The following is a 54,236-nucleotide window of genomic DNA, read 5'->3' on the forward strand; positions in this document are numbered from 1 at the left end:
CATCATCCGAACGGGCGCGCACCGTGGCCGCCCCTGCGGGCAGGTCCTCGAACGGCTCAGGCGCCGAGAAATCCGTGGCGGGCGCAACTGCACCGGCAATCCGGGCGCGTTCGGCATCGGTGCGGGGAAGGGGGGAGAGGTGCGGCTCTGCCTGGTACCGGCTGGCCAGGTCCAGCGCCGCAAGGGGCGTGGCCGCCGCAAGTGCGGCAGCCAGCGTGAAATTAGTCTTCAACCTCTGCCATCTTGGTGGCGTTGAGCTGGGCATAGTTTTCGGCACCGATCCGGTCGTGCAGTTCAAGCTGCGTTTCGAGGAAATCGATATGGCCTTCTTCGTCCGCCATCAGCTCTTCAAACAGCTTCTGGGATACATAGTCGCCCGCGGTGTTGCAGGCGTCGCGGGCTTCCTTGTAGAGCGCACGGGCGTCCACTTCGGCGGCAAGGTCGCATTCGAGGGTTTCTTTGGGCGTCTGGCCGATCCGCAGCGGGTCAAGCTTTTGCAGGTTCGGGTGGCCGCCCAGGAACAATATCCTTTCAATCAATTTGTCCGCGTGCTGCATCTCCTCGATGCTTTCCTCGCGGCTTTTCTTGGCCATGCTGCCCAGGCCCCAATCGTCCTGCAGCCGGTAATGCAGCCAGTACTGGCTGACCGCCGTCAGCTCATGCCGCAGAGCCTTGTTCAGATAGTCGATAACCTTGGCGTCGCCCTTCATTATTCTTCTCCCGAATTGATCCAGCGCGTAAATTCGCAAGCTGCGCAGGTACTTCCAGCTTACTGCTCGCATGCATGGTGTCGAGGAAAAGGGGCATGCAACCGCCGCAATCGGCGGATTTTCCCAGCGCGTGATAGATTTTTCCGGGGGTGATAATCGTTTCAGGGTCGGCGCTTCGCATCCAGTCGATGGCGGCGCGGATGTCGTGATCCGAGATCTGTGTGCAGTGGCAAACGATCATGCTGCTCGCGTCCTTGCCCGTGGCGCAAAAGGCCAAGTGATTCCGTTGGGAAAATATATCTGATAAAATTACTGGGGATTCAAGGGTTATCCAGAGTGAAACACTAGGGAATTGGCGGGTGTTTGCTGGCTGCGCATGAAGGGCCGCGGAAAATGCGGCCCTTCACGGGGGTGCTTCTGTGGCTTGAAAGCGATCAGTTGAAGACGGCGGCGGGGTTGTCCAGGCTGTCGGAGCCTTCGATGGCAACACCGTCCAGTTTGAGGGTGGAAACCACACGCTCAATGGAGCGGGTCTGGTCGATCAGCCCGTTGACGCCGCCCATCACCAGCGCTTCGCCGGCCGCATTGCCCTGCGCCAGCATCTGGTCATAGGAGAGGCCTGCCTCAGCTGCGGTCTTGATGCGGCCAAGCGCCAGCATTGTGGTGGACAGCTTGCCGCGCATCTCGGCGTCCAGATCCGCGTCCTTGGCAGCAACCAGATCGGACAGGGAGGGGCCGGACACCAGTTCGCCGTTCACTCGCACGTATTCACCCAGATAGACGTTCTGCACGCCCAGCCCGTCATAGTAGTGGCTGTTGTGGGTGTTGTCGGAGAAGCAGTCGTGCTCTTCCTCCGGGTCGTTCAGCATCAGGCCCAGGCGCATCCGCTCGCCCGCCTGCTCGCCATAAGACAGCGAGCCCATGCCGGTCAGCATTGCGGTAATGCCTGCGTCCTCATTCGCCAGCAGCGCGGTGCGGGCCTCGCCGGCCTCGCCCCATTGTGCGGCGATCCACTCCAGGTCGGAGATCAGCAGATCGGTGGCCGCCTGTAGGTATTCGCCGCGGCGGTCGCAGTTGCCGCCGGTGCAGGCGTCGCCCGTGGCATAGTCGGTCCAGGGCCGGTCGCCTGCGCCGTGTTCTGTCCCTTTCAGGTCCTGGCCCCAAAGCAGGAATTCGATGGCGTGGTAGCCGGTGGCCACGTTTGCCTCGACCCCGTCGGCTTCATGCAGGGCACCTTCCAGCAGGCCCGGGGTGATTTTGGTGGCGTCGATGGCCTGGCCCGACAACTCGAAGCTGGGGTTGGCGATCACATTCAGCGCCGCCAGGGTGTTCTCGTCGCTCGGGCCGCCATAGGAGGCATCGACATAGTCGATCAGCCCTTCATCCAGCGGCCAGGCGTTCACCTTGCCTTCCCAGTCGTCGACGATAGCATTGCCGAACCGGAACACTTCGGACTGCTGATAGGGCACGCGGGCCGCGATCCAGGCGGCGCGGGCGGTTTCCAGGTTCTCAGCCGACGGTTGCGCCACCAGTGCCTCAACGGCGGCCTTGAGCACCTGCGCTGTTGCCAGGCTGTCCTGGTATTTCGCCTCGGCGATGTTGGCGTAGTTGGTCAGCACCGCGGCTTTGTCAGCAGCAAGGGCAGCGGTGGTGCCAAGGGTGAGACCGGCGAGGGCAGTGCCCGCGAGAAAGACAGATTTCATCAGCTAAGTCCTTGGGTTTGTTCTGTGTTCAATGAAGGGTGGCAGAGGCGGGGCGGTCCGTCTGCACAGGCAGCTGCAGCCCCATGATCTGCTGCATCAGCAGCCCGCAGTCAGAGGCAAGTTTCGCCAGTTCCGGCGCCTTACGCGGTGTGACGATCAGCGAGGCGAGAACATGGGCGTCGTCCTTCTGGCCCTCCGCGGCTGAGGCGAGCAGGTTGGCAAAGCAGTTTTCATCAGCGCCCAGGCAGTTGCAGGTCATGCCGTGGCGCACCAGCGGGCGGCGGCCATGGGCGGCGCAGAAATTGCACAAGTAACCAAAGGCCTCAAAGGCAGATTCCGCCATTTCCGGGCCGAAGTTCACCTCAAAATCACGGCGCATCTGCGCGCGGGTTTCGGAACCGGAGAACCAGTGGCGCAGATAGATCACCGCGCCGGCCTCCAGCGGCGGCAACTCCGACAGGGTGCCGACGGTCACACCGCCGCGGGGATGGGAGGCGGCGCTCATTTGGTCAGGATCAGCTTGCCTGCGCGGGTGATGCGCAGCGAATAGATCTGGCCGTTCAACAGGATACGGGCCTGGGTGCCGCCGCGGGTCAGGTCCTCGGCGTGATAGGTCGGGAACACCTCGGCGGTGGCCTCAGTGGGGACAGGTTTGGAAGTAATCTGGTTCATGACGTGCGCCCATCGCTGAATTCCGCCCTGTCCAGAAGCCATTCCAGACAAAAGCCAGACAATGCGTCGGAGGGAGCAAAGACCTGCGGCCACAGCTGGCGCATGTCCTCGGACTCCGGTTCCTTAATGTCAGGGCCGCTGGGGCGGCGCGCACTGGTCGGCATGGGGGCGATCTCGGTTGATTCTATGTCACTCGGGCTCGCCCGATCCGAGTCAGGCTGGCTGGAATGCTGTATACCTGATTTATTTACTCACCTATGTCAATCCGAGTTTTTTAGTCGGAAATAAATTTTGCGCGGTGGCAAGGGGATGGCAAATAAAAAAGGCCGCCCACGGGGCGGCCTTCGTGTCAGTCAATGTCCGGTGCGTCAGGCACGGGTGCCGGAGAAACGCTCCTGCCATTCCTCGCTCTGCTCGTCGGTGATCTTGGCAAACAGCACTTCCGGCACGGTGAAGCCATGGCCTGCGGGCAGGGCGGAAAGCGCTGCCGCCACGTCTTCCGGCCAGCTGCGGTCGTCCGAGTTCAGCGCTGCCATCAGCGTGTCCGAGGCGTGCGGGATGAACGGTGCCGACAGCACCGCATAAAGCCGGATCAGATTGAGGCCCAACCGCACCTGCGCGGCGGCGCGTTCGGGGTCTTCCTTGAACACCGACCAGGGGGCGGCGGATTGCAGGTATTCATTGCCGGCAACCCAGATCGCCCGCAGTTCCTGCGCCGATTTGCGGACCTCCATCGCTTCCATGTGGCCCTCATAGGCGCGGATGCGGGTGGTCAGCTCGTCGATCAGCGCCTGCTCCTGCGCGCCGTATTCGCCGCCTTCCGGGACTTCCTCACCGAACTTGGAGCGGCAGAACTTGGTGATGCGGCTGACGAAGTTGCCCAGAACGTCCGCCAGATCCTTGTTCACCGACTGCTGGAAGTTCTCCCAGGTGAATTCGGAGTCGGAGCTTTCGGGTGCATGGCTCAGCAGCCACCAGCGCCAGTAGTCGGCGGGCAGGATCTCCAGCGCCTGGTCCATGAACACGCCGCGGCCCTGCGAGGTGGAGAATTGGCCGCCGTCATAGTTCAGGTAGTTGAAGCTCTTCAGGTGATCGACCATCTTCCACGGCTCGCCCGAGCCCAGAATGGTGGCCGGGAACGACAGGGTGTGGAAGGGCACGTTGTCCTTGCCCATGAACTGGACGTATTTGACGTCCTCGGCGCCCTTGTCGGTGCGCCACCAGCGCTGCCAGTCGGCGTCTGCAAGCCCATGCTTTTCGGCCCATTCACCAGCAGCGGCAATATATTCGATCGGCGCATCGAACCAGACATAGAAGACCTTGCCCTCCATGCCCGGCCAGTCGGCGCCGCCCTTCTTGACCGGCACACCCCAGTCCAGATCGCGGGTGATGCCGCGGTCCTGCAGGCCGTCGCCGTCATGCAGCCACTTCTTGGCGATGGAGGTGGTCAGGACCGGCCAGTCCTTCTTGGTATCGATCCAGGCATCCAGCTGATCGCGCATCGCCGACTGGCGCAGGAACAGGTGCTTGGTCTCACGCACTTCCAGGTCTGTGGAGCCGGAGATCGCGGAGCGCGGGTTGATCAGGTCGGTGGGGTCCAGCTGCTTGGTGCATTCCTCGCACTGGTCGCCGCGCGCCTTCTCGTAGCCGCAGTTGGGGCAGGTGCCCTCGATATAGCGGTCGGGCAGGAAGCGGCCATCGGCATTGGAGTAGACCTGCTTTTCACTGACTTCGGAGATCAGCCCGGCGTCCGCCAGCTTGCCTGCAAAATGCTGGGTCAGCGCATGGTTCTGCGGGCTGGAGGAGCGGCCGTAATGGTCGAACGACAGGCCGAAGCGCTGCGCGATATCCGTCTGCACCTCGTGCATTTCGGCGCAGTAGTCCGCAACCGGCTTACCTGCCTTGGCGGCAGCCAGTTCTGCCGGCGTTCCGTGTTCGTCGGTGGCGCACAGGAACATCACCTCATTCCCGCGGCCCCGGTTGTAACGGGCGTAAAGATCTGCCGGCAACTGGCTGCCCACCAGGTTGCCCAGATGCTTGATCCCGTTGATGTAGGGAAGCGCCGAAGTGATCAGAATACGTGCCATGCCATCCATCCAGGTAATGCGTCAAAGGCCCGTCTAGCGCATGGCGCGGGCGGCGGAAACCCCTGCTGTGCGACGGGCCGCGCGCAGCGGCAGGGCGGGCGGGCAATTTCGCCGCCCTCTGCGGGCCGGGCAATGTGCACGCCACTGCCGCCGCTGCAGTTCTTGGCTTTGAAAGCTGTTCGTAAACAAACCTTTAAAGGGTCAATGGTTCTGTCCGAATGTTTCGCGCGCGAAACATTCGGACAGTAAAGCTGACCTTTATTCACGCCCCTCGCGCGAGCGTTTCAGCAGGCGCCCGATGGTGAAAGATGTCCGCGGCGCATAGACATAATTGGTGCGCTCTGCGGGGCTGGCGCGGACTTTCATCCGGCTGAGGCCAAAAGCGATCAGAGCCACGTGGCCGCAGGCGACATAGGCAAACAGGGCCGCCGGGCCGAAGCTGTCGATCAGCGCCGAGGACACATAGGGCGAGGCGATGGCGCCAAGCGCGTACCAGAACATCAGCGCCGCCGACAGCTCAACCCGTTCGGCAGAGGTGGCAAAGTCGTTGGCGTGGGCGGCAGAGACCGAGAAGATCGGGAAGGTGGTGAAGCCGAAGAAGCCGGCTGCCAGCATCACACCCAAGGTGCCTGTGCCGCTGGCAGCCATGGTAATGCCGCAGCTGAGGATGGCGATGCTGGACAGCCAGATCAGCACCCAGCGGCGGTCGTATTTGTCGGCGAGCCAGCCCATTGGATACTGCGCCAGCGCGCCGCCCAGGACGAAAGAGGCAAGGAAGAAGGCGATCTGGCCGATCTCCAGCCCAACCTCCTGGCCATAGACCGGGCCGACCATCCGGAAGGAGGCGGAGCTGAGCGCCGACACGATCACGCCGGCCACCGCCAGCGGCGAGCAGCGCCATGCCAGCTTGGGCCGCAGCCGTGGAGCGTCGGGGGTTTCCGGCTGGCTGGCCTTGGTCAGCGTGAGCGGCAGCAGGGCCGCACAGCACACCACAGCCAGCAGATTATAGGAGATGTAAACCGCAGGCGGCAGCACCGCGATGATCAGCTGCGCCGCCAGCGAGGCGCTCATGTCGGCAATCCGATAGGTGCCCATGGCCCGGCCGCGGTTTTCATTGGTGACTTTGGCGTTCAGCCAGGCCTCAATCACTGTATAGGCTCCGGCCACGCAGAGGCCGGAGGCGATCCGCATCACCGCCCAGGCATAGGGATTTTCGGTCAGCGTGTGGCCCAAAAGGCCCATCGCCCCAAGCGCGGTGCAGACTGCAAAGGCGCGGGAATGGCCGACATTGCCCATCAGCCGCGGCGCCCACCAGCAGCCAATGAAGAAGCCGAAGAAATGGGCCGAGCCGAGGAGGCCGATTTGTTCCTTGGTGAAGTTGAGCGTCAGGCCCGAGATGGCATCGAGCGGGCCGACACCTCCGGTGGACAGCTGCAGCAGGATGACGGACAGGAACAGGGCGGCAAAGGAGACGATCAGGCGCATAACGCTGCGACCATGACAGGCTGGCGCTTCATTGCCAGCCGGTTTCCGCCAAAGCCATGTCGTATTTTTGCGGAGCGGTGCTTTTCCGCACCGGGCGGCGGTATCAGCCCGCGCGGCGGATGCGCGCCTTGATGGCAAGTGTGACCCGGTCGGCAACCAAATCCGCATAGCCGGTGGCGCCGTATGCGGCGCGGCTGAGCTGGCCCGACAGCTGCACGTCCAGCTCCCGCAGATCATCCGGGGCGCTGCCGGGCCGGCGGTAAAGCGCGGCCTGGAGGGTGATTGGGCGGGTGGTTCCGCGCAGGGTGAGGTCGCCGGTTATATGCGCACCGCCCGAGATCCGCCCGTCTGGGCCTAGACGGACACGGGTGGAGCGGAAGCGGATCTGCGGGTGGCGTGCGGTGTCGAGGATACCGGGGCCTTTCAGCGCCTCGGTGGCAAAGATCAGCCCGGTGCTGGCGCGGCGGGCGTCCAGGGTGATATCGGCCTGGCTGCGGGCCAGGTCTGCCGGATCAATCAGGATGCGGGCGGCGGCAACCGGAATGCGCCCGTGCTGCGGCTGGCCGCTGAGCAGGAAAGTGAACCGCACATCGGTGGCCTCTGGCACCAGCTGGTATGCCAGGGGCGCTGCACCCAGCCCCTGCGGTGCCAGCATCGCAGCGCTGAGGCAGGCAAGCAGTTTGCGCCGCTTCATTCCGTATGTGTCCAAGCCGGGTTTCCTTTGCAGGCCTTGAGCTGCAGGCAGAGTGTAGCCGGATCTGCCGGGGCGGGCTGCTCACTTTCGCGCGTGCCGTTGTGAGGCGCGGAACGGGGAGGCTCTCCCGCCAGGCAGCGGCTTTTGGCAAAGCCTTTGCCTGTTGGGCCCGGCACCGGGCAACGCCCGGTGCCGGGCCCAATGCCGCTAGGGCAGCGCTGGCGCAGCCAGCGGTGACTGCGGTTGCGGGAGTGCTCCGGAGTGTGCGGAGCGGGTGGATTGCAGGCTGGCCGCGCCGGGCGGCAGCGGGGCGGCCTGCAGCGGGCCGCCTGCGCGGGCCCGGGTGATCTGCCAGCTGCGCGGCGGCAGGGTGCGGGCGCGCAGGCGCTGCAATGCCCAGCACATGCGGCTGCCCGCCGGGCCGCTGGCGGGGCAGGGCGCATGGGCCGGCAGGCCGTGGGCCGGGGCCAGGTGCCAGCGGCTTTCGATGCCCTGGGCGCCGCCCTGGCCCGGGGTCAGCAGCAGGCCCAGCGGGGCCGGGCCGAAGCGGCCGCCGGCCTCTGCCGCCAGATGCAGCCGCCGCACCGGGGTCATGGCGGGCGGCTCTGCCAGCTCTGCCACCACCAGCGGCGCGGCGCCGCCGCGCAGGGCGTCTTCCATTGCCCAGAGCAGATCCTCTGCCCGGGCGGTTTGCACGAACAGGAACCGGGAAGGGCTGGCATACTCCGCGATCCCGTCCGGGTTCAGCGGCCTCGCGGCCTGGGCCGGGTTCAGCGGCCTGCCGGCCTGGGGCTGGGACAGCCACAGCACAGGCCCCTGGGCCGCTGCTGCCAGCCACAGCGCAAAACTGTGGCGGGCGGGGCCGCAGGCCTCATGCACGCGGGCCAGGTCCAGCGCGATCCCCTCTGTCAGGGTCAGCGCCGGGCGGGGTTTGTGGCTGCGGCGGGAAAGCAGGTGAGTCGGCATGCCGCCAGATTAACGTGTTCCACTTTTGTTCTCAATCGTCCAAACGGCCAGTGCCGCCGGGTGCCGCGCCTTGAGCCTGGCTGCGCGGCGCGCCTCAGCCCTCGCGCGGGACCACCGGGCCGCCCTGCTTGGCCCATTCGGTGAAGCCGCCTTCCAGATGCACCACCGGTTTCAGCCCCATCTCCATCGCCGCCCTGGCGCTCAGGGCAGAGCGCCAGGCGCTGGCGCAGTAGAACACATAAGTTTTGTCCTGGTTGAACACCGGCTTGTGGTAGGGGCTGTCCGGATCGATCCAGAATTCCAGCATGCCGCGCGGGCAGGAGAACGCGCCGGGGATCATGCCGCTGCGCTGCAGTTCGCGAATGTCGCGCAGGTCGATGAAAACGTAATCCTCGTCCAGCACCTTCTGCTTGGCGTCTTCGACACTCATGGTCTCGACAAGGCTGTTGGCCTCCGCCAGCAGCGCCTTGACGCCCTTGGTGATCTGTTGCGGCATCTCATCTCCCTTCCTCGGTTTGCCCGCAGGCTGGCGGGTTTGCGCCGCGGGTGCAAGCCGCTTGCACTTGCCGTCCTGCCGGTTAGGGTCGCGGGCAGATCCGCAGCAGGGGAGCGCGCAAGATGAAAATGAACCCGTTGGGCCGCACCGGCATGAAGGTGTCGGAACTGTGCCTGGGCACGATGACATTCGGCACCCAGACGCCGGAAGACGAGGCGCACGCGCAGATTGATATGGCGCTGGCGAACGGTGTGAACTTTGTCGACACCGCCGAGATGTATCCGGTGAACCCGGTCAGCGCAGAGACATTGGGCAACAGCGAGCGCATCATCGGTAACTGGAACGAAAAGACCGGACGGCGCGGCGACTACATCCTGGCGACCAAGCACTCCGGCGAGGGGATGAAACATGTGCGCGACGGGGCGCCGATTTCCTCCAAAACCATCGCGCCCACCGTGGAAGCCTCGCTGAAGCGGCTGAAGACCGATTATATCGACCTCTACCAGTTTCACTGGCCGAACCGGGGCAGCTACATGTTCCGGCAGAACTGGAGTTATGACCCCTCCGGCCAGAACCGCGAGGAGACGCTGGCCAATATGGAGGACTGCCTGGAGGCGCTGCAGCGCGAGGTGGATCGCGGCACCATCCGCGCCTTCGGCCTGTCCAACGAAAGCGCCTGGGGCACCGCGCAATGGCTGCGGATCTCTGAGGAGCGCGGCTGGCCGCGGGTGGCCTCGATCCAGAACGAGTACTCGCTGGTCTGCCGGATGTACGACACAGATCTTGCAGAGCTGAGCGTCAATGAGGACGTGGGCCTGATGGCATTTTCGCCGCTGGGTACCGGATTGCTGACCGGGAAATACCAGGACGGGGCGGTGCCGGAAGGCTCGCGCAAATCGATCAACCCGGAACTGGGCGGACGCCACAGCCCGCGGGTCTATGATGCGGTGGCGGCCTATCTGGAGATTGCGGGTCGCCACGGGCTGGATCCGGTGCATATGGCGCTGGCCTGGTGCCGGACGCGGCCCTTCATGGCCTCGGCGATCTTTGGCGCCACCCGTCTGGCGCAATTGGAGCATCTGCTGCAATCGGTGGAGCTGGAATTGAGCCAGGACGTGTTGGAGGAGATCAACGCGGCGCACCGGTTGCATCCGATGCCGTATTGATCCAAGGGGCGGAGATGCTCCCGCCCGGCCTGCGGGCATGGGCATGCCCTGGGCCGGTTGGGCCGGGCGCTGCTGGCGCAGCGCGGAAGGTTTTGCTGAGAGGCGTTCAGGGGCAGGTCTGCCCCTGAAGCGCGTTTGCAAGTGTGTTCAAGGATTGCGCGTCAAGGGTGAACGGTGCTGCGCACCGCCGCTGCGCGGCCCTTGACCCGCGTGGTGTTAGTGCGCCGTCGGGCGGGCCTGTTCCTGACGCAGGTCGCGGGCAGAGGTGCCATGTGCAGTGCGGAAGGCGCGGGCAAAGCTCGACTGCGAGGTGAAGCCGGTGGCCATAGCCACCTCCATCAGCGGCATTGCGGTGTCGGTCACCAGGCGGCGGGCCTCGGCCAGGCGCAGCTGCAGGTAGTGGTCCTGCGGCGTGGTGTTGAGCTTGAGCCGGAACTGCTGCTGCAGGCTGCGCGGGCTGGTGCCCAGGGTCTCGGCGATCTGGGCCAGCGGCAGCGGCTCATCCAGCGAGGCCTCCATCAGCGCGTTGGCCTTGGCGGTGAGCGCACTGTGGCCGCGGTTGCCCAGGCGGCTTTGCGGCCGCGGCAGGGCAGCGGGGCCGTCGAACAGGAACAGCCCGGCCACGCGGGAGGCAAAGCCTGCGCCGTGGCGGGCGCTGATGATGTGCAGCATCATCTCGATCGCGGGTGTGGCGCCGCCGGAGGTCAGGCGGGCGTCCGAGACGGTGAAGCGGTCGTTGCGGGCATCCACCTCCGGGAACCGGGCGGAGAAATTTTCCATGTCTTCCCAGTGGGTTGTGGCGGGGTGGCCGTCCAGCAGCCCGGCCTCGGCCATCAGCCACGGCCCGCCGTCGATGCCTGCGATGGTGGCGCCGGTGGCGGCGATGCGGCGCAGGCCGGCCAGCAGGCTGGGGGTGGCATGGCGCGCCAGCTGGAAGCCCGCAATGACGATCAGCAGTTCGCAGCCTTCCAGCCGGGCCAGCGGGAAGCTGGGCACGGTGAGGCCGCTGGTCAGCATCGGCGGCTCTGCGGTGGCGCTGACGTAATCCCAGTCAAAGGCGGCCCGCCCGGCCAGCCGGTTGGCGGCGCGCATCGGGTCCACTGCAGCGGCAAAGGACAGCGTGTTGCATTCATCCAGAACCAGCACCGCTGTTTTGAGCGGCCGGTTCTCGGGCTGCAGGATGTTTTTTGCGGATTTCATCAACTTCGATTCGCCTGGTGTAAACTGTGCCGTAAAAGGCTGCGGCAGAGTCGCTGTCAGCGCAAATCGGAATCTGGGGAGGAGCCTGGGGATAACCCGTGGCAAAACCCTGTACATCGAAGGGAAAAGCGAAATGCCTCTGGAAATGAACCGCGAAGTCTTCATCACCTGTGCCGTGACCGGCTCCGGCGGCACCCAGGACCGCAGCCCGCATGTGCCGCGCTCGCCCAAGCAAATTGCCGACAGCGCCATCGCCGCGGCCAAGGCTGGCGCCGCCGTGGTGCACTGCCATGTGCGCGATCCGGAGACCGGGGTGCCGAGCCGCCGGCTGGATCTCTACCGCGAGGTGACGGACCGGATCCGCGATGCCGAAGTGGATGTGGTGCTGAACCTGACCGCGGGCATGGGCGGTGACATGGTGTTTGGCGACACTGAGAACCCGCTGCCGCTGAAAGAAGCGGGCACCGACATGGTCGGGGCAACGGAGCGGGTGGCCCATGTGGCGGAGTGCCTGCCGGAGATCTGCACGCTGGACTGCGGCACCATGAACTTTGCCGAGGCCGATTACGTCATGACCAACACGCCGGGCATGCTGCGGGCGATGGGGCAAATGATGACAGACCTAGGGGTGAAGCCGGAGATCGAGGCCTTTGACACCGGCCACCTGTGGTTTGCCAAGCAGCTGGTAAAAGAGGGGATTCTGGAGCCGAACGCGCTGGTGCAACTGTGCATGGGGGTTCCGTGGGGCGCGCCGGATGATCTGAATACCTTCATGGCGATGGTCAACAACGTGCCCTCCGATTGGACATTCTCGGCCTTTGCGCTGGGCCGCAACCAGATGGCCTATGCCTCGGCCTCGGTGCTGGCGGGCGGCAATGTGCGGGTCGGGCTGGAGGACAACCTGTGGCTCGACAAGGGGGTGCTGGCGGAAAACTGGCAGCTGGTTGAGCGGGCGAATACCATTGTGTCGAACATGGGCGCGCGGGTGATCGGGCCGCAGGAGGTGCGCGAGAAGCTGGGGCTGACCAAGCGCGCGCCGGTGGCGAAGTAAGCGGATTTTCGAGGGGGTGCCACGCGTGCACCCCCCGTACACCCCCTGTGCACCGGTTAGGCACCAATACGGCGATGCGTCTCCTCCCGATTAGTCTCTCCTTCTGTTTGGTGCTTCAGGCCTGTTTGCCTGAGGCGGAGCCTGCGGGGCCGGTGCGGGATGTGCGCGAGGAAAAGATGTGCGAGGAGCAAGGCGGGAGCTACCTGTTGCAGCATCCGCATGTTTCCTACGAATGCATCCTGTCGTTTGCCGATGCGGGAAGATCCTGCACAAAGGCTTCGGACTGCCGCGGGCAATGCATGGCTGAGACCAAAACGTGTTCGGCGCGGAATCAGCTGTTTGGAATTTGGCAAGAACTGGATGACCAAGGGAACGTCATCACGGTTGAAGGATACTAGGGTACTCAGATGACAAAGACAGCAGCAATCATCGGCGGCGGGGTTATCGGCGGCGGCTGGGCCGCGCGGTTCCTTTTGAACGGCTGGAACGTGCGGGTGTTTGACCCGGACCCGGAAGCGGAGCGCAAGATCGGCGAAGTGCTGGGGAATGCCCGCCGGAGCTTGCCCGGTCTGGGCAATGTGGCGCTGCCTGCGGAGGGCAGCCTGACCTTCCATGAAACCATCGCGGAGGCCGTTGAGGGTGCCGAGTGGGTGCAGGAGAGCGTGCCGGAGCGGCTGGACCTGAAACAGAAGGTCTATGCCGAGCTGCAGGCGCATTGCGCGCCGGATGCGGTGATCGGCTCGTCCACCTCCGGTTTCAAGCCTTCGCAGCTGCAGGACGGGCGTGAGAACCCCGGCCAGATCGTGGTCGCGCATCCGTTCAACCCGGTCTACTTGCTGCCCTTGGCAGAGCTGGTCACGACAGAGGCGAACCCGGCGGGCGTTATCGACCGGGCCAAGGAGATCATCACTGCCATCGGCATGTATCCCCTGCACCTCAAGAAAGAGATCGACGCCCATGTGGCAGACCGTTTCCTGGAGGCGGTCTGGCGCGAGGCGCTGTGGCTGGTCAAGGACGGCATCGCCACCACCGAGGAGATCGACAACGCGATCCGCTACGGCTTTGGCATCCGCTGGGCGCAGATGGGCCTGTTTGAGACTTACCGGGTGGCCGGCGGCGAGGCGGGCATGAAGCATTTCATGGCGCAGTTCGGCCCCTGCCTCAGCTGGCCCTGGACCAAGCTGATGGATGTGCCGGAATTCACTGATGAGCTGGTGGACCTGATCGCAGGCCAGTCGGACGAACAGTCCGGCCAGTATTCGATCCGCGAGCTGGAGCGGCACCGGGACGACAACCTGGTCGGCATGATGCGGGCGCTGGGCAACAACAACTGGGGCGCCGGTGCGCTGCAGAACGCCCATGACCTGAACCGCGAGGGTGAGGCCGGGCTGGTGCGCGCGATGGACGGTCTGGACGATCTGAGCCAGCCGGTGCTGACCCAGAGCCGCGTGGTGCCGCTGGATTGGACCGATTACAACGGCCATATGACCGAGAGCCGCTATCTGGATGCCTTTGCGCAATCCACCGACCGGCTGATGATGATCATTGGCTGCGATGCGGAGTATATCGCCAACGGCGGCAGCTACTTCACCGCTGAAACTCATATTCGCCATATCGACGAAGTGCACGCGGGCGATCCGATCCAGGTGCGGACCCGGGTGATCATGGGCGCGGGCAAGAAGATGCACCTGTGGCACGAGATGTTCTGTGGCGAGCGGCTGCTGGCGACGGGCGAGCATATGCTGCTGCATGTGGACCTTGCGACCCGCCGCTCGGCGCCGCCTGCGCCGCATATCGAGGCCAATCTGGTGAAGCTGGCAGAGGCCCATGCGGCGCTGCCGGCGCCTGAGGGGCTGGGCCGCGCCATTGGTGCGCCGCGGTGAGCGCTGAAGGAGTGAGCCGGGTTCTGGTCACCGCCGGCGGGTCTGGCATCGGCCGGGCAATGGCCGAGGGTTTTGCCGCTGCCGGCCATCAGGTCTGGGTCACGGATGTGAGCGCGGTTGCGCTGGCGGACGTTCCGGAAGGTTGGCGGACAACGGCGGTGGATGCCACCGATGAGGCGGGTGTCAGGGAGCTGTTTGCGGAGATCGCTGAAACCTGGGGCGGTTTGGATGTGCTCTGTGCCAATGCGGGCATTGCCGGGCCGACCGCGCTGATCGAGGACATTGCGCTGGAGGACTGGCGCAAATGCGTGAGCGTCAACCTGGAGGGCTGCTTTCTGGCTGCCAAATATGCGGCACCTTTGATGAAGGCCGCCAAGGCGGGGGCGATCATCGTGACTTCCTCGACTGCCGGGCAATACGGCTACCCGAACCGGGCGCCTTATTGTTCCGCCAAATGGGCCGTTATCGGCCTGATGAAGACGCTGGCGATGGAGCTGGGGCCGTTTGGCATCCGCGCCAATGTGATCTGTCCCGGCGCGGTGGAAGGGCCGCGGATGGAAGGCGTGCTGGAACGCGAGGCCGCGGCCAAAGGCATGACCCGGGATGAGGTCTATGCAGGCTATGCGTCGGGCACCTCGATGGGGCGGTTCGTGGAGGCCAGCGACATTGCCAATATGGCGGTGTTCCTCGGCTCGGACGCGGCGCGGCTGGTTTCGGGGCAGGTGATTGCCGTCGACGGCCATACGGAGAACCCGGATCCGAAGGTGTAAGCAGGGCTGAACGGGTGGGTCACGTTTCCCGGCGCGGGAAACGTCCCGGAAAACACGTGTTTTCCGGGCCGGAATTCGCGCCGAATTCCGGCGGCCCTGCTGCTATGTTCAGGAAATCGCCGCCCTGAGCGCGCGCAGCCGTCCGGGCACTTGCCGTGCGGTGATATCGGCCTCGCGCACCAGGTTGTCGAAATGGCTGGTGAAGGTGGCGATCCTCTCCTTGTCGCGGAAGGCGAGATAATGGGTGCCGGCGTAAAAAACGCACAGGAGCGGCCCGAAGATCGTGATCGGTGAAGAGTAAAGCCGCTTGGCATCAAACAGGTAGATGCGCAGGCGGGGGTAGAGCTGCTCGCAGAGGCGTTCGAACTGGTCAAGCTGCTCCAGCCGGATCTCCAGTGGCAGGCCCTCGTAGTAGCCGACGGCGTGGGCAAAGCTGTCGAGCTCATACAGCGGCAGGGCGATTTCGTAGTCTGAAGGCGACTGGCGCATCCAGGTGAGGCGGTCCTCGGAGGCGCCGATGGCCTGGCCTGCGGTGCGGCCCAGGTGCGGGGCGTATTCCCATTCCAGCAGCGCCCGGGTTTTCAGCATGTCGGGGAGCGCGGCGGGGACGTGGCGGATCTTGTAGCCCTCGGCCTCCTGGTGCCAGTCGAAGATCTTTTCATCGACCAGCGCGCGCGGGGCCTCGGAGAGGGTGAGGCTGGAGGCCAGCAGCTCGGCGGCGCTTTCAGGGCGGTCCGAGAGGCTGAGGAGCCAGTCGGCGGAGACCCCAAGCGCGCCAGCGCAGGCGCCGACCACATGGGCGTTGGGCAGCCGCGCGCCCTCATCCGTCAGCAGCTGCGAGATGGTGGAGCGGTCCACCCCGACAGCGCGGGCCAGGGCACTTTGGCTGAGGCCGCTGTCGCGCAGGGCCTTGTTCAATCTTTGCCGGAACTGCTCAGCCCGCACCCGTTTGTCGATATTTTCTATCATCTGTTTTCAAATATCACGAATGGTGGTTTTTGTTAACTGCATTCGGAATTCTGCACAGCCGGCGGCTGCGGTAGTTTGGAAACAAGACCTTAGCAAGAATTTCAGGAGGCAAGATGGAAACGCGCAGGCGCTCCATTGTCAAAGCAGTGATCTGGAACGTCCTCGGGCTGGCGACGATGACGCTGGTGGGGCTGGTTGCCACCGGCTCGGTCAAGGCGGGCGGGATGATGGCGCTGGTCAACACCGGCATCGGGTTCACGGTCTATCTTTTCTATGAGCGCGCCTGGGCCAAGATCAGCTGGGGGCGCAGCCATGTCTGAGCGGTGCAGCGAATACATGCCGCGGGGCGTGGAATGGGGCACCCTGGCGTTGATCCTTGCCTGCCATGGCGGCTGGCTGGCGGCGCTGTGGCTGCTGCCTGAGGTGAGCCTGGGGTTGACGGTACTGGCGCTGGGTGTGATGGCGGCGCTGCATTCCTCGCTGACCCATGAGGCGCTGCACGGGCATCCGTTCCGCAGCCGCTGGCTGAATGAAGCGCTGATGTTCTTTCCGCTGAGCCTGGCAATTCCTTACGGCCGGTTCCGCGACACCCATCTGGCGCATCATGAGGATGAAGCGCTGACGGATCCCTATGATGACCCCGAGAGCAATTTTCAGGATCCGGGCGTCTGGGCGCGCTTGCCTGCCTGGCGCAAGATGCTCTTGCGGGTGAACAACACGCTGCTGGGCCGGGTGGTGCTGGGGCCGCTGATAGGGCAACTCTGCTTCATGGCGGGCGACTGGCGGCTGATGCGCCGGGGCGAGCCGGGGATTGTCCGCGACTGGGCGCTGCATGGCCTCGGTCTGGCAGTGGTGGTCTGGGTCGTGGTGCAGTCGCCTGCGCCGCTGTGGGCGGCGATGGCCGGTGCCTATCTGGGGCTGGCGCTGCTGAAGATCCGCACCTTCCTGGAGCACCGCGCGCATGAGACCGCCCGCGGCCGCACCGTGGTGATCGAGGACAAGGGGCCGCTGGCCTTGCTGTTCCTCAACAACAACCTGCACATCGTGCACCACATGCATCCGGGCGTGCCTTGGCATGCGCTGCCGCGGCTCTATCAGTCGCGCCGGGCGGAGTTTCTGGCGGCCAATGACGGCTATATCTACCGCAACTACCTGCAGATTTTCCGCAACTACCTGCTGCGGGCCAAGGACCCGGTGCCGCATCCGCTCTGGCAGCAGGGGGAATAACGGCGCATAAGCGGGGGCATGTTTGCCTGGATCCCCGTTTCCATAGCCGCTGCCAGCTTTCAGACCGTGCGCTTCATGCTGCAGAAGGTCCTGAGCAGCGTGACGCTGTCGCCGGGCGGAGCCACCTTCGCCCGGTTTGTCTATTCCGCACCGTTCATCCTGGCCGGGCTGGCCGCCTACCTGATGGTGTCGGGGCGGAGCCTGCCGGAACTGGGGCCGAAGTTCTGGATGTTTGCCGCCATTGGCGGCACTGCGCAGATACTGGCCACCGTCTGCGTGGTGGCCCTGTTCAAGCAGCGCAATTTCGCGGTTGGCATCACCTTCAAGAAGACCGAAGTGATCCAGACCGCCATCGTCGGGCTGGCAGTGCTGGGCGATCCTGTCAGCCTTGGCGGCTGGGCGGCGATCCTGATCGGCCTGACGGCGGTGCTGGTGCTGTCCAAGACGCCGGACACGGCTGGCCCCTGGTGGCGGCACCTAACCAACCGCGCCTCGCAGCTGGGGCTGGGGTCGGGTGTGCTGTTTGCATTTTCCGCGGTCAGCTACCGCGGGGCGTCGCTGCAGCTGGGTGAACTGGAGCCGATGTTCCGCGCGGGCGTGACGCTGGCCGCAGTGGTCAGCCTGCAGACGCTGTTCATGCTTGTCTGGCTGGGACTGCGCGAAAAGGGTGAGATCGCCCGGGTTTGGCAGGCGCGCAAAGTGGCGGTCTGGGTCGGGCTGACCAGCATGGGTGGATCGTTCTGCTGGTTCTGGGCCTTTACGCTGCAAAACGCCGCCTATGTGAAGGCAGTGGGGCAGGTGGAGCTGCTCTTGTCGCTGCTGGCCTCTGTGCTGTTCTTCAAGGAGAAGGTCACGGGGCGCGAACTGGCGGGCATGGGGCTTCTGGTGGTGTCTATCCTGGTGCTGGTTCTGGCCCTTTGAAAGGTGCCGCCTGCGGCAGGGCGGCCGGAATTATGCGATAATTCCGGCTCGGAAAACACGTGTTTTCCGGGACGTTTCCAGCCTGGGAAACGTTACCCGTCTGCGGGCATCGGGTAGCCCTTGAGGCGCAGGAAGAGGCTGGCCTCGTCGTTGTTGTGGAAATAGGGCACGCTTTGCGGCGGCTCCGCGTCGCGGACGCGGGCAGTAACTTCGGCCAGCACCACCTCAGTGATGAACGGCAGGTCAAACTCCCGCACCTGGCTGAGCGGGATCCATTGCAGGTGCGACAGCTCATCCGCCGCGCGGGAGAAATCGTCCAAGTCGCCGGTGATCTGGTCCGCATCGACCAGGAAGAAACGCGCGTCAAAGCGGCGCGGGCGGCCCGGCGGGGTCAGGGCGCGGAACACAAACTGCATATCCTTGGCAGAGGGGATATGGCCGGTAGCCGCAAACTCCTGCCAGTCTTCGGGGATGTCGCCCTGCCAGTCGCCTTTCTCACCCAGGATCAGACCGGTTTCCTCCCACAGCTCCCGCACTGCGGCGACGGCGAGGGCGTGGTGCACGTCCGCGGGTGCCTTGTCTGCCAAACGGTCTTGGCAGACCAGGGAGATCGGCGAGGCCAGCGGAATGTCCGCGTCCGCCATATCCACCGCGCCGCCGGGGAAGACGAATTTGTTCGGCATGAAAGCAGCCTTGGCGCCGCGCTGGCCCATCAGCACCTGCGGGTCATCGGACAACCGGCCGCGCATGGCGATCACCGTTGCCGCGTTGCGGATTGCGGTCTTGTCGGTAGTGGTCTCGCCGCTGAGATATGTCTCGCTCATGGTGTTACTGCCCTTGTTCTGCCGGTGCTGCCGGGGTGTCCTTGCCAAAGCCATGCATCCGCCGCGCCCATTGGTAGGCGATGACGATCCCCTTCATCCGCGGCAGAAGATAGAGGGAAGAGGCGAGGCAGCCAATCGAGAATACCGTGAACATCACCAATGGCTCCGGCCGCCAGGAGAAATAGACCACATGCATCAGCGGCGCCATGATGTGGCCGACGATCAGGATGGTGAGGTAGGCCGGCCCGTCATCGGCACGGGCATGAGTCAGGTCGAGGCCGCAGTTGCTGCAGCGCGTGTTCACCTTGAGATAGGAATGCAGCAGCTTGCCCTTGCCGCACTCCGGGCAGCGGCAGCGCCAGCCCTTGGCCAGGGCGGGCATGGTGGGGCGTTCGTCTTCCGGGGCCGGGACAGCGGGGGACTGGGTCATGGTTTTATCCTGTGTGCTGCAGGTATCTTTGCGCGCTTCAGGTGGGGGCGAAAGGGGAAACGCCAATTTCTGCGCCGGTTTGCCGCAACGGGAGGGCGGCTGAAAGTTTTTCCGGAAATCTGCGACGGAAGCGCGAACCTCGCGCGTTTTTCCTGTGCATCGGGCAGCAAGAGGCTGCCGCTGAACAAAGGAAAGACGATATGAAACACGTCAAGTTCATCGCCCTGATCGTGGCCGCAGCAGGCATGACGGCAGGCAGCGCGGCATTGGCCAAGGGGTTCGGGCATCATGGGCCGAAGATGTCCTTTGAGGAGATCGACACCGATGGCAGCGGCGAAGTGACCAAGGCCGAGATCCAGGCGATGAAGGATGCGCATTTCGCCAAGGCAGACGCCAATGGCGACGGCAAGCTGTCGCTGGAGGAAATGCAGGCGCGGGCGCAGGAGCGGGCTGGTGAACGGGCCGCGCAGATGCTGGAACGCTTTGACAAAGACGGCGATGGCGCGTTGAGTAAGGACGAGATGCCGCAGCCGCGCCGGGCAGGAAGAATGTTCGACCGGATGGATGCCGATGGCAGCGGCGGCATCTCCAAGGAAGAGTTTGAGGAGGCCCGGGCCCGGCACGGCGGCAAGCGCTGGCATGGCCAGGGGGATGAAGCGGAGCAGAACTGATCGCTGACGCGTGCTGCAACAGGCGGACATACCACGGCGCCGGGCCCCTGATGCGGGTCCGGCAGCCATGAGCGTCACGGCGGGGGAGGTCTCCGACGATGCGCTTCTGGTGCTTTATGCCAATGGCGACAGCCGGGCAGCGGCAGAGCTGACCGCGCGGCTGGGGCCGCGGGTCTTTGGTGTGGCGATGCGGGTGATGGGGATCCGCGCCGAGGCCGAGGACGTGACCCAGGAGGCGATGCTGCGGCTGTGGAAGATGGCGCCGGACTGGCGGCCGGGGGAGGCGCAGGTGTCGACCTGGCTGTACCGGGTGGCGATGAACCTGTGCATCGACCGCAAGCGGCGCGCCCGCGGCGGGTATGTGGATCTGGATGCGGTGCCGGAGCCGCCGGACCCTGGCCGCTCAGCCGCGGAACAGCTGCAGGAGGGCGCACGGCACGATGCGCTGCAGGCGGCGCTGATGCAATTGCCGGAGCGGCAGCGGCAGGCGGTGGTGCTGCGCCACCTGGAAGAGCTTTCGAACCCGGAGATTGCCGGGATCATGGACATCAGCACCGAGGCGGTCGAAAGTCTGACGGCCCGGGGCAAGCGGGCGCTGGCCGCGGCTTTGGCCGGGCGGCGCGAAGAGTTGGGGTATAGCGATGGCTGACATGGATAAATCATTGCAGGAGCTGGAGGACCTGTTTGCTGCTGCACGCAGTGCGCCGCCGGCGCTGCCGGATCATCTGAGCACGGCCATCCTGGCGGATGCGGCGCGGGTGCAGCCGGGTTTCCAGCCTGCTGAGCCGCCGCGGCAGCCGCTGTGGCGGCAGCTGACGGAGGCGCTGGGCGGCTGGCCGGCGCTGGGCGGGCTGGCGGCGGCCAGCGCGGCGGGGCTGTGGATCGGTGTTGCGCCGCCCTCCTTTGTGCCGGACCCGGCGGCCTTGGCAGGGTATGAGGACAACAGCACTGCGTTTGCGGACGGGAGTTATGACATGGCGCTGATGCTGAGCGAGGATCTGCAATGACTGCGGAGGGAAAGCCCAAGATGAAGCTGTGGCTGAAACTGCTGCTGGCGGGATCGCTGGCGCTGAACCTGGCGGTGATCGGCATCGCGGCCGGAGCGGCCTGGCGGTTCAGCGGCAAGGACAGGCACTGGCAGCGGCCGCCGTCGGTGGGGGCAATGATTTTCCGCGAGCTGGACCACGACACGCGCAAGGCGCTGCGGCAGGAAGCCGGCGGAGGCCACGGCAGCTTTTTGCAGCGCCGCCAAGCGGAGGGGGCGGCGGTGATTGCAGCACTGCGCAGCGAGGCCTTTGACGGCGCGGCCTTGCTGGCCCTGTTGCGGGCGCAGGCTGAGACGCGCCATGCGTTTCACACCAAGGTGCAAGAGGCCTGGGTGCGCAAACTGGAAGAGATGGCGCCGCAGGAGCGGATGGATTTCGCGGACCGCATGGAAGAGCGGATGCAGCGCCGCGGCAAGGGCAAGCGGCACGGCTGGCGCGAGGGGGAATAGGCAGGCCGGTTCATGCATTTCCCAGGAGAAATGGGTTGCAACGGACGGCTGGTGCCTTGGCCAATGCTGGCAGCGGTGAGGGCTTCCATAAAAGTTGCGTGAAATTCCGGGCTGTGTTTCACTTCGGGACGGCCGCAGGCGTAACGGCTCCCTCTTGGGAGATTTGCCTTAGAAGACCGGCGCCAGGCGGCTGATTGGCAAGAGGAGCAGTCAGAATGAAGGATCTTGCAGGGACCGCGGCGGCGGTGCAGTCGATCACGGACCGCCAGGATTTGGAGCCGCGTGAAAAAATCAGGCAATTGCTGGCATACGGGAACGAACTGTTCAGTACCTCGTCGGCGCTGGTAAGCAATGTCCAAGGCAGCAAGTACGTTATCGTTTACTGCGTCTCTGAGGAGGCGGAAGTTGATCCCGGCACCGCTTTCGAGCTGGATGACACCTATTGCATCCACACTTTGCAGTCTGACGGGCCGCTGGCGTTTCACAAGGCAAGCGAGTCAGAAATTGCGGGGCACCCCTGCTACAATATGTTCCGCCTGGAAACTTACATCGGAGCGCCGATCCGTTTCGGCGGTTCGGCCTGGGGGACCTTGAATTTCACTGCCGTTGAAGCGCGGGAGCCGTTTCAGGGCGCTGATCTGGACACGATGGCAGCACTGAGCGCGGCGGTCGGCAGGGAACTGGTTGCCGCCGGTCAGGCGGCCTCAGTGCATTCCGGCGTCAGGGTCACCTGATTGCGGCCGGCGTTCTTGGCATCATAGAGGGCCTGGTCAGCCTTTTCGACCAGCGCAGCGGTGCTGCTGACATGGCCGGCGCCGCCCATGACCGCACCGATGCTGATGGTGACCTTGACCGGTTCGGCAGCGCCAGGCACCTGGAACGGGGTGCTGTTGATCGCGTTGCACAGGGCAATGGCCGCCAGGCCTGCTTCTGCCTCGGTGGCGCCGGGCAGGACAGCCATGAACTCCTCGCCGCCAACGCGGGCCAGGAGGTCCGAGGGCCGGAGCACGGCCTGCATACGGCGGGCGGCCTCAACCAGCACGGCGTCCCCGGCCGGGTGGCCGTAAACATCGTTGATGCGCTTGAAATGATCGAGATCGGCCAGCATGACGGCGAATTTCTCGCCGGTTTCAGAGGCGGAATGCGCCACACGGTCCAGGAAAGGCTTGGCATAGCGGCGGTTATAGAGACCGGTCATCGGATCCAGAACCGCGGCGCGCAGGCCGTTGCGGACGCTGTCGCGCAGCCGGTCCTTGCGGATCTTGTGCTGCAGCTGGGCGGTGAGGCGCAGCTCCAGTTCTTCCACATCGAAACCGGTCTGCAGAACGTCATGGGCACCGCGGTCCAGCGCCTCTGCGGCAATCATGGGATCTGCCGGGTTGGGCACCGCGATCACCACAGATTTGCGGGTGGCGGCGCGGGCGCGCAGATCGGCCAGCAGGCGCAGGCCGGGACCGGCCGAGGCCTCGTTCAGCTCAATGATGATGGCATCCGCCGCCGGCGCCTGCATCAGCCCCTGGATGTCGCTGATCGCATGGGTGCGCAGGGCGTAGGGCAGGCGCCCGGCCAGGCGGTCGCGCCAGGCCATTGCAGTGCGCGGATCGTCGGCCACCAGGGCGACGGTGGCATTGCGCAGGTCCTCGGCGCAGGTGCGGTCGCAGAGCGGCAGGATGAACCCGTGCGATGCGTCGCGCTGCAGGTTCAATTCCTCATTGGCGCTGCGGGCGCGCAGCAGGCTGCGGATGCGGGCCTGCAGGATCACGTCGTCCACCGGCTGCTGCAGAACGTCGTCGATGCCTGCCGCCAGTGCCTGCAGCCGGGCCTGGTGGCCCTCCCAGTCGGAAACCGCGATCACTGGCAGGTCGGCCAGCGCCTCATCCGCTGCCAGAGCCTGTTTGACATCGGCGGCGGTGCCATCGGGCAGCGACATGGCGGTCAGCACCAGATCAGGGCGGCATTGCCGCGCGGTCTGCAGCACCTCAGCCACGCTGCCGGCCTGGACGGTATCGTAGTAGGCAGCCGCCAGCTGCACCTTCAGCATGATGCGGTTGGTGGAGACGCCGTCGATGACCAGGATAGTGCCTTGCACGCGGTATCCTTTCGCCCCTTGCAAATCCTATGACTTCCAATTTTGCTGAGACTGGTTAAGAAACCCTTTCGGATTTTTACTAAATTGGCCGCAAAACGGCAGGAGTGTGGAGAACATGCGGATTTCCGCTGACGGAGCAGAGACCCTGGCGCTGAAGGCCTTGGCCTGGCTGGCCGGAAATGATGAGCTTTTACCGGTGTTTCTGGGTGCGACCGGCGCCAGTGAGGCGGATTTGCGGGCGCAGGCGGCGGAACCGGCGTTTCTGGGCTCGGTGCTCGATTTCTTAACGATGGATGATGCCTGGGTGATGCAGTTCTGCGATTCCGAGGGGCTGGCCTATGAGCTGCCGATGCAGGCGCGGATGTCGCTTCCGGGCGGGGAACAGGTGAACTGGACTTGAGAATGGCGCGGGGCGTCCCTAGGGTCCGGCTGGACCCTGAATAAAAGGACCTGCCACATGACGGTTGATGCTTTCCTGTTCGACAAGGACGGAACCCTGTTTGACTTTGCCGCCACCTGGGATGGCTGGGCGGCCGGGGTGCTGGAGACCCTCTCCAGAGGCGACCTTGCGGTAAAGCAGGCGATGGCCGCGGTCATCAGCTATGATCTGGAGCGCGAGGCGTTCAATCCGGACAGCCTGGTGATTGCCGGGTCAAATGACGAAGTGGCGGAAGTGCTGGCGCCATTCGTGCCGGATATGGAGGTTGAGGAGCTTGCGGTTTTCCTGGCGCAGAGCGCGGCAAATGCGGAGCTGGCGCCGGCGGTGCCGCTGGCGGCGTTTCTTGACGGGCTGCTGGCACGCGGCAAGGTGCTGGGGGTGATGACCAATGACGCCGAGGTCTCTGCCAAGAGCCAGCTGCAGCGGGCCGGGGTGCTGGACCGGTTTGCCTTTGTTGCGGGTTGCGACAGTGGCCATGGCGCCAAACCCGACCCGGATCCGCTGCTGGCGTTCTGCAAGGCGGCGGGGGTGTCTCCGGACCGGACTGCCATGGTTGGCGACAGCTGCCACGACATGGAGGCAGGCGCCGCGGCCGGGATGCAGCGGATTGCAGTTCTGACCGGCATGGCGCTGCGCGAGGAGCTGCTGCCGCATGCGGATATCGTGCTGCCGGACATCGGCCATATCCCCGGCTGGCTGGATCGCTGAGCCCACCGGTTTCCGCGGCTGATTCCCGCGGACACCCAGCTGCATGAGAGGTTGCCGGTGCACTGGCCTTGTGCGCCGGCTTTTCTTTGTGTCAGACTGGGCACATGTGTACAGAAATGGCCTGCCACGGCGGATAATAGAGGGAAAACGACAGCCGGGGTCGGGAACGGACAGGTTCAGGCGGCTGGGACTGGCACAGTTGGCGGCTAGCAGCACGTTGCAAAATCGGATTCAGGGGAGGCCGGAATGGCAGAGACAGGCGCACGCAAGCGGAGAGGCGGGGGCAGGGCTGGCGCAGCGGCCCGGCGCGGCAGTGAAGTCCTGGAGCAGATGCCCTGGAATCCGCCCAGAAACATCGACCGCCCGACCGAACCCTTGAGCGAGGAGGGCATTCAGGCGATCCACGAAGGCGCGATGCGCATCCTGGAAGAGATCGGCGTGGTGTTCCTGAACCCCGAAGCGCTGGAGATCTTCAAGCAGGCCGGGGTCAAGGTCGAGGGCGAACTGGTTAAAATGGACCGCGATTTCGTGATGGAGATGGTGGGTAAGGCGCCGCGCGAATTCTCGATCACACCGCGCAACCCGGACCGGACCATTCCGCTCGGCGGCAACCACATCCTGTTCGGCAATGTGTCCTCGCCGCCGAATTATTGGGACATGGAGCTGAACAAGAAGGTGGCGGGCAACCGGGAGCAATGCCGGAAACTGTTGAAGCTGACGCAGTATTTCAACTGCATCCACTTTGCCGGCGGTTACCCGGTGGAGCCGGTGGACATCCATGCCTCGGTCCGCCATCTGGACGTGCTCTATGACAAGCTGACGCTCACCGACAAGGCGATGCATGCCTACTCCCTGGGCAAGGAGCGGGTCGAGGACGTGATGGAGATGGTGCGGATTGCCGGCGGCCTTAGCCATGAGGAGTTCGAGGCCAAGCCGCATATGTATACCAACATCAACTCTACCTCGCCCTTGAAGCACGACTTCCCGATGATCGACGGCTGCCTGCGGCTGGCGCGGCGCGGGCAGGCGATTGTGGTGTCGCCCTTCACACTGGCCGGTGCAATGGCGCCGGTGACCATGGCGGGCGCGGTGGCACAGTCGATTGCCGAGAGCCTCTGTGCAATTGCGCTGTTCCAGTATGTGCGCCCCGGTACGCCCTGCGTGATCGGCACGTTTACCTCGAATGTGGATATGAAATCAGGGGCGCCGGCCTTTGGCACGCCGGAATACATGCGATCCACCCAGATGACCGGGCAGATGGCGCGGTTCTACGGGCTGCCGATGCGCTCCTCCGGGGTTTGCGCGGCCAACGTGCCGGACGGGCAGGCGGTCTGGGAGACCTCGAACTCGCTGTGGGCGGCGGTGCAGTCGGGCACCAACATGGTTTATCACGCGGCCGGCTGGCTGGAGGGCGGGCTGATCGCAAGCCCCGAGAAGTTCATCATGGACTGCGAGATCCTGCAGCAGATCGAACGCTACATGCAGCCGCAGATCTCGGCCACCGGACCGGAGGAGATCGCGCTGGATGCGATCAAGGAGGTCGGCAATGACGGCCATTTCTTTGGCATCCAGCATACCCAGGACCGCTATGCCACGGCGTTCTATCAGCCGTTCCTGAGCGACTGGCGCAACTATGAGGCCTGGGAGCAGGCTGGCGCCACCTGGACCGCGGAGCGTGCGCACAAGATGTTCAAGGAGATCATCGGCAGTTTCGAAGAACCGCCGATGGATGCGGGCATTCGCGATGAGTTGGCAGATTTCGTAGCCCGCCGGAAGGCTGAGGGCGGGGCGCCTACCGATTTCTGATTAACGGAAAAACATGAACAGCGGAGCGGAGCCTCTGCTGTTCGTGCCCGCAGGCCGCCAAGGGGAAACCGCCGGACCGGCGCAGCGGCGTATGCTGCGGGTGGGTCTCTGCGGGGCGGCCCATGCAGCTGGGCAACCAGAACCCTCCTTACAGCTGCAAGCGCGTTGATGCGAACCTGGCCGGTCCGTGCCAGAAGTGATTGGCCAGCGGGCCGGTTGGCATATAATGACCGGGCGGTATGCAATTGTGTTGGCTGACGCTGAGGGTGCAGGTTTCGTGCTAGGGGAAGAAAAAGCGGGAATAATGCGCGCTATTTACCCGGCGCGCGTGCTTTGTTGGGCCTTTATTAACCAGCTGGCGTCAAGACTGTGCCATGGGCAAAGAGGGGCCACTGCATGCACGGTCTGATCAACAGGGCGATTCAGGCTTTTGTGACGAGTACCTACGGGGCTGACCGCTGGGAAGAGGTCATGGAAGAGGCCGGACTCGGTTTTACCGAGTTCGAGGCGATGCTGTATTATACCGAAGAACAATCGGGCCAGATGCTGGCTGCGATGGAGAGAGTCCTGGCCCGCCCGCTGCCGGAAATGCTGGAGGACATGGGCACTTTTCTGGTGTCCAATCCGCAGGTAGAGGCGTTGCGCCGGCTGTTGCGCTTTGGCGGTGTGAACTACGTTGAATTTCTGCATTCCCTGGATGATCTGCCGGACCGCGCGCGGCTTGCGGTATCGGATCTGCACCTTCCCGGGCTTGAATTGCTGGAACAGGCACCCGACCAGTTCGAACTTGTCTGCCAGCCAGGGCTGCCCGGCTATGCACATGTTCTGATGGGGGTTCTGCGGGCAATGGCAGACGATTACGGCGATCTGGTGTTTCTGGACCACAGCGGGACACTTGGCGGTTCGGAGGTGATTTCAATCACCCTGGTGGAAACCAAATTTGCTGCCGGCCGTGAATTTGACCTGGGGGCGCATTCATTATGATGACACTCCAGCAGCTGACCGGAATGGCAGATGTTGTCTGCCCCATGTTTGTGATCGTCGACAACAAGGGCCGGATCGTTTCGGCGGGTCCGACGCTGAAGAAGCTGCGCCCCAATCTGAAATGGGAGGGGCGCCGGTTTTTCCGCATCTTTGATCTTTCACGGCCGCGGTCGGTGCGCTCAGTGGAGGATTTGGTGGCCACTGCCGGCAGCAAGCTTCACCTGCAGTTCCGGGACACGCCGCAGACCGGACTCAAAGGTGTGAGCACGCCGCTGCCCGACGGGCAGGGGGCGTTTGTAAATCTGTCATTCGGCATTTCCGTGCTGGAAGCGGTGCGCGACTATGACCTTACCAGTGCCGACTTTTCCCCGACCGATCTGACGATCGAAATGCTGTACCTTGTGGAAGCGAAATCTGCCGCGATGGAAGCCTCCCGTCAGCTGAACCTGCGTCTGCAGGGGGCCAAGATCGCCGCGGAGGAACAGGCCTTTACCGATACGCTGACGGGCCTGAAGAACCGCCGGGCGATGGATCATGTGCTGGCGCGGCTGATCAGCAGCGGCCGGGAATTTGCGCTGATGCACCTGGATCTGGATTTCTTCAAGCAGGTCAATGACACGCTGGGCCATGCGGCCGGTGATGCTGTTCTGCAGCACGCGGCGCGGCTCATGGTGGAATGCACCCGCCAGTCGGACACGGTTGCCCGTGTCGGCGGCGATGAATTCGTTATGATCCTTGAGGGGGTTCTGGACACGGGCAGGCTGGCGGCGATTGCAAAACGCCTGATCCAGCGGTTGGAAGAGCCGATTCCCTTTGGCGGCCAGACCTGCCGGATTTCTGCCAGCGCCGGAACCACGCTGTCGACCTGGCAGAAAGTGCCGGATGCCCAGGAACTGCTGAACCAGGCGGACTTGGCGCTTTATGCGGCCAAACGCGCCGGACGGGCCCAGCATTGCTTCTACCGGGAAGGGATGGAGAAGGCGGGCGGAGCCTGTGATGGGGGGGCTGCGTCTTCCCATCCGGCAGCGGCGCAAGGCCCGGCCACCTGACAAATGCCTGCCGCACCGGCAGGCATTCACTTCCGGGAAAATTTCTTCCGCGAGCCGGATGGTGCCTGCAGGCAAGCACATGCTGCTGCGCGGTTTCTTGCGCAAGTCCGCTTGGAGTTCGTTTTTCAGGAGAAGTGGCAGCCCGTAGGGGAATCGAACCCCTCTTTCCAGGTTGAAAACCTGGCGTCCTAACCGATAGACGAACGGGCCACGCTGTCTGTGAGGCGCTGTTTACTGATTGCGCCGTGCGGGCGCAAGGGGGATTTTTGCAGAAATTCAAAGTTTTTCTGCGATGGGCCAGTGACCATTAAACAGCTGATATTGAACGAAAAACCATCGCCTGTGCGGCATGTTTCCGGTTTCTGCGATGCTGGGAAAAGTGGCAGCCCGTAGGGGAATCGAACCCCTCTTTCCAGGTTGAAAACCTGGCGTCCTAACCGATAGACGAACGGGCCACTCTGTGCGTGAGCGGGTATTTAGTTGTAAGCGCCGGAACCCGCAAGAGAAAAAATACGCCTTTGTGAAATTTCTTATCCACAGGGGCCAAGTCCTTGAAAAGTCAGGCTTCGGCGGCGTCTTCCAGGCGCAGCTGCGCACTTTGGCGGCCACCCCAGGTGTTGATTTCCAGCCGGCCGGCGAAATGGAAGCGCGCACCGCCGTGCTCCAGCAGCCGCGGTCCCAGTGCGGTATCGAAGGCGCCAAAGCAGATTGCGTCAACTCCGCCGCCCATGCCGTCGCTGAGGGAGAGTTTCAGGTGGCTTTCGCCTACCTTCTTGGCGAACCGCACCTGCAGGTCCGGCAGTGCATAACGCGGGGCAGGGGCACCGGCGCCAAAGGGGCCGGCCTGTTCGATCTGTTCGATAAGGTCGACGCTGGCAGCACCGGGCATCAGCGCGCCGTCCAGTTTCAGATCTGCGGGGCCGCCCTCTCCTGCGCCCTGTTTGGCCAGCAGCTCGCTCAGGCGCGCCATGGCCGGTTCCAGCTTGTCGCGCATCACGGTGAGGCCCGCGGCCATCTTGTGGCCGCCGCCCTTGACCAGCAGGCCCTCGGCGGCCAGTCGCTGGATCGAGGCACCGAGGTCGACGCCGGAGACCGAGCGGCCGGAGCCTTTGCCCTCTTCGCCGTCAAAGCCGATCACAACGGCGGGACGGTTGGCGGCTTCCTTGAGGCGGGATGCGACGATGCCAACCACGCCCGGGTGCCAGCCCTCGCCCGCAGCCCAGACCAGCGGGGCGTCCAGGCCGCGTTCCTCTGCCTGCTCCAGCGCGGCAGCGCGCACCGCGTTTTCGATGTCGCGGCGCTCTGTGTTCAGCTCGTCCAGCCGTTCCGCCAGGGCCGCGGCCTCATGCGGGTTGTCTGTCGACAACAGGCGTGCGCCGAGGTCGGCCTTGCCGATGCGGCCGCCTGCATTGACCCGCGGCCCCAGCAGAAAGCCGAGGTGATAGGTGGAGGGAGCCGAATCCATGCGGGAGACATCAGAGAGCGCCACCAGCCCCGGGCGGTTGCGGGCGCCCATCACCTTGAGCCCCTGGCGCACCAGCGCCCGGTTGGCGCCGATCAGCGGCGCCACATCGGCCACGGTGGCAAGTGCCACCAAATCCAGCAGCGCCATCAGGTCCGGCCCCTTGGTGCCGGCTTCGCGCAGTTGGCGGCCGGCTTCGACCAGCATCAGGAACACCACGCCCGCGGCACAGAAATAGCCCAGGTCGCCGCTTTCGTCCTGCCGGTTCGGGTTCACCACCGCCACGCAGTCCGGCAGCGTCTCGCCGCCCAGGTGGTGGTCCAGCACGATCACATCGGCGCCTTTGGCGGCGGCAATCGGCTCGTGGCTCAGCGTGCCGCAGTCGACGCAGATGATCAGGTCATGGGCAGCGGCCAATTCCTGCATCGCCGGCACGTTGGGGCCATAGCCCTCGTCGATGCGGTCGGGAATATAGAGCGTTGCCTGCAAGCCCATTTGCCGCAGCCAGACCAGAAGCAGTGCGGCAGAGCTGCCGCCATCGACGTCATAGTCGGCAAAGACCGCAATCCGCTGCTTGCGCCGCACCGCTTCCAGGAACCGGGCAGCGGCGGCTTCCATGTCCTTCATCTCGCGCGGGTCGGGCAGCAGCTCTTTCAGTTTGGGCTCAAGAAACCCCTTGGCCTCCATCGCGGGCACGCCGCGCCGGGCCAGCACCTGGCAGACAGAGCGGGGCAGGCCGGTCTGCTGCGCCATCATCTCGGACGCGCGGTCCACTTCAACCCCGGGACCAACCCAGCGGCGGCCGGTCAGGGACTGCTCAACACCCAAAAAGCTCATGCGTCTGCCCTCATATGCAAAGGCCGGACCCAAAACGGACCCGGCCCTTCTTCTGCTCTGAATATCCCCGCCGGAGGCAGCGGCGCAAGCCGCTTCGCGGCCAGGGGCCGGTTTACTGCTGGTGCGGTTCCAGCGGTGTGCGGTAGGACATGCGGCGTACGGAACCGGTTTTCGAACGCATCAGCAGGGTGGTGGTCTCGACCCAGCCCGGGGTGCGCTTGATGGCGGGCAGCAACGAGCCGCCGGTGACGCCGGTGGCGGCAAAGATCACGTCCTGGGTGACCATCTCGTCACGGGAATAGATGCGGTCCAGATCGGTGATGCCGGCCTTAGCGGCGCGGGACTTTTCGTCGTCGTTGCGGAACAGCAGGCGGCCGAAGATCTGGCCGCCCATGCATTTCAGCGCCGCGGCTGCCAGCACGCCCTCAGGCGCGCCGCCCTGGCCCATATACATGTCGATGCCGGTCACATCGCTGTCGGCGCAATGCATGACGCCGGCCACGTCGCCGTCGGTGATCAGGCGGATGGCGGCGCCGGTTTCACGCACTTCGGCAATCATCGCCTCGTGGCGCGGGCGCTCCAGGATGCAGACGGTGATGTCGGAGGGCGCGCAGCCCTTGGCCTTGGCCAGCGCTTCGACACGTTCGCGCGGGGACATGTCGAGCGAGACCACGTTTTCGGGGTAGCCCGGGCCAACCGCGAGCTTGTCCATGTAAGTGTCCGGCGCGTGCAGCATGGAGCCGCGCGGGCCCATGGCAATAACGGTCAGCGCGTTCGGCATGTCCTTGGCGGTCAGGGTGGTGCCTTCCAGCGGGTCCAGCGCGATGTCAACGCCGGGGCCGTTGCCGGTGCCGACTTCCTCACCGATATACAGCATCGGCGCCTCGTCGCGCTCGCCCTCGCCGATCACCACCACGCCGGCGATGTCCAGCAGGTTCAGCTGCTCGCGCATGGCGTTGACGGCGGCCTGGTCGGCGGCTTTCTCGTCGCCGCGGCCGATCAGCGAGGCAGAGGCCAGCGCAGCCTGCTCGGCAACGCGGGCGAGGCCCAGCGACAGCATACGGTCATGAAAGGGCGCGTCAGAGGTGTTCGATGTCATACCGGAAATCCTGTCTCAACGGAAAAGATGTGAATGGGCGTTCCAAGCCGAATAGCGCGGGGCGGGGCAGGCTCGCAAGGGGCGATAGGGGCTGCGGCGGCAGGAAATCCCTGCCGCGGCGCCTAAATCAGCTCAATTTTGCCCCTTTGGCGCGGATCAGACCTCTTCGATGCGCAGGGCGACGGGGGTGCCGTCGACCACGTCGGTGGCAGAGAGGCCCTCAAGCGCGGTGTCCAGGGTGGCGCGGGTGCATTTGTGCGTCACGAACAGCACGGGCGCCACCGGCGCCTTATGGCTGTACTGGCGCATCCGGTCGATTGACACGCCGGCCTCGCCCAGAATGGCCGCGACTTTGGCGAGCGCGCCGGGTTTGTCCAGCAGCCCCATGCGCAGGTAGAACGGCGCAGGCAGGCCGGTTTGGGCGGCAGGCACGTCCTGCAGGGTGCTGGCGGGCTGGCCGAAGGTGGCAATGCGCAACCCGCGGGCGAGGTCGAGGATGTCGCCCATCACGGCACTTGCAGTGGGGCCTTCGCCGGCGCCGGGGCCGCGCAGCACGACCTGCTCAATCGAGTCGCCTTCGATCACCACCATGTTGGTGCCGCCTTCCAGCTGGCCCAGCGGCGAGTCGGCCGGCACCAGGCAGGGCGACATGCGCTGTTCCAGCCCGCGGGGCGAGCGCTGTGCCACGCCCAGGAGCTTGATGCGGTAGCCCATGTCGGCGGCGTCGCGGATATCTTCCAGCTGGATGCGCTGGATGCCTTCCAGTTCCACTTTTTCAAAGGCCGGTTTGGTGCCGAAGGCGATGGACGCCAGCAGCGCCAGCTTGTGGCCCGCGTCGATGCCGCCAACGTCCAGGTTCGGGTCGGCTTCCAGATAGCCCAGGCGGCCGCATTCCTCGAACAGGGCGTTGTAGCCCTGGCCAGTGGCCTCCATCTGGGTCAGGATGTAGTTACAGGTGCCGTTCATCACCCCCATGACGCGGGTGATTTCATTGCCGGCCAGGCCTTCAGTCAGGGACTTGATCACCGGGATGCCGCCGGCCACGGCAGCCTCAAAGCGGATCACCCTGCCTGCGGCCTCCGCCTGTTCCGCCAGTTCCTGGCCGTGGATGGCCAGCAGCGCCTTGTTGGCGGTGACCACGTCCTTGCCTGCGGCCAGCGCGGCCTCAGTTGCGGCCTTGGCGGCACCGTTATGGCCGCCCATCAGCTCGACGAACACATCGACATCATCGCGCACGGCCAGCGCCACCGGATCGTTTTCCCAAGCATAGTCCTTGAGCGAAACACCGCGGTTCTTGTTCGGATTGCGCGCTGAGACTGCGGAGATCACAACCTGGCGTCCGGTCCGCGCCTCCAGCATCGCCGCGTGGCGGCGGATGATTTTCACCACGCCGATGCCGACGGTGCCCAAGCCTGCAATCCCAAGGCGAAGCGGTTCTGTCATGGCTGCGGGTCCTTTGTCCGAAACTTGTCCGCCCCGCCTTAGCGGGTTCGGCGCAAGCGTGCAACGCCGCTGCGGAACAAGGCTGAAGGATGCGGGCAGGAATGCCGCGAAGCGGTCAGAGTTCGGCGTTTTTGACGGCTTCGGCGCGGCGTTTCAGGCGGTCGCTGCGAGCATCCAGTTCGTCCTGGAGCTCCTCGCTGGCCTGCTGCGGCGGGTCCAGTGGTTCCAGCGCGTCATCGAGCGGCAGCAGGCGGGGATAATCCGCGCCGCGCAGGTCCGGTGTCAGCCGGTCCTCCAGCTCAGGCACGCGGGTGCAGGCGGCGGCTGCCGTCAACGCCAGAAAAAGTGCGATCCGTGTCCACAGCTGCATTGCCCAAACCTCATGCTTTGCCAGACCGGTTCTAAGGGCTGCGGCGGGGTGGCACAATTGATTTCCCGCAGCTGTTGCGTGATGATCCTGCTGCAGGGTCTTGGCGGGGAAGCGAAAGGGCGGCATTCGCCCTTTTTTCTGAACAACTGTTCAGTTATTGTCGTGCCATGGCACGCACCCAAGGTTCCCATTCCGACATCACCGGCCCCCGCATCCGCGAGGCGGCTTTGCGGCTGTTTGCGCAGCATGGCTATGCCGCGGTTTCGATGCGCCAGATCGCCAAGGAGGTCGGCGTGCAGGCGGGAGCCTTGTATAATTACACGCCGGACAAGCAGAGCCTGCTGTTCAACCTGATGGCGGGCCATATGGCAGATTTGCAGGCGGCATGGGACGCGGTGCCGCAGGCGGGCAGCGCGCTGGAGCGGCTGCGCGCCTTCACCGGCTTTCACATCCGCTTTCACTTGGAGCGCCCGGATGCGGTGTTCATCGCCTATATGGAGCTGCGCAACCTGACGGAGGAGAACTTCACCGTCATCGAATCGCTGCGCCGTGACTATGAAAACGGTGTGGAGGGGATCCTGAAGCAAGGGGTGGAGCAGGGGGTGTTCACCATTCCCGACACCAAGATCGCGACGCTGGCGGTGATTGCGATGCTGAACGGGGTCAACACCTGGTACCGCTCCGAGGGTCGGTTGTCGCTGGATGAGGTGGAGCGGGTCTATTGGGGCATGGTGCAGAAGGCGGTCAGCACATGAGCTTGCTGGATTTGAAGACACGCCGCCTGCGGGCAGGGGCGTGGCAAGACCTGACCGCAGCAGAGCTGGAAGGTCTGTTTGCCCCCAAGGTGGTGCAATGGCTGCCGGCCGGTTTCCAGGCACAAGGCGGCGATCAGAGCCGCCGCGATTTCCTGGCCGCGGTGTCGCAGCAGGCAGAGGTGGTTGCCCTTCGCACTGTGTCAGGTGAGGGAGTCGGGCTGATCATCTTATCCTTGACCGAAGACAGCAGCAGTATAAGGAACCTAGGCTACCTCTTTGCCGAAGCCGTTTGGGGACAAGGGCTGGCGAGCGAGCTGATTGCAGGCCTGCAAGCGCATTTTCGCGGCAGCGGCGTCACCTTGTCGGGTGGGGTCATGCAGGAAAACGCTGCCTCGGCCCGGGTGCTGCAGAAAGCCGGTTTCACGCCGGCACCTGCGGGTGAAGAAACCGTCTACAGCTGGTATTCCGGGGCCTGACGGCCGGTCAGCTCAGCAGCCCGATCATGTCGTAGTGGTCAATCTGGCGGCTGAGCACCATCGGGTCCTCTTCGGGCAGCACATGCGGCTGTTCCCAGTCCTCACCCGCAAAGGCCTGCAGCGCCTCGACGCTTTCCCAAACCATCACCACGCAGAATGTGGCGGGGGATTCGGGCCGCGGCAGCCCTGCGGTGACCGACACAAGACCAGGCTGGCGCCGCACATGCGGCACAGCCGTATCGGTCAGAAAGGCCTTGAAGTCCTGGATCTTGTCGTCGCGGACGGTGGCACGGAACACCCGGATTATCATCACTCCCCCCATCGGTCTTTGGACGGGGGGAGTATAGCACATCAGGAGATCGTTTGGCGTGCCGATGCGCTCAGTGCGCGGGCATGTTGCGCCGTGCACAGGGAAAAGTGGGCACCGGTTTTCCCGTTCAGTGCGCGGGCTTGATAAATGTGCCGTTGCGCAGGTCACGGAAGGCCTGGTGCAGTTCGGCCTGGGTGTTCATCACGATCGGTCCGTGCCAGGCCACCGGCTCATTGATCGGCGCGCCGGAGATCAGCAGGAAGCGCACGCCTTCGGGGCCTGCCTGCACGGTGATTTCATCGCCGGTGCCGAAACGGATCAGGGTGCGGTCGCCGGACAGGTCGCGAATGTTGACCTCCTGGCCTGCGACTTCCTTCTCCAGCAGCACGCCCTGGGGTGCGGAGGCATCTGCAAAGGCAGCTTCACCTTCGAACACATAGGCAAAGGCCCGGCGGTAGGTGTCGATCGGGAGGGTCTTTTTCACGCCTGCCGGGATGAAGACGTCCAGATACTGCGGGTCGGCGGCGATTCCATCGACCAGCCCGCGCTTGCCCCAGAAGTCGCCGGCAATCACTTTCACCCGGGTGCCGTCATCGTCGGTGATCTCGGGGATTTCAGTGCCCTTGATGTCCTGGTAGCGCGGCGCGGTCATCTTCTGGCTGGCGGGCAGGTTGCCCCACAGCTGGAAGCCGTGCATCTGGCCCTTGGCATTGCCCGCGGGCATCTCCTGATGCAGGATGCCCGAGCCTGCGGTCATCCATTGCACGTCGCCGGCGCCCAGGGTGCCCTCGTTGCCCAGCGAGTCGCCGTGATCCACCGTGCCTGCCAGCACATAGGTGATGGTCTCGATGCCGCGGTGCGGATGCCAGGGGAAGCCGCGCAGATAGTCCTCCGGGTTTTCATTTCGGAAATCGTCAAACAGCAGGAACGGGTCCAGTTCCGACGGGTCCTGAAAGCCGAAGGCGCGGTGCAGTTTGACGCCCGCGCCCTCGGTATGGGGCTGGGCGGCGCGGGTTTCGAGAATGGGTCTGAGGGACATTTCCTGTCTCCTGTGAACGGTGTGTGCCGCTAAGATAGGGTGTGTGCAGCCCTGCGGAAACGGGCCGCAACTCACGCGCTTTGTGCGCAGGTGCACAGAGCTGTCAGCAGCCCGCAGGGCTGCCCGGCCCAACGGGACGCAGGTGCCGCAGGCGCCAAGGACGGGCGGGAGCTTCCCTGTTGCCGGGTGCCGCGCCGGCAAGATAGCCTTGCGGCATGACAGATGCCACGGATCTCATTCTGGGCCTGCGGCCGGACCGGCGCGACGCTGCGCTGCGCCTGATCAATTACATGCTGGGCGAGGGGCGGTCGGCTGCGGACCCCGATCAGGTGCTGGCACAGATGTGCAGCCTGATCCGCGCCGCAGGCCTTCCGCTGCAGCGGGCGGCCTCCATCGTCCAGCTGCTGCATGCCGAGGCGGTGGCAAGCGCACGGTTCTGGGAGCATGGCAAAGGCACCCGCAGCGAGCTGTTTCCCTTCAATGAGGACAGCGGCGATGGCTATGCGCGCTCCCCCGCTGCCGATGTGCACAGCACCGGGGAGTGGGTTGTGCTTTGGCTGCCGGACACACCGGACGAAAGGTACGGGATCGTTCCGGATCTGAAGGCGGAGGGGTATACCCATTACATCATGGCGCCGGTGTTCATGGCGATTGGCACTGCCGGCATTTTCAGCTTTGCGACCCAATCCCTTCAGGGGTTTTCGGAGGATGACCTGCTGTTCCTGCGCGCCGTGTTTCCGGCGCTGGCAGCTTGCCAGGAAGTGCTGGCCACTGCCCGCGCCATGCAGGAGGTGCTGCGGATTTACGTCGGCGAGGAGCCGCAGCGGCGGATCTTGTCCGGCGATGTGCACCGGGGCGAGGTGATGCGGATTCGCTCTGCCATCCTGTTTGCCGACATGCGCCGGTTCACGGAACTGACTGCAAGCATGAGCGCCGAGGAAGCCACCGGGCTGCTCAATGCCTATTACGACTGCATCGTGCCGCCGGTGGAGGCGGCGGGCGGAGAGGTGCTGAAATTGATCGGCGATGGCATCCTGGCGGTGTTTCGCGCCGGGGAGGACGGGGCGCAGACCTGTATTCAGGCGCTTGCCGCCGCCCGGGAAGGCCTTGCGCGGGTCGCCGCCCGTTCTGACCCGCCGCAGTTCGAGGTTGGCGCCGCACTGCACTTCGGCGAGGTGGCATTTGGCAACGTGGGATCGGGGATGCGGCTGGATTACACAGTGATCGGCCGCGACGTGAACCTGGCTGCGCGGGTGGCTGAGCTGTGCGGAGCAAAGGATGAGCGTTTGCTGGTGTCGTCCGAGTTCCGGGAGCGGGCGGGACTTGAGGGGCGGTCGCTGGGAGAACAGCGGCTGAAGGGGCTGCAGGCACCGGAGGAGGTGTTTGCGGTTGCGCTGGAGTGAGCGCGGTCTGGGAGTTCGTCAAAGGGCGTTGCCTGTCGGGCGGGCAGGCCAGCGCGGCCCGTGCAATGATTTCAGGCTTCGTTCCACCACTCCGCCGGTTTGCGCCGCTGCCCGTGTTTCCCTGCCAGCCGCAGTGCGAGCTTGCGCAGCGGGCCAAGCGCCAGTTTCAGCCACAGCCGGTTGCGCCGTTTGGAATAGTCGCGGTTGAACGGGCAGACCCGCATGCAGATGGCGCAGTCAGAAGCCATCTTGGCCCAGAAGGAAAAGCATTTCTCGGCATCCGAGGTCCATTTCCGGACCCCCTTAATCGCCGAGACATTGACAGTTTCCGTTGAGGGCGGACCGTAGGGTAGCGCCTTCACCGGGCAGGCGTCGGCGCATTTGGTGCAGATATCGCAGAACGCCCTCACCCCTAGCGGCTGCGGAGCGTCGTGCGCCAGCGGCAGGCTGGTAAAGATTTTTGAAAACCTGAGGCGCGGCCCGAACTCCGGGGTGATCACCATCTGGTTGCGGGCGTATTCGCCCAGCCCCGCCTTCACGGCGTAGGGGATCACCAGGCCGGTATCGTTCATCGACGGCACCGCCTCATAGCCCAGGTTGCGGATATAGGCGGCAAGCTGCATCACGATGGACGCCTCGTGGCTGTATTCCCGCCCCGTCGCAGCGCCTGCCAGCGCCGAGGGGTAGGTGGCAACCAGCTCCTTGTCCATCTCATGGCCCAGCACGATCACGCTGGTCAGCCCGTCTGGCAGATCATGCGGCGCTTCGGACATGTCGCGGGCATCGACGCGGGTGGTGTAAAGCCAGCGTTCATCCAGATCGGTGATACCGCAGAGGTTGGCACCGAAGAATTTGGCGATGCGCTTCACCTCGGCGGACATCTTTGCCGGGTCGTCGATCTCCAGGGCGTCCTTGGCCACCGGAGTGTCCGGGCGGATGGCGGCCTGGAACCCTTCGCGAATGCCATCCGGCGCCCGGCGGGAGGAGACCACGTCGGAAATCAGCCACGCCGCGTTGCGCAGGGCGAAGTCGCGCTGTGTAAACCCGTCGCCGCGCCGGGGCGCCGCTTCCATCCGGTAGGAGGAGAAGAATTTCGCCGTGTGCTTGGATTTCACGCGGTCATCCCAGAACGCACGGGTGAAGATGTCGTTGCGCTGCGTGAACCGTTCGAAATCATCGGTGACGTCGATTCCTGCGGCTGCGTCGCCATCGCGCTGGGGCGGGGTGTTCTGGGGCCAAGGCATGGGCGGACGCTAACGGGCTGTCCGCTTTCCGGCAAGGGCCGCGGCGCAGGCGATCAACTGAACAAGGAGACAACCCAATCGCGCACCATGGCGGCCTCAGCGCTGTTGGGGGCTTCGCCTGCGGCGGGCATCAGGTAGTGGCCCTGGCCCATCGGGATCTCCGCGCCGGCAACTGGCGCCAGCCGGCCCAGCGAAAGCGGCAGTTCGGCGTAGCGGCGCATCAGCATAGCCACGCCGGCGCCAGAGGCTGCCATCTCAATCGCCGCCAATGAAGTATCGACATAGAGAGGTGCGGAGCGGTCCTTGAGCGGAACACCCGTCTGTTCGGACAGGCGCAGCCAGTGATCCTGGTAGCCGTGGATGTGAATCAGTGTCTGGCCGAACAGCTGGTCAACCGAGTGCAGTTCAGCCGCCAGCTGAGGCAGGGCGACCGGAATGACGCTTTCGGCGGAGAGCAAATGCGCGCGGCGGTCGAACCAGCCCGACGGCCCCAGCCGCAGGTCGATATCCACATCCTCATCCTGGGTGCTGTCTGCCCAGACGGCAGAGATCAGCCGGATGCGGATATGCGGGTGGGCGGCATGGAAGGCTCCCAGCCGCGGGGCCACCCACAGGACCGCGGTGGAAACCGGTGCCCGAAGGGTCACGGTCCGTGTCTGCGCATGCCCCAGCAGCCCGCGGGTGGAATAGGCGATATCGGTCAGCGCCTGCGCCACCGAAGGATAATAGGCATGGCCCAGCTGCGTCAGCTCCAGATGCCGGGCGCGGCGGAGGAACAGGGTGATGCCAAAGCTTTTCTCCAGGCTGCGCACCTGGTGGCTGACAGCGGCCTGGGTGAGACCCAGTTCTTCCGCCGCGGCAGTGAAGCTTTGCAGGCGGGCGGCGGCCTCAAAGGCGCGCAACCAGACCAGATTGGGCAGATCAGACATTAGCGTTGCAAAAATTCTTGGGGTCAGGTCGCGTTATTATTCGTTTTTGTTTTGGCTCAGGTCAAGCTAGCCCTTTTGCAAGCGATTACCCCGGGAGGAGATACGGGACATGAAAACGGATATGAAGATCGGCTTCATCGGCCTCGGCAATGTTGGCGGCAAACTGGCAGGCAGCCTGGTGCGCAACGGGCTGGATGTGGCAGTGCATGACCTGGATGCGGCGCTGGTTGAAACATTCGTGGCGCGCGGCGCCAAGGCAGGCGGCAGCCCGGCGCAGATGATGCAGGACTGTGATGCGGTGATCACCTGTCTGCCCAGCCCGGCGGCCTCGGATGCGGTGGTCTCCGAAATGCTGCCGCATGTGACCCCCGGTAAGATCTGGATGGAAATGTCGACCACCGATGTGGCAGAGGTGAAGCGCCTCGGAGCCCTGATCGTCGAGCGCGGCGGCGAGGCTGTTGACTGCCCGGTCTCCGGCGGCTGCCACCGGGCCGATACCGGCAATATCTCGATCTATGCGGGCTGCGAGCGTGCCACCTTCGACCGCATCCTGCCGATCCTGACCACCATGGGCCGCCGGATTCTGCATGTGGGGGAGATCGGCAATTCCTCGACCCTGAAGGTGATGACCAACTACCTGGCCAATCTGAACTTGCTGGCGGTTATGGAAGCGCTGACGGTGATGAAGGCCTGCGGCATGGATCTGGGCATGACGTTCGAGGCGATCTCGATGTCTTCCGGAACCTCCTTTGCGCATGAGACCGAAAGCCAGCTGATCCTGTCAGGCTCGCGCGATGTGAATTTCACCATGGATCTGGTGATGAAGGATATCGGGTTGTTCCAGACCCTGGCCGACCGGCACAACGTGCCGCTGGAACTGTCGCCCCTGATGATCGAGATGATGAAGGACGGCCAGCGCCGCTATGGCGAGCGGGCGCAGTCCGACCGGATGATCGAACGCCTGGAAGAAGCCACCGGCCTGTCGATCACCGCACCGGGCTTCCCGCAGGAGCTGATCGACGATGAACCGGAAGAGCCGGGCTATGAGGTAGTCGTGCGCCGCGCTGCTGCGGAATAAGTTTCCCCAAACGGCACGGCTGCAGTCAGCCCCCGGTGCGCCGGGGGCTGTTTTCTTTTGCCGATCCGGTCTATGCCCGGCTGAGCAGCATAGGGGAGCAGCGGATGAGCAAGGAAGTTCTGGCCACAATCGAGGCCTCGGCCAGCCGGCGTGTGATGGGAACGGTGATGCTGGGTTTGACCGGCTGCCTGCTGGTCTATGTCGCCTTTGCGGCCCCGCCGTCGCCGGCCTGGCTGGTGTTCCTGGTGGTGGTCGGCGCCGCTGCGCTGTGGCTGGCTGTGCGGATGTGGCAGGCCACGGTGCACCGGATCGAGCTGACGGCAGAGGAACTGCGCTGTTCTGACGGCCAGGTGATTGCGCGGGTGGCGGATATCGAAACCATCGACCGCGGCTTTTTTGCCTTCAAACCGTCCAACGGGTTCCTGATCCGCACCGGCACCCAAGGAAGCAGGGCCTGGATGCCCGGGTTGTGGTGGCGGTCCGGCCGCCGGATTGGCATCGGCGGGGTAACGCCCGGCTCGCAGGGCAAGGCGATGTCGGAAATTCTGGCCGCGATGCTGGTGCAGCGCGGCCAGGGGTGATTGTTCGCTCAGATGGCTGATCAGGCGGGCGGCGAAACCTTTTCGGCGTCGTCGTTGTGGTTGTTGCCATTGCCCTTGTCCTCGACAAAGACCACTTGCGGTGCAAAGCGCGGACGGGTGAAGACGAAGTTCTGCACGTCCAGTTTGGGCAGGCCGACGTTGAAGACCGGGTCGACCTCGTTCCAGGTCTCCACCAGGATCACGCGTTCTTGATCCGGCATGGTCGGCAGGTGTGCCTCGACATTGCTGATCGACCCGTCGTCCCATTCCGAAAAGGCGGACCCGCGGACCTTGGACCAGTCGACGTAGTAGCGCTGGTCATCTTCATCCCAGCGGACCACCGAAATCCGTGTCGAGAACTGCGAGTCGGCACGGACCAGTTCGCCGGCAAGCATGTGCATGCTGTCGATGTAGGTCTCGTTCACATAGTTGGTCTCACGCGAGATGAGGTCCGAGATCGTGTAGGCGGCCTTCAGGTTGATGCTCTCCTGCCGGAAAGCGTCAAAGAAAGTATAAACGGCGGCAAACAGACCCAGCAGCAATGGTGCGTAGACGGCGAATTCAAGAGCGACGTTGCCTTGGGTGTCTTCGGCGAATTTGCGCAGCGGCCGGGGTGTGCGGCCGGGCAGGCGGCGGGACAGAAAGGTCAGCATGGCGTTACCTCGGTTCCTGGACAAATGCGGAAGATGCGATCAGCTGGACGCGGCCGTCTGCATCTTTGTGAAGGTTTTTCCCAAGTCCCCAGGTCGGGAACAGCGGATCAAACTTCATGCAGGCCCGGACGAACATCAGTTCATTGGACTGGCCGTTTTCGAAGGTGCGGACCGGCTGAACCTCTTCGACAAGGTTCGTGCAATCCGGCGTCTGGTCGATCGAAGCCATGTTGAACGGGTCGAGGCGGATCATTTCCAGGCGCAGGGACGTCGAACATTCCTGAATAAAGCCGGAGCGGTCGCAGATCGCATTGCGCAGCGCGTCGTGCTGCATGTCAGCGCCGGTGCTGAGACGGATGTCGCGGACGGTCTGGTCCAGCGCGCGTTCCAGCTGTGAGTGGCGCAGATTGATCATGCCCAGTTCGATGGTGGACATCAGGATCAGAAGGAAGCCGGGGATGACGAGGGCAAACTCCAGCGAAGCATTGCCATCCTCACGAAGCCGGAACCGGCGCAGGGCGGTTTGGATACGGTTTTTCATTGGGTGAGCCTCAGCTGACGGATAGAAGTCGCGATTGACGAGAAGGCGTCGGTGATCTCCAGGCCTTCCACATCAAAGAAGTGAGCGGGCGAGCTGGCGCAGTCCTCGAGCACCTTGATGCCGCCGGACGGAGCCTCAAAGCCGACCGAATACACAATCACGCCCTGGTCCTTGGTGATGTCGCACATGGTCTTGGTGTGCTGGTCCTTGGCGACGCGGTTGTGGAAATAACGGCCTGCGTTAAACCAGTCGGCCCAGGCGCTGCTGCTGAACTCGTAGATGTAGCGCGCAATCCAGGCCAGGGAGGCACGGGCGTGCAGCTCCGGATAGGTCAGGCGGACGGAGGACCCTTCTTCGCTATTAGTTGTGCAGCTGTAGTAGTCGCAGGTCTCATAGGTGCCTTCGCCGTAGGGGTGGTCTTCCCAGCGGTTCATATGCTCCCAGTAATAGTTCTTCTCGCCGTTGGAGTGGTAGACGGAATAGGCATCCGCCGTCGCGTTGTACCACACGTCGGAGTCGCCTTCCCGGCGCGACGGGTTCACCATATACTGGTTGGTGTTCTGGCCGTCGGACATCAGGACGATGATCTTCAGCGTGTCTCCGCTGCCGTAGTCGGTCGGCCGGTCGACAAAGGATGCGTCGATCACACCGTCGGCGATCAGGTCGTTCACAACGTCGCGTGCTGTCGGATCCAACAGGGCGCCGCCCCATTTCATGCCGATATCGATGGAGGTGTTGCCTCCCGCTGTCAGCTTGTCGATATGCGCGTGCAGCAGATCGGCATCGTTGGTCAGAGGCAGGATCTCAGAGCCTTCCCGGGTGGGGCAGACCGGCGAGGAGATCATGTTCTCCGAGTAGGTGAACGTGTCGAAATGCGCGGTGCGCTCCAGGTTTTCATCCCGGTCCAGCGTGTGTTTGCTGAACTGGTCCTTGATGAAGTTCACACAGTAGGAATAGTCGTGCTCCTGCGTGACGTTGGTGTATTTGCTGAGCAGGGCCTGCCCCGCATTCACCTGCGTGGCGTAGGGAATGATCGAAATCGACAGGTTGCTGGTGTCCGTGTTCTGGGTGATCTGATCCACGAATGTATGTGCCGCCGACTTGAGGTTGGTCAGGCGGTTGTTGCGGGACATTGAACCGGAAATGTCGAGCACCATGGAGATTTCAACGGAGCCGATGGTCTCTTCGGCCCGCGAGTTGGCATAAACCGGGAGGTCGCCAACACCGGCAAACTTCAGCAGGTGCACTGGAAATGTTGCGTTGACCGTGCTTTCCACACTCTTGTAGCCCAAGGACTGCTGCACGTCCGGCGTCTGATAGTAGTCGGCCAGACCGGCTTTGGTGAGGTAGTCCTGAACCACAGCCGCGGGCTCCTGCTGCTGGTCAAGGTCGGCAGCAGCAAGCACCGCCCGGTCGAGGGTGTATTGCAGATTGGTGCGGTCGCGCTCCATCCGCATCAGGTCGACGCCGATGCCGCCGATGGCGAGCATAAGAAACAAGGTGCCGATCATCGGCTTTGCCAGAACGCCATCCTCTTCCCGCAGGAAGCCTTTAAGCTTGTCTCGACAGCGCAAAATGAGCGGATTGCTCAGCGCAGTGGAATTCTTATGGTGCATACTCATCTAAATACCCCCTTCCGGCTGGGGAACGTGCCAGCCCGGCTTCTGCAGCGGAATTCCATTAATTAATGCTTGGTAAAGTGGGCGGAATTGGGGCGGGAATTTGCCGAATTGCCTTCGATTGTAATGGTGCGGAATTCCAATCCCGCGTGATTCCGCGGGGTTGTGGCGCAGGGAGAGACAATCGCCTCCCCAGAAATAGCGAATCGACCGTCATATGCCGGTAAGCGATTCTTTTTGGCCGCAAATGGTCAAAAAGGTCGCACTCCTTAAGTAACTCTGCATAGAGTGAATCCATCATCGGCAGCGAGTCGATGTTTGATCACGGAGAAATTTTTCATGAGCAGCCGCACAGAGCCGAGCTTCCGCGAGAGCGTGGACCTGATGTTTAACCGGGCAGTGAAACTGATGGACCTGCCGCCGGGGCTGGAGGAGAAGATCAGGGTTTGCAACGCGACCTACACGGTGCGCTTCGGCGTGCGCCTGCGCGGCGCCATGCATACGTTCACTGGCTACCGGTCGGTGCATTCGGAGCATATGGAGCCAGTGAAGGGCGGTATCCGCTATGCTACTGGCGTGAACCAGGACGAGGTCGAAGCGCTGGCGGCGCTGATGACCTATAAATGCGCTCTGGTGGAGGCCCCGTTCGGGGGCTCGAAGGGCGGTTTGTGCATTGATCCGCGCGAGTATGAAGAACATGAGCTGGAGCTGATCACCCGCCGCTTTGCCTATGAGCTGGCCAAGCGCGACCTGATCAACCCGTCGCAAAACGTGCCCGCGCCTGACATGGGCACAGGCGAGCGTGAGATGGCCTGGATCGCAGACCAGTACGCGCGGATGAACACCACCGACATCAACGCCAAGGCTTGCGTCACCGGCAAGCCGCTGAATGCCGGCGGCATTTCCGGCCGGGTTGAGGCAACAGGCCGCGGCGTGCAATACGCCCTGCGCGAGTTCTTCCGGTATGAGGAAGACAAGGCCGCAGCAGGATTGTCCGGCAAGCTGGATGGCAAGCGGGTCATTGTTCAGGGCCTCGGCAACGTGGGCTATCACGCGGCCAAGTTCCTGTCGGAAGAGGATGGCTCGCTGATTACCGGCATTATCGAACGGGACGGCGGCTTGCACAGCACTGATGGCCTGGACGTGGAGGCGGTGCGCAACTGGATTGTCAAACACGGCGGTGTGTCGGGTTACCCGGACGCGCAGTATGTCGAAGACGGCGCCGTGCTGCTGGAGGAAGAGTGCGATATCCTGATCCCGGCGGCACTGGAAGGGGTGATCAACCTCTCCAACGCCGAGCGCGTCAAGGCACCGCTGATCATTGAGGCTGCAAACGGTCCAGTGACCGCCGGTGCGGATGAGATTCTGCGCAAGAAGGGCTGCGTGATCATTCCGGACATGTATGCCAACGCGGGCGGTGTGACGGTGTCCTACTTCGAATGGGTCAAGAACCTCAGCCATATCCGCTTTGGCCGGATGCAGCGCCGTCAGGAGGAAGCGCGCCACCAGCTGGTGATCGATGAGCTGCAGCGTCTGGATGACGTGATGGGGAATACCTGGTCGATGTCGCCGGACTTCAAGGACAAGTACCTGAAGGGGGCGGGCGAGCTGGAGCTGGTGCGCTCCGGCCTGGATGACACCATGCGGGCGGCCTACCAGTCGATGCGCGAAGTCTGGCACAGCCGCGACGACGTGACTGATCTGCGTACCGCCGCCTATCTGGTGTCGATCGACAAGGTTGCCAAGAGCTATCACGCCAAGGGTCTCTGACCGCGCGCAAGGCCTGGCAAGGAGCAACGGGGCGGGGAGGAAACTCTCTGCCCCTTTTTTTGCGTCTAACCCGCATTGCGTCACCTGCCGTCGCAAATAGAACTAGACACAAGTGAATAGTTCGTGTGTTTTGCGGCAAAGCCATGCTGATGTGCAGCAACTTGAGCCTTGGGGCTAGGAGCAGCACGTGAAAGCGGGTAGCAATGCGGCCAAGGCCCGGACCAGATTTTGCCGGGCGGCGGAAGTGATTTGACGGGGAGGGACGACATGCGGTTTTCGGGCTGGCGTGTGCTTCGCGAGGGGCTCACCGGAAACAAGGGGTGGAAGCCCCATTGGCGGGATCCTGAACCCAAATCCGAATATGACGTGGTAATCATCGGCGGCGGTGGCCACGGGCTGGCAACGGCCTATTACCTCGCCAAGGAACACGGCATCACTAACGTTGCGGTGCTGGAGAAGGGCTATCTGGGCGGCGGCAACGTTGGTCGCAATACCACAATCGTGCGGGCGAATTACTATTTGCCGGGCAATTCTGAGTTCTATTCCCACTCGCTGAAACTTTGGGAAACCATGGAGCAGGACCTGAACTACAACGCGATGATGTCCCAGCGCGGCATTATCAACTTGTTCCACAACGACGGTCAGCGCGACGCTGCGGTGCGCCGGGGCAATTCCATCGTCAATCAGGGCGATGATGCCGAGATCCTGAACCGGGAGCGGGTGCGCGAGCTGGCACCTTTCCTGAACTTCGAGAACAACCGCTTCCCAATCATGGGCGGCCTGATGCAGCGCAGGGCCGGGACTGCGCGCCATGACGCGGTGGCCTGGGGCTATGCCCGCGGTGCTGACATGCGCGGGGTGGATCTGATCCAGAATTGCGAGGTCACCGGCATCGATATCGAGAACGGCAAAGTGGTGGGGGTGCAGACTGCTCGCGGCCCGATCCGCGCCAAGAAGGTCGCGCTGGCCGCGGCTGGCCGCTCAGGCCAGGTTGCGGCCATGGCGGGGCTGACGCTGCCGATCGAAAGCCATGTGCTGCAGGCCTTTGTCTCCGAAGGGCTGAAGCCGATCGTGGATCACGTGATCACCTTTGCCGAGGGGCATCTGTACATAAGCCAGTCGGACAAGGGCGGCATGGTGTTCGGCAGCTACCTGGATTTCTACAGCTCCTACGCGGCGCGGGGGAACCTGCCGATGGTGGAGCACACGATGGAGAGCTTTGTGGCGATGGTGCCGGCTCTCAGCAAGGCGCGGCTGTTGCGCAGCTGGGGCGGCATCATGGACATGACGCCGGACGGGTCGCCCATTATCGATCACTCACCGATTGACGGGCTCTACCTGAACTGCGGCTGGTGCTACGGCGGCTTCAAGGCGACGCCGGGCTCGGGCAGCGTTTATGCGCATCTGATCGCCACGGACCGCCCGCACGGGGCGGCCACGAAGTTCAAGCTCGACCGCTTCCGCAGCGGCGTTGGCCTGATGGATGAGGAGGGGACCGGTGCGCAGCATAATCTGCACTAAGCGTTTGAGGCGCGCCGGGGATGCCTCCGGCGGGAGTATTTTTGCAAAGATGAAGGAGCGCCGGTCATGAGAATTACCTGTCCGCTCTGCGGTGAGAGGGACCGCCGCGAATTCTATTACAAAGGCGCTGCACTTGTGCGCCCGGCTGAAGGCGAGGATCTGGACGCCTGGCATCAGTATGTGAACCTGCGGGAAAACCCGGCGGGACCGCTGGATGAGCTGTGGTATCACGAAATGGGCTGTAATGCCTGGCTGAAGGTCACCCGCGATACCGCGACGCATGAGATATTGGCGGTGCAGCTGGCCTCCGAGGCCGGGCTGGGAGGTGAAAAATGAGACTTCCCGGAAAAGGCTTGAACCAGGGTGCGAAGCCGATCACATTCGCCTTCAATGGCCGCCACATGATGGGGCTGGAGGGCGACACGCTGGCTTCGGCGCTGCTGGCAAACAGCACGCATCTGGTGGGGCGGTCCTTCAAGTACCACCGCCCGCGCGGAGTGCTGACCGCAGGCAGCGAAGAGCCGAACGCGCTAGTTACCATCGGTACCGGCGGCCAGCAGGACCCGAACGTGCGCGCCACCCAGCAGGAGCTGTTCGAGGGGCTGGAGGCGCGCAGCCAGAACTGCTGGCCCTCGGTCGAGCGCGACGTGATGGCGGTGAATGACCTGGCCGCGCCGTTCTTTGGCGCGGGTTTCTATTACAAGACCTTCATGTGGCCTGCGGCGTTCTGGGAAAAGATCTATGAGCCGATGATCCGCAATGCGGCAGGCCTTGGTGCGCTGTCGGGCGAGGCGGATCAGGACCGCTATGAGAAAGCCTTTGCCTTTTGCGACGTGCTGGTGATCGGCTCCGGTCCTGCGGGCCTGATGGCGGCGCTGACGGCTGGCCGGGCCGGGGCGGATGTGATCCTGGCGGAGGAAGACAGCCGTATGGGCGGCCGCCTGCTGGCAGAGCGCGAAGAGATCGGCGGCAAACCGGGCCATGCGTGGGCAGCAGAGGTGCTGGCCGAACTGGAGGCGATGGACAATGTACGGCTGATGAGCCGCACTGCCGTCACCGGTGCCTATGACCAGGGCACCTACGGTGCGCTGGAGCGGGTCTCGCACCACCTGCCACGGCGGCATTCGCTGAAGGGCAGCCACCTGCCGCGTGAATGCTTCTGGCGGATTGCGGCCAAACACGCGGTGCTGGCGGCGGGGGCCATCGAGCGCCCGGTGGCCTTCCGCAACAACGACCGGCCGGGCATCATGATGGCGGGTGCCGTGCGGGCCTATCTGAACCGCTGGGGAGTGGCGCCGGGCGAGAGGGTCACCGTCTTTGCCAACAACGATCAGGCGCACCGGACCGCGCGCGACCTGCATGACGCGGGTGTGCATATCGCGGCGGTGATCGACAGCCGCCACGAAGCACCGGATGGCGGCCCCTATCAGGTGATCAAGGGCGCACAGGTCTGTGACAGTGCCGGCCGCCAGCGGCTGGAGAGCATCACCGTGCGTTCGGTCAAGGGTGAGGAGAAGATCCAGACCGATTGTCTGGCGATGTCCGGCGGCTGGAACCCCTCGGTGCATCTGACCTGCCATTTGAACAGCCGTCCGGTGTGGAAGCGCGAGGCGCTGGCATTTGTGCCAAGTGAAGGCGCGGTGCCGGGCATGGTCACAGCGGGTGCCTGCAACGGCACCTTCTCCACCGCAGGCGCATTGCGCGACGGCGCGGAGGCTGCCGCCAAGGTGCTGGAGGCGCTGGGCCTGAAACCAGCTGCCGCCGATCTGCCGCAAGCAGAGGACGATCCTTACCGCATCGCCGCCCTATGGGCGGTGCCGGGCAAGGGGCGCGCCTGGCTCGACTTTCAGAACGATGTGACCGTCAAGGATGTGAAGCAGGCGGCCACCGAAAACTTCCGCTCCGTCGAGCACATGAAACGCTACACCACCCAAGGCATGGCGACCGATCAGGGCAAGAACTCCAACGTCGCGGCGCTGGCGGTGCTGGCGGATGCCACCGGGCGTACAATCCCGGAGACCGGCACCAGCACCTTCCGCCCGCCGTTTGTGCCGGTGTCTCTGGGCGCGATCGGGGCAGGAGCCACGGATGAGGGCTTTAAGCCGCAGCGCTTCCTGACCTCGCATGGGGAGAGCGAAACCCGCGGGGCGCATCAGCTGGAGGTGGGCCTGTGGTACCGCGCGGCCTATTTTCCGAAGCCGGGAGAAACCAACTGGCGCCAATCCTGCGACCGTGAGGTGACCCTGGTTCGCAAGGCTGTGGGCATCTGCGATGTCTCTACCCTGGGCAAGATTGACATTCAGGGCGCCGACGCGGGCAAGTTCCTCGATTTCCTCTACACCAACACCTTCAGCACGCTGAAGGTGGGCAAGGTCCGCTATGGGCTGATGCTGCGCGAGGACGGCTTTGTCATGGACGACGGCACCACCGCGCGGCTGGGCGAAAACCATTTCGTTATGACCACTACCACCGCCGCTGCAGGTCAGGTGATGGCGCATATGGAGTTCGTGTCGCAGGCGTTTTACCCGGAATGGGATGTGCGCTTCACCTCAGTAACGGAACAATGGGCGCAGTTTGCTGTAGCCGGACCGAAGTCGCAGGAATTACTGAACGGGCTGATCGACGAGGAGGTGAACCGCGAGACCTGGCCCTTCATGGCCTGCGGCGCGGCGACCGTGCTGGGCGTGAAGGGGCGGCTGTTCCGGATTTCCTTCTCGGGTGAGCACGCCTATGAGGTCGCAGTGCCTGCGCGTTATGGTGAGGCCCTGTTCCGCGAGTTGCTGAAGCGGGCGGAGGCGATGGGCGGCGGTGCCTATGGCATGGAGGCGCTCAATGTGCTTCGGATTGAGAAGGGGTTGATCACCCACGCAGAGATCAACGGTACCGTGACCGCCTTTGACCTGGGACTGCAGGGCATGATGTCCAAGAAGAAGGACTTCCTGGGCAAGGCCATGTCCGCCCGCGAAGGCCTGATAGCTGAGGACCGGATGCGCATGGTGGGGCTGAAACCCGTGGGGGCTGCCAAGGAGATCACCGCCGGTGCGCATCTGTTCACGCCGGGCGACCCGGTGGAGCGGATCTATGACCAGGGCTATGTCACCTCGGCCGGCTATTCGCCGACACTGGGGCACCCGATCGGGCTGGCTTTCCTCAAGGAAGGCCCGGACCGCATCGGCGAAACCGTGCGCCTGGTCGACCATATGCGCGGTGTGGATACGTTGTGCGAGGTTGTCTCGCCTGTGTTCTTTGACCCAGAGGGAGGGCGTGCCCGTGGCTGAACTGATAGCAAAAAGCCCCTGTGACAGGCTGCTGCCGGTAACCCTCGGCGGCATGAGCCTGACTGAAGAGCAGCCCGGCAGCATGTGGGTCCTGGCACCGTTCAAAGGGCAGGAGAAGGCGTTGAGCAAAGCCTTGGAAGCGGCCCACGGAATGGCTTTCCCGGCAGCGAACCGCTCAACCGGCAAGGCGGGCAGCCGGGCTGTCTGGTTCGGCCGGGACATGGCGCTGCTGATGGGGGTGGAACCCGACGCCAAGCTGGCCAAACATGCCGCCCTGACGGATCAGAGCGACGCCTGGGCTGTTGTCCGGCTTGACGGGGCTGGCGCCGAGGACGTCCTGGCGCGGCTGGTGCCGGTGGATTTGCGCCCCCAGGTTTTCAAACGCGGCCATACCGCGCGGACGGAGTTGAAGCACATGATGGCCTCGGTCACCCGCATTGGGCCGCAGGCGTTTCAGGTCATGGTGTTCCGTTCGATGGCGAAAACGCTTGTGCATGATTTGAAAACAGCCATGGAAGCCGTCACGGCACGGGGGTAACCTGCGGGGATCACCAACTGATTCCCGGAGCGCATCTATGATCCGCATCGCCTTTGCAGCCGCCTTGCTGGCGGCGCCGGCTTATGCTTCTGAAAGCAAAGAAGAAAGCTGCAAATACCAAGGCCAAGTCATGGCCGCGGTGCAGCAGGCGCGGTTGGACCGGGTGAAGCAGGAAGAGGTGGAACAGGTGATTCTGGACAGCAATCCGGAATGGCCCGATGCCTATTCCAATGCGATCCCGCAGCTGTCGCAGCATGTGTACGCAATGAAGCGGCGCGACCTGAAGAGCACCGATCTGGGTGCGCTGTTCGAACAGCAGTGCCTGCAGAACTGGGATCAGATTCAGGCGATGCAGAAACAGCTGAAGTCGAACTGATATGTCCCTGCCGCCCGGCTTTCTGGATGAACTGCGCACCCGCATCAGCATATCTGATGTTGTCGGGCGCAAAGTCATGTGGGACCAGCGCAAATCGCAGCCGGGCAAGGGCGACTATTGGGGACCGTGCCCGTTCCACCATGAAAAGACCGCCTCGTTTCACGTGGAAGACCGCAAGGGGTTTTATTACTGCTTCGGCTGCCACGCCAAGGGCGACGCACTGAAGTTTGTCCAGGAGACCGAGAACGTCGGCTTCATGGAGGCGGTGGAGATCCTGGCCGGTGAAGCGGGTATGGAGATGCCCAAGCGCGACCCGCGCGCGCAGGAAAAGCAGGACCGCCGCACGCTGTTGGCCGATGTCATGGAACAGGCGGTGCAGTTTTTCCGCCTGCAACTCAAGACCAGCGCCGCCCAGGACGCCCGCGCCTATCTGCAGCGGCGGGGCATGACAGCGCAGGCGCTGGACCGCTGGGAGATCGGCTTTGCCCCTGACGGCTGGCAGAACCTGTGGGATGCCTTGCGCGGCAAGAACGTGCCCGATGATCTGATCATCGGCGCCGGGCTGGCCAAACCCTCGAACAAGGGCGGCAAGCCTTATGACACCTTCCGCAACCGGATCATGTTTCCGATCCGCGATGCGCGCGGCAGGGCGATTGCCTTTGGCGGCCGGGCGATGGACCCGAATGACAACGCCAAGTACCTGAACTCGCCCGAGACTGAGCTGTTCGACAAGGGGCGCAGCCTTTACAATCACGGGCCCGCACGGGCGGCCTCCGGGCGCGGTTCCACGCTGGTTGTGGCTGAGGGCTACATGGATGTGATTGCGCTGGCAGAGGGCGGCTTTCAGTCTTCCGTGGCACCGCTCGGCACCGCGATCACCGAAAATCAGCTGCAGATGCTGTGGCGGATGTCGGATGAGCCGATCATCGCGCTGGATGGCGATACTGCGGGTCTGCGTGCGGCCATGCGGCTGATCGATCTGGCGCTGCCCCTGCTGGAGGCGGGCAAATCTCTGCGCTTTGCCATCATGCCGGAGGGCAAGGACCCCGACGACATGATCCGCAGCGAAGGCCCGGAAGCGGTGCAGGCGGTGCTGGACCGGGCGATCCCGATGGTCAAGCTGCTGTGGCAGCGCGAGACCGAGGGCAAGGTCTTTGACAGCCCGGAGCGCAAGGCGGCGCTCGACAAGAGCTTGCGGGAAAAGATCAAGCTGATCCGCGATCCCTCGATCCGCAAGCATTACGGCGAGGACGTCAAAGAGATGCGCTGGCAGCTGTTCCGAGGCAACCGGGACAGCGGCAGCTATCAGCAGAGGACCGGCAAGGGCGGCGGCTTCCGTGATGGCGCCCGCGCGCCATGGAAGCCGGGCAAGGGCTTTGGCCCGATCCCGCAGCCGCGGGCAACCACCCGGGCCTCGCTGGTGGCGGGTGCCAATGATGAATCCTTTGCCGCGATGCGTGAGGCGGTGATCCTGGCAACCGCTATCACCACACCGGAAGTGATCCCGGAGTTTGAGACCAGCCTCGAGCGCCTGCAATGCGCCGATCCGGATCTGGCGGCGCTGCGGGACATGGTGCTGCGCCATGGCATCAGCGCGCCGGAGCGGCTGCGTGAGGAAATCGACTGGTCTTTGGGCCCTCATGCCCTTGAAAACCTCTTTGCCCTTCGCCACGTTGCAATCATTCCCTGCCTGCGCAAACCCGGCGACACCGAATTGGCCAGCATGACCCTGGCCGAAGAACTCGCAAAACTCGAAGCGCTGCGCGGATTGGATGCGGAACTGGCGGAAGCCGAAGAGGATTTGCACGGGCTTGCGGATGAGGCGCTGACCTGGCGGCTGCGGCAGGCGGCAGAGGCCAAGAACAAGGCCGTGCGCAGCGAAAACGAGGACAAGGCGACGTATGACGTGGGCAAGAACGGTGCGCGGCTCAACCGGGATGAGCGCGATGCCTTCGGTGCCCTTTTGGACCGGATCGGCTTTTCCGAGAAGTAACACGCGGGGGTGATTCTGCGTTTTGCTAAGGAAGAGCACAGGAAAATTGGGTAAACGGGGTGACGAATCAGATGATCGCGCTAATGATTCGCTCAGCGAATCGCCCCGCAGCCCCTGAGTAGGAGCATTTAATGGCCGCCAAAGACACCGACGACCGCAAACCTGACGATCAGGACGCCGAAATCTCCCTTGATATGAGCCAGGCTCAGGTCAAGAAGATGATCGCGGAGGCCCGCGAGAAAGGCTACATCACCTACGATCAGCTCAATCAGGTTCTGCCGCCGGATCAGGTCAGCTCGGAACAGATCGAAGACGTGATGTCGATGCTCAGCGAAATGGGCATCAACATCATCGAGGACGAAGAGGCCGAGGAAGAAGAGAACAAGGGCACCACCGACCTTGTGACCACCGAAGGCCCGCGCGAGG

The 54,236-nt window shown here is 64.0% G+C and carries 57 protein-coding genes and 2 tRNA genes (2 of these 59 running past the window's edge); 30 read left to right on the top strand and 29 right to left on the bottom strand.

The features are described from left to right. The 11 genes from RA25_RS14095 to RA25_RS14135 all read right to left on the bottom strand — a co-directional run. Positions 1-232, bottom strand: partial view of a di-heme oxidoreductase family protein gene (locus RA25_RS14095; RefSeq protein WP_039173323.1) — the 5' end (the start) only. It extends 1,298 nt beyond the left edge of the window; the window shows 232 of its 1,530 coding nt (coding positions 1-232); the start codon lies at positions 230-232; its stop codon lies beyond the left edge, outside the window. Next, positions 222-710 carry a bacterioferritin gene (gene bfr / locus RA25_RS14100; protein WP_019297508.1) on the bottom strand — a complete coding sequence of 163 codons (489 nt, stop codon included), beginning with the start codon at positions 708-710 and terminating at the stop codon, positions 222-224. The genes RA25_RS14095 and bfr overlap by 11 nt, the downstream gene beginning before the upstream one ends. Further along, positions 658-951 carry a (2Fe-2S)-binding protein gene (locus RA25_RS22450; RefSeq protein WP_082015741.1) on the bottom strand — a complete coding sequence of 98 codons (294 nt, stop codon included), beginning with the start codon at positions 949-951 and terminating at the stop codon, positions 658-660. The genes bfr and RA25_RS22450 overlap by 53 nt, the downstream gene beginning before the upstream one ends. A gap of 193 nt (positions 952-1,144) precedes the next feature. Beyond that, positions 1,145-2,413: an imelysin family protein gene (locus RA25_RS14105; RefSeq protein WP_039173325.1), complete on the bottom strand. Its 1,269-nt coding sequence runs from the start codon at positions 2,411-2,413 to the stop codon at positions 1,145-1,147. Positions 2,414-2,441: 28 nt separating this feature from the next. After that, on the bottom strand, positions 2,442-2,918 hold the full coding sequence (locus RA25_RS14110; RefSeq protein WP_019297510.1) for a hypothetical protein: 477 nt from the start codon (positions 2,916-2,918) through the stop codon (positions 2,442-2,444). Beyond that, positions 2,915-3,085 (bottom strand): hemin uptake protein HemP, encoded by a 171-nt coding sequence (hemP, locus tag RA25_RS22455; RefSeq protein WP_019297511.1) that lies wholly within the window; start codon positions 3,083-3,085, stop codon positions 2,915-2,917. The genes RA25_RS14110 and hemP overlap by 4 nt, the downstream gene beginning before the upstream one ends. Before the next feature lie 368 nt (positions 3,086-3,453). After that, positions 3,454-5,172, bottom strand: coding sequence for a methionine--tRNA ligase (gene metG / locus RA25_RS14115; RefSeq protein ID WP_082023079.1), 1,719 nt, complete (start codon positions 5,170-5,172; stop codon positions 3,454-3,456). A 258-nt stretch (positions 5,173-5,430) separates the two neighbouring features. Then, positions 5,431-6,657 carry an MFS transporter gene (locus RA25_RS14120; RefSeq protein ID WP_019297513.1) on the bottom strand — a complete coding sequence of 409 codons (1,227 nt, stop codon included), beginning with the start codon at positions 6,655-6,657 and terminating at the stop codon, positions 5,431-5,433. Positions 6,658-6,760: 103 nt separating this feature from the next. After that, positions 6,761-7,366 (bottom strand): YceI family protein, encoded by a 606-nt coding sequence (locus tag RA25_RS14125; protein WP_342586134.1) that lies wholly within the window; start codon positions 7,364-7,366, stop codon positions 6,761-6,763. 192 nt (positions 7,367-7,558) lie between these two features. Then, a complete protein-coding gene (locus RA25_RS14130) occupies positions 7,559-8,317 on the bottom strand; it encodes an ImuA family protein (RefSeq protein ID WP_241477419.1) in 759 nt (252 codons plus the stop codon). 94 nt (positions 8,318-8,411) lie between these two features. Beyond that, entirely contained in the window at positions 8,412-8,813 is a 402-nt protein-coding gene (locus RA25_RS14135) for a rhodanese-like domain-containing protein (protein WP_019294924.1), read from the bottom strand. A 122-nt stretch (positions 8,814-8,935) separates the two neighbouring features. Here RA25_RS14135 and RA25_RS14140 point away from each other — a divergent pair, with 122 nt between their 5' ends. After that, positions 8,936-9,979 (top strand): aldo/keto reductase, encoded by a 1,044-nt coding sequence (locus RA25_RS14140; RefSeq protein ID WP_039173329.1) that lies wholly within the window; start codon positions 8,936-8,938, stop codon positions 9,977-9,979. A gap of 216 nt (positions 9,980-10,195) precedes the next feature. Here RA25_RS14140 and RA25_RS14145 read toward each other — a convergent pair whose 3' ends face one another. Continuing rightward, positions 10,196-11,179, bottom strand: a complete 984-nt coding sequence (locus tag RA25_RS14145) for a GlxA family transcriptional regulator (RefSeq protein WP_039173331.1) — start codon at positions 11,177-11,179, stop codon at positions 10,196-10,198. 133 nt (positions 11,180-11,312) lie between these two features. On the opposite strand from RA25_RS14145, the gene RA25_RS14150 reads away from it, so the two are divergent. From RA25_RS14150 to RA25_RS14165, 3 genes are all read left to right on the top strand, one after another. Next, positions 11,313-12,230 (top strand): 3-keto-5-aminohexanoate cleavage protein, encoded by a 918-nt coding sequence (locus tag RA25_RS14150; RefSeq protein WP_039173335.1) that lies wholly within the window; start codon positions 11,313-11,315, stop codon positions 12,228-12,230. A 407-nt stretch (positions 12,231-12,637) separates the two neighbouring features. Then, positions 12,638-14,113 (top strand): carnitine 3-dehydrogenase, encoded by a 1,476-nt coding sequence (locus tag RA25_RS14160; RefSeq protein WP_039173337.1) that lies wholly within the window; start codon positions 12,638-12,640, stop codon positions 14,111-14,113. Further along, positions 14,110-14,883, top strand: coding sequence for an SDR family oxidoreductase (locus RA25_RS14165; protein WP_039173339.1), 774 nt, complete (start codon positions 14,110-14,112; stop codon positions 14,881-14,883). Before RA25_RS14160 ends, RA25_RS14165 begins: the two co-directional genes overlap by 4 nt. A gap of 108 nt (positions 14,884-14,991) precedes the next feature. Here RA25_RS14165 and RA25_RS14170 read toward each other — a convergent pair whose 3' ends face one another. Beyond that, complete coding sequence (locus tag RA25_RS14170) at positions 14,992-15,852, bottom strand: helix-turn-helix domain-containing protein (RefSeq protein WP_039150016.1); 861 nt, start codon at positions 15,850-15,852, stop codon at positions 14,992-14,994. Positions 15,853-15,965: 113 nt separating this feature from the next. Between RA25_RS14170 and RA25_RS14175 the strand changes: the two genes are divergently transcribed. From RA25_RS14175 to RA25_RS14185, 3 genes are read left to right on the top strand one after another with little or no spacing between them, the layout of a single operon-like run. Beyond that, the gene (locus RA25_RS14175; RefSeq protein WP_019296553.1) at positions 15,966-16,172 is read left to right on the top strand and encodes a DUF2061 domain-containing protein; all 207 of its coding nucleotides are present in this window, start codon (positions 15,966-15,968) and stop codon (positions 16,170-16,172) included. Then, positions 16,165-17,079 carry a fatty acid desaturase gene (locus RA25_RS14180; RefSeq protein ID WP_039173342.1) on the top strand — a complete coding sequence of 305 codons (915 nt, stop codon included), beginning with the start codon at positions 16,165-16,167 and terminating at the stop codon, positions 17,077-17,079. Before RA25_RS14175 ends, RA25_RS14180 begins: the two co-directional genes overlap by 8 nt. An 18-nt stretch (positions 17,080-17,097) precedes the next feature. Continuing rightward, entirely contained in the window at positions 17,098-18,000 is a 903-nt protein-coding gene (locus tag RA25_RS14185; RefSeq protein WP_039150010.1) for an EamA family transporter, read from the top strand. A 92-nt stretch (positions 18,001-18,092) separates the two neighbouring features. Here RA25_RS14185 and RA25_RS14190 read toward each other — a convergent pair whose 3' ends face one another. Together RA25_RS14190 and RA25_RS14195 are read right to left on the bottom strand one after the other, a co-directional pair. Then, a complete protein-coding gene (locus RA25_RS14190) occupies positions 18,093-18,824 on the bottom strand; it encodes an NUDIX hydrolase (protein ID WP_039173346.1) in 732 nt (243 codons plus the stop codon). Positions 18,825-18,828: 4 nt separating this feature from the next. Next, positions 18,829-19,254: a DUF983 domain-containing protein gene (locus RA25_RS14195; RefSeq protein WP_039173350.1), complete on the bottom strand. Its 426-nt coding sequence runs from the start codon at positions 19,252-19,254 to the stop codon at positions 18,829-18,831. Between the two features lie 200 nt (positions 19,255-19,454). Between RA25_RS14195 and RA25_RS14200 the strand changes: the two genes are divergently transcribed. The 5 genes from RA25_RS14200 (at position 19,455) to RA25_RS14220 (ending at position 22,154) form a co-directional block, all read left to right on the top strand. Beyond that, positions 19,455-19,925 carry an EF-hand domain-containing protein gene (locus RA25_RS14200; RefSeq protein ID WP_019296558.1) on the top strand — a complete coding sequence of 157 codons (471 nt, stop codon included), beginning with the start codon at positions 19,455-19,457 and terminating at the stop codon, positions 19,923-19,925. A gap of 67 nt (positions 19,926-19,992) precedes the next feature. Further along, complete coding sequence (locus tag RA25_RS14205; RefSeq protein WP_019296559.1) at positions 19,993-20,574, top strand: RNA polymerase sigma factor; 582 nt, start codon at positions 19,993-19,995, stop codon at positions 20,572-20,574. Further along, the gene (locus tag RA25_RS14210) at positions 20,567-20,932 is read left to right on the top strand and encodes a hypothetical protein (RefSeq protein ID WP_039173352.1); all 366 of its coding nucleotides are present in this window, start codon (positions 20,567-20,569) and stop codon (positions 20,930-20,932) included. The genes RA25_RS14205 and RA25_RS14210 overlap by 8 nt, the downstream gene beginning before the upstream one ends. Then, on the top strand, positions 20,929-21,420 hold the full coding sequence (locus tag RA25_RS14215; protein ID WP_019296561.1) for a periplasmic heavy metal sensor: 492 nt from the start codon (positions 20,929-20,931) through the stop codon (positions 21,418-21,420). Before RA25_RS14210 ends, RA25_RS14215 begins: the two co-directional genes overlap by 4 nt. A gap of 215 nt (positions 21,421-21,635) precedes the next feature. Beyond that, on the top strand, positions 21,636-22,154 hold the full coding sequence (locus RA25_RS14220) for a GAF domain-containing protein (RefSeq protein WP_019296562.1): 519 nt from the start codon (positions 21,636-21,638) through the stop codon (positions 22,152-22,154). Here the strand turns inward: RA25_RS14220 and RA25_RS14225 are convergent. Continuing rightward, on the bottom strand, positions 22,115-23,509 hold the full coding sequence (locus RA25_RS14225) for a diguanylate cyclase (RefSeq protein ID WP_039173357.1): 1,395 nt from the start codon (positions 23,507-23,509) through the stop codon (positions 22,115-22,117). The genes RA25_RS14220 and RA25_RS14225 overlap by 40 nt on opposite strands. Positions 23,510-23,624: 115 nt before the next feature. On the opposite strand from RA25_RS14225, the gene RA25_RS14230 reads away from it, so the two are divergent. From RA25_RS14230 to RA25_RS14250, 5 genes are all read left to right on the top strand, one after another. After that, a complete protein-coding gene (locus RA25_RS14230) occupies positions 23,625-23,909 on the top strand; it encodes a DUF3572 domain-containing protein (RefSeq protein WP_019296564.1) in 285 nt (94 codons plus the stop codon). Between the two features lie 57 nt (positions 23,910-23,966). Then, complete coding sequence (locus tag RA25_RS14235; protein ID WP_039173359.1) at positions 23,967-24,656, top strand: HAD family hydrolase; 690 nt, start codon at positions 23,967-23,969, stop codon at positions 24,654-24,656. A 246-nt stretch (positions 24,657-24,902) separates the two neighbouring features. After that, positions 24,903-26,462 (top strand): trimethylamine methyltransferase family protein, encoded by a 1,560-nt coding sequence (locus RA25_RS14240; protein WP_039173361.1) that lies wholly within the window; start codon positions 24,903-24,905, stop codon positions 26,460-26,462. Positions 26,463-26,858: 396 nt separating this feature from the next. Next, positions 26,859-27,446 carry a heme NO-binding domain-containing protein gene (locus tag RA25_RS14245; RefSeq protein WP_019296567.1) on the top strand — a complete coding sequence of 196 codons (588 nt, stop codon included), beginning with the start codon at positions 26,859-26,861 and terminating at the stop codon, positions 27,444-27,446. Further along, positions 27,443-28,495 (top strand): GGDEF domain-containing protein, encoded by a 1,053-nt coding sequence (locus tag RA25_RS14250; RefSeq protein ID WP_039173364.1) that lies wholly within the window; start codon positions 27,443-27,445, stop codon positions 28,493-28,495. Before RA25_RS14245 ends, RA25_RS14250 begins: the two co-directional genes overlap by 4 nt. A 135-nt stretch (positions 28,496-28,630) precedes the next feature. Here the strand turns inward: RA25_RS14250 and RA25_RS14255 are convergent. The 6 genes from RA25_RS14255 to RA25_RS14280 all read right to left on the bottom strand — a co-directional run bounded on the left by RA25_RS14255 (position 28,631) and on the right by RA25_RS14280 (position 33,706). Then, positions 28,631-28,705 (bottom strand) — tRNA-Glu (locus RA25_RS14255). 170 nt (positions 28,706-28,875) lie between these two features. Next, positions 28,876-28,950: transfer RNA gene (locus tag RA25_RS14260), tRNA-Glu, on the bottom strand. Between the two features lie 104 nt (positions 28,951-29,054). Then, complete coding sequence (gene recJ / locus RA25_RS14265) at positions 29,055-30,794, bottom strand: single-stranded-DNA-specific exonuclease RecJ (RefSeq protein WP_039173367.1); 1,740 nt, start codon at positions 30,792-30,794, stop codon at positions 29,055-29,057. Positions 30,795-30,906: 112 nt separating this feature from the next. Further along, a complete protein-coding gene (gene glpX, locus RA25_RS14270) occupies positions 30,907-31,893 on the bottom strand; it encodes a class II fructose-bisphosphatase (protein ID WP_039149981.1) in 987 nt (328 codons plus the stop codon). Between the two features lie 156 nt (positions 31,894-32,049). Continuing rightward, positions 32,050-33,336, bottom strand: a complete 1,287-nt coding sequence (locus RA25_RS14275; protein ID WP_019294757.1) for a homoserine dehydrogenase — start codon at positions 33,334-33,336, stop codon at positions 32,050-32,052. A 115-nt stretch (positions 33,337-33,451) separates the two neighbouring features. Continuing rightward, positions 33,452-33,706 carry a hypothetical protein gene (locus RA25_RS14280; RefSeq protein WP_019294756.1) on the bottom strand — a complete coding sequence of 85 codons (255 nt, stop codon included), beginning with the start codon at positions 33,704-33,706 and terminating at the stop codon, positions 33,452-33,454. 167 nt (positions 33,707-33,873) lie between these two features. On the opposite strand from RA25_RS14280, the gene RA25_RS14285 reads away from it, so the two are divergent. Together RA25_RS14285 and RA25_RS14290 are read left to right on the top strand one after the other, a co-directional pair. Next, positions 33,874-34,461, top strand: a complete 588-nt coding sequence (locus RA25_RS14285; RefSeq protein WP_019294755.1) for a TetR/AcrR family transcriptional regulator — start codon at positions 33,874-33,876, stop codon at positions 34,459-34,461. After that, the gene (locus tag RA25_RS14290) at positions 34,458-34,937 is read left to right on the top strand and encodes a GNAT family N-acetyltransferase (protein ID WP_039173370.1); all 480 of its coding nucleotides are present in this window, start codon (positions 34,458-34,460) and stop codon (positions 34,935-34,937) included. Before RA25_RS14285 ends, RA25_RS14290 begins: the two co-directional genes overlap by 4 nt. Before the next feature lie 7 nt (positions 34,938-34,944). On the opposite strand, the gene RA25_RS14295 is transcribed toward RA25_RS14290, so the two are convergent. Next, entirely contained in the window at positions 34,945-35,247 is a 303-nt protein-coding gene (locus RA25_RS14295; RefSeq protein ID WP_029204658.1) for an antibiotic biosynthesis monooxygenase family protein, read from the bottom strand. Between the two features lie 127 nt (positions 35,248-35,374). Next, on the bottom strand, positions 35,375-36,286 hold the full coding sequence (locus tag RA25_RS14300; protein WP_019294752.1) for a pirin family protein: 912 nt from the start codon (positions 36,284-36,286) through the stop codon (positions 35,375-35,377). A gap of 215 nt (positions 36,287-36,501) precedes the next feature. Here RA25_RS14300 and RA25_RS14305 point away from each other — a divergent pair, with 215 nt between their 5' ends. Then, positions 36,502-37,689, top strand: coding sequence for an adenylate/guanylate cyclase domain-containing protein (locus RA25_RS14305; protein WP_039149975.1), 1,188 nt, complete (start codon positions 36,502-36,504; stop codon positions 37,687-37,689). 71 nt (positions 37,690-37,760) lie between these two features. Here RA25_RS14305 and RA25_RS14310 read toward each other — a convergent pair whose 3' ends face one another. Further along, on the bottom strand, positions 37,761-38,933 hold the full coding sequence (locus RA25_RS14310; protein ID WP_039173373.1) for a 4Fe-4S double cluster binding domain-containing protein: 1,173 nt from the start codon (positions 38,931-38,933) through the stop codon (positions 37,761-37,763). Between the two features lie 53 nt (positions 38,934-38,986). Next, positions 38,987-39,862, bottom strand: coding sequence for a LysR family transcriptional regulator (locus tag RA25_RS14315; RefSeq protein WP_039173376.1), 876 nt, complete (start codon positions 39,860-39,862; stop codon positions 38,987-38,989). Between the two features lie 121 nt (positions 39,863-39,983). Here RA25_RS14315 and RA25_RS14320 point away from each other — a divergent pair, with 121 nt between their 5' ends. Beyond that, positions 39,984-40,940 carry an NAD(P)-dependent oxidoreductase gene (locus RA25_RS14320; RefSeq protein ID WP_029204657.1) on the top strand — a complete coding sequence of 319 codons (957 nt, stop codon included), beginning with the start codon at positions 39,984-39,986 and terminating at the stop codon, positions 40,938-40,940. A gap of 104 nt (positions 40,941-41,044) precedes the next feature. Next, positions 41,045-41,521 (top strand): hypothetical protein, encoded by a 477-nt coding sequence (locus RA25_RS14325; RefSeq protein ID WP_029204656.1) that lies wholly within the window; start codon positions 41,045-41,047, stop codon positions 41,519-41,521. A gap of 20 nt (positions 41,522-41,541) precedes the next feature. Here RA25_RS14325 and RA25_RS14330 read toward each other — a convergent pair whose 3' ends face one another. From RA25_RS14330 to RA25_RS14340, 3 genes are read right to left on the bottom strand one after another with little or no spacing between them, the layout of a single operon-like run. Further along, a complete protein-coding gene (locus tag RA25_RS14330) occupies positions 41,542-42,174 on the bottom strand; it encodes a TadE/TadG family type IV pilus assembly protein (protein WP_019294746.1) in 633 nt (210 codons plus the stop codon). 4 nt (positions 42,175-42,178) lie between these two features. Then, positions 42,179-42,715: a TadE/TadG family type IV pilus assembly protein gene (locus RA25_RS14335; RefSeq protein WP_019294745.1), complete on the bottom strand. Its 537-nt coding sequence runs from the start codon at positions 42,713-42,715 to the stop codon at positions 42,179-42,181. Beyond that, a complete protein-coding gene (locus RA25_RS14340; RefSeq protein ID WP_029204654.1) occupies positions 42,712-44,337 on the bottom strand; it encodes a TadE/TadG family type IV pilus assembly protein in 1,626 nt (541 codons plus the stop codon). The genes RA25_RS14335 and RA25_RS14340 overlap by 4 nt, the downstream gene beginning before the upstream one ends. Before the next feature lie 336 nt (positions 44,338-44,673). On the opposite strand from RA25_RS14340, the gene RA25_RS14345 reads away from it, so the two are divergent. The 8 genes from RA25_RS14345 to rpoD all read left to right on the top strand — a co-directional run. Then, positions 44,674-46,104 carry a Glu/Leu/Phe/Val family dehydrogenase gene (locus RA25_RS14345; RefSeq protein ID WP_039173379.1) on the top strand — a complete coding sequence of 477 codons (1,431 nt, stop codon included), beginning with the start codon at positions 44,674-44,676 and terminating at the stop codon, positions 46,102-46,104. Between the two features lie 267 nt (positions 46,105-46,371). After that, a complete protein-coding gene (locus tag RA25_RS14350) occupies positions 46,372-47,625 on the top strand; it encodes a sarcosine oxidase subunit beta family protein (RefSeq protein WP_039173381.1) in 1,254 nt (417 codons plus the stop codon). Between the two features lie 66 nt (positions 47,626-47,691). After that, a complete protein-coding gene (locus RA25_RS14355; protein WP_039173384.1) occupies positions 47,692-47,961 on the top strand; it encodes a sarcosine oxidase subunit delta in 270 nt (89 codons plus the stop codon). Beyond that, positions 47,958-50,903, top strand: coding sequence for a sarcosine oxidase subunit alpha family protein (locus RA25_RS14360; RefSeq protein ID WP_039173386.1), 2,946 nt, complete (start codon positions 47,958-47,960; stop codon positions 50,901-50,903). Before RA25_RS14355 ends, RA25_RS14360 begins: the two co-directional genes overlap by 4 nt. Next, positions 50,896-51,441: a sarcosine oxidase subunit gamma gene (locus RA25_RS14365; RefSeq protein WP_039173389.1), complete on the top strand. Its 546-nt coding sequence runs from the start codon at positions 50,896-50,898 to the stop codon at positions 51,439-51,441. The genes RA25_RS14360 and RA25_RS14365 overlap by 8 nt, the downstream gene beginning before the upstream one ends. 37 nt (positions 51,442-51,478) lie before the next feature. Then, positions 51,479-51,817 carry a hypothetical protein gene (locus tag RA25_RS14370; protein WP_019294738.1) on the top strand — a complete coding sequence of 113 codons (339 nt, stop codon included), beginning with the start codon at positions 51,479-51,481 and terminating at the stop codon, positions 51,815-51,817. A 1-nt stretch (position 51,818) separates the two neighbouring features. Further along, entirely contained in the window at positions 51,819-53,810 is a 1,992-nt protein-coding gene (gene dnaG / locus RA25_RS14375) for a DNA primase (RefSeq protein ID WP_039173392.1), read from the top strand. Positions 53,811-53,941: 131 nt separating this feature from the next. Further along, a protein-coding gene (rpoD, locus tag RA25_RS14380) for an RNA polymerase sigma factor RpoD (protein WP_039173395.1) crosses the window boundary here: on the top strand, positions 53,942-54,236 show its start. Its footprint extends 1,691 nt past the window's final position; 295 of the gene's 1,986 nt are visible here — the first part of the coding sequence; the start codon lies at positions 53,942-53,944; its stop codon lies off the right edge, out of view.

Source organism: Leisingera sp. ANG-S5, assembly GCF_000813925.1.
In the GTDB taxonomy this organism is placed as follows: Bacteria; Pseudomonadota; Alphaproteobacteria; order Rhodobacterales; family Rhodobacteraceae; genus Leisingera.

What these genes read in the sequence shown, in the direction of transcription:
- bfr (WP_019297508.1), bottom strand. Translation starts at nt 710, where the DNA reads ATGAAGGGCGACGCCAAGGTTATCGACTATCTGAACAAGGCTCTGCGG.
- RA25_RS22450 (WP_082015741.1), bottom strand. Translation starts at nt 951, where the DNA reads ATGATCGTTTGCCACTGCACACAGATCTCGGATCACGACATCCGCGCC.
- RA25_RS14105 (WP_039173325.1), bottom strand. Translation starts at nt 2,413, where the DNA reads ATGAAATCTGTCTTTCTCGCGGGCACTGCCCTCGCCGGTCTCACCCTT.
- RA25_RS14110 (WP_019297510.1), bottom strand. Translation starts at nt 2,918, where the DNA reads ATGAGCGCCGCCTCCCATCCCCGCGGCGGTGTGACCGTCGGCACCCTG.
- hemP (WP_019297511.1), bottom strand. Translation starts at nt 3,085, where the DNA reads ATGAACCAGATTACTTCCAAACCTGTCCCCACTGAGGCCACCGCCGAG.
- metG (WP_082023079.1), bottom strand. Translation starts at nt 5,172, where the DNA reads ATGGCACGTATTCTGATCACTTCGGCGCTTCCCTACATCAACGGGATC.
- RA25_RS14120 (WP_019297513.1), bottom strand. Translation starts at nt 6,657, where the DNA reads ATGCGCCTGATCGTCTCCTTTGCCGCCCTGTTCCTGTCCGTCATCCTG.
- RA25_RS14130 (WP_241477419.1), bottom strand. Translation starts at nt 8,317, where the DNA reads ATGCCGACTCACCTGCTTTCCCGCCGCAGCCACAAACCCCGCCCGGCG.
- RA25_RS14135 (WP_019294924.1), bottom strand. Translation starts at nt 8,813, where the DNA reads ATGCCGCAACAGATCACCAAGGGCGTCAAGGCGCTGCTGGCGGAGGCC.
- RA25_RS14140 (WP_039173329.1), top strand. Translation starts at nt 8,936, where the DNA reads ATGAAAATGAACCCGTTGGGCCGCACCGGCATGAAGGTGTCGGAACTG.
- RA25_RS14145 (WP_039173331.1), bottom strand. Translation starts at nt 11,179, where the DNA reads ATGAAATCCGCAAAAAACATCCTGCAGCCCGAGAACCGGCCGCTCAAA.
- RA25_RS14150 (WP_039173335.1), top strand. Translation starts at nt 11,313, where the DNA reads ATGCCTCTGGAAATGAACCGCGAAGTCTTCATCACCTGTGCCGTGACC.
- RA25_RS14160 (WP_039173337.1), top strand. Translation starts at nt 12,638, where the DNA reads ATGACAAAGACAGCAGCAATCATCGGCGGCGGGGTTATCGGCGGCGGC.
- RA25_RS14170 (WP_039150016.1), bottom strand. Translation starts at nt 15,852, where the DNA reads ATGATAGAAAATATCGACAAACGGGTGCGGGCTGAGCAGTTCCGGCAA.
- RA25_RS14175 (WP_019296553.1), top strand. Translation starts at nt 15,966, where the DNA reads ATGGAAACGCGCAGGCGCTCCATTGTCAAAGCAGTGATCTGGAACGTC.
- RA25_RS14180 (WP_039173342.1), top strand. Translation starts at nt 16,165, where the DNA reads ATGTCTGAGCGGTGCAGCGAATACATGCCGCGGGGCGTGGAATGGGGC.
- RA25_RS14185 (WP_039150010.1), top strand. Translation starts at nt 17,098, where the DNA reads ATGTTTGCCTGGATCCCCGTTTCCATAGCCGCTGCCAGCTTTCAGACC.
- RA25_RS14190 (WP_039173346.1), bottom strand. Translation starts at nt 18,824, where the DNA reads ATGAGCGAGACATATCTCAGCGGCGAGACCACTACCGACAAGACCGCA.
- RA25_RS14195 (WP_039173350.1), bottom strand. Translation starts at nt 19,254, where the DNA reads ATGACCCAGTCCCCCGCTGTCCCGGCCCCGGAAGACGAACGCCCCACC.
- RA25_RS14200 (WP_019296558.1), top strand. Translation starts at nt 19,455, where the DNA reads ATGAAACACGTCAAGTTCATCGCCCTGATCGTGGCCGCAGCAGGCATG.
- RA25_RS14205 (WP_019296559.1), top strand. Translation starts at nt 19,993, where the DNA reads ATGAGCGTCACGGCGGGGGAGGTCTCCGACGATGCGCTTCTGGTGCTT.
- RA25_RS14210 (WP_039173352.1), top strand. Translation starts at nt 20,567, where the DNA reads ATGGCTGACATGGATAAATCATTGCAGGAGCTGGAGGACCTGTTTGCT.
- RA25_RS14215 (WP_019296561.1), top strand. Translation starts at nt 20,929, where the DNA reads ATGACTGCGGAGGGAAAGCCCAAGATGAAGCTGTGGCTGAAACTGCTG.
- RA25_RS14220 (WP_019296562.1), top strand. Translation starts at nt 21,636, where the DNA reads ATGAAGGATCTTGCAGGGACCGCGGCGGCGGTGCAGTCGATCACGGAC.
- RA25_RS14230 (WP_019296564.1), top strand. Translation starts at nt 23,625, where the DNA reads ATGCGGATTTCCGCTGACGGAGCAGAGACCCTGGCGCTGAAGGCCTTG.
- RA25_RS14235 (WP_039173359.1), top strand. Translation starts at nt 23,967, where the DNA reads ATGACGGTTGATGCTTTCCTGTTCGACAAGGACGGAACCCTGTTTGAC.
- RA25_RS14240 (WP_039173361.1), top strand. Translation starts at nt 24,903, where the DNA reads ATGGCAGAGACAGGCGCACGCAAGCGGAGAGGCGGGGGCAGGGCTGGC.
- RA25_RS14245 (WP_019296567.1), top strand. Translation starts at nt 26,859, where the DNA reads ATGCACGGTCTGATCAACAGGGCGATTCAGGCTTTTGTGACGAGTACC.
- RA25_RS14250 (WP_039173364.1), top strand. Translation starts at nt 27,443, where the DNA reads ATGATGACACTCCAGCAGCTGACCGGAATGGCAGATGTTGTCTGCCCC.
- recJ (WP_039173367.1), bottom strand. Translation starts at nt 30,794, where the DNA reads ATGAGCTTTTTGGGTGTTGAGCAGTCCCTGACCGGCCGCCGCTGGGTT.
- glpX (WP_039149981.1), bottom strand. Translation starts at nt 31,893, where the DNA reads ATGACATCGAACACCTCTGACGCGCCCTTTCATGACCGTATGCTGTCG.
- RA25_RS14275 (WP_019294757.1), bottom strand. Translation starts at nt 33,336, where the DNA reads ATGACAGAACCGCTTCGCCTTGGGATTGCAGGCTTGGGCACCGTCGGC.
- RA25_RS14280 (WP_019294756.1), bottom strand. Translation starts at nt 33,706, where the DNA reads ATGCAGCTGTGGACACGGATCGCACTTTTTCTGGCGTTGACGGCAGCC.
- RA25_RS14285 (WP_019294755.1), top strand. Translation starts at nt 33,874, where the DNA reads ATGGCACGCACCCAAGGTTCCCATTCCGACATCACCGGCCCCCGCATC.
- RA25_RS14290 (WP_039173370.1), top strand. Translation starts at nt 34,458, where the DNA reads ATGAGCTTGCTGGATTTGAAGACACGCCGCCTGCGGGCAGGGGCGTGG.
- RA25_RS14295 (WP_029204658.1), bottom strand. Translation starts at nt 35,247, where the DNA reads ATGATAATCCGGGTGTTCCGTGCCACCGTCCGCGACGACAAGATCCAG.
- RA25_RS14300 (WP_019294752.1), bottom strand. Translation starts at nt 36,286, where the DNA reads ATGTCCCTCAGACCCATTCTCGAAACCCGCGCCGCCCAGCCCCATACC.
- RA25_RS14305 (WP_039149975.1), top strand. Translation starts at nt 36,502, where the DNA reads ATGACAGATGCCACGGATCTCATTCTGGGCCTGCGGCCGGACCGGCGC.
- RA25_RS14310 (WP_039173373.1), bottom strand. Translation starts at nt 38,933, where the DNA reads ATGCCTTGGCCCCAGAACACCCCGCCCCAGCGCGATGGCGACGCAGCC.
- RA25_RS14315 (WP_039173376.1), bottom strand. Translation starts at nt 39,862, where the DNA reads ATGTCTGATCTGCCCAATCTGGTCTGGTTGCGCGCCTTTGAGGCCGCC.
- RA25_RS14320 (WP_029204657.1), top strand. Translation starts at nt 39,984, where the DNA reads ATGAAGATCGGCTTCATCGGCCTCGGCAATGTTGGCGGCAAACTGGCA.
- RA25_RS14325 (WP_029204656.1), top strand. Translation starts at nt 41,045, where the DNA reads ATGAGCAAGGAAGTTCTGGCCACAATCGAGGCCTCGGCCAGCCGGCGT.
- RA25_RS14330 (WP_019294746.1), bottom strand. Translation starts at nt 42,174, where the DNA reads ATGCTGACCTTTCTGTCCCGCCGCCTGCCCGGCCGCACACCCCGGCCG.
- RA25_RS14335 (WP_019294745.1), bottom strand. Translation starts at nt 42,715, where the DNA reads ATGAAAAACCGTATCCAAACCGCCCTGCGCCGGTTCCGGCTTCGTGAG.
- RA25_RS14340 (WP_029204654.1), bottom strand. Translation starts at nt 44,337, where the DNA reads ATGAGTATGCACCATAAGAATTCCACTGCGCTGAGCAATCCGCTCATT.
- RA25_RS14345 (WP_039173379.1), top strand. Translation starts at nt 44,674, where the DNA reads ATGAGCAGCCGCACAGAGCCGAGCTTCCGCGAGAGCGTGGACCTGATG.
- RA25_RS14350 (WP_039173381.1), top strand. Translation starts at nt 46,372, where the DNA reads ATGCGGTTTTCGGGCTGGCGTGTGCTTCGCGAGGGGCTCACCGGAAAC.
- RA25_RS14355 (WP_039173384.1), top strand. Translation starts at nt 47,692, where the DNA reads ATGAGAATTACCTGTCCGCTCTGCGGTGAGAGGGACCGCCGCGAATTC.
- RA25_RS14360 (WP_039173386.1), top strand. Translation starts at nt 47,958, where the DNA reads ATGAGACTTCCCGGAAAAGGCTTGAACCAGGGTGCGAAGCCGATCACA.
- RA25_RS14370 (WP_019294738.1), top strand. Translation starts at nt 51,479, where the DNA reads ATGATCCGCATCGCCTTTGCAGCCGCCTTGCTGGCGGCGCCGGCTTAT.
- dnaG (WP_039173392.1), top strand. Translation starts at nt 51,819, where the DNA reads ATGTCCCTGCCGCCCGGCTTTCTGGATGAACTGCGCACCCGCATCAGC.